This window comes from Acinetobacter sp. BY419 (assembly GCF_019038395.1).
In the GTDB taxonomy this organism is placed as follows: Bacteria; Pseudomonadota; Gammaproteobacteria; order Pseudomonadales; family Moraxellaceae; genus Acinetobacter.
In genome coordinates, this window is record NZ_JAGFXZ010000029.1 from 1 (window position 1) to 41,645 (window position 41,645).

Sequence of the window (41,645 nt, forward strand, 5' to 3'; positions counted from 1 at the left end):
AAAGCACGTAGTCTTCATGGATTTCTCAGCGGAATTTATGCTTCGCTATGTGCATATCAATTAACCCATCGAAATAAGCCAAAAATTCAAATTATGAAATCATCGGCTTAAGCAGGATTCAGGTTAAATTATAATAATATTATTTAAATTAAATAAAAATCAATGATCTAAGAAACCTTTAGGTTAGATAAAAATTATATGAAAATACTTTTCTGCATTAATTTAAATAGTTCTATCTCTTATCATACGAGCTACCATCTTTATCAAAAATAACAATTAGAAACAATTAATCTTGTTTCTATGTCTTAAAAAATTTTCTATATCTCTACAGCTTGTTCAATCAAGGTTTCACGTCTATTTTCGTCCATCTTTTCGTAGTATTTTTGCTCGGAACTATTAAGTTGACTTAAAAATAGCTATAGACAAGGTATGTGATCTATTATATTTTTTAAACGTTAATCACATAAATCGAATTAAAAAAATTAATAATTATTAATAAATACCAATTCTGAACATATAAAAATAAAGGGGTTTCAAGTGAAGCATAGACACCTTTTAGGTATTTTTACCTTAAGCCTATCTCTAGTTGGATGTGCAGCCATATCCGGCTTTCAAACATATAATTTACCAAAAGAGGGAATCTATCAGACTGAACGAGGAACGCCTGTCAATCTGGTACAGTTGAATCAGAATACCCTGCCGGTATTACAGTCTGCGCAAACCAATAATCTCAGTCATTATGCTACTTTATTTCAGACCGAAGTGCAGGATTACCGCTTGAATCCAGGTGATATTTTATCTTTTCAATTATGGGCCTATCCTGAAATCAGTGCAGCTCCTACAGCAAGTGATAATAACAACGGCTACCAGATTGACCGAAATGGTTATATTCATTTTCCATTCATCGGCCGTTATAAAGCAGCAGGAAAAACCCTTCCACAAGTGAATCAGGAAGTCCGACGCAAATTAACTCCCTACTTAAACCGCCCGGATGTGGTGGTCAGAGTCATTTCCTATCAGGGACAACGCTATTCCGTGGTAGGTAATGTGAAATCGGCAGGGCAATTTTACCTGTCTGATCAACCCATCAGTGTTTATACCGCCTTAGGTTTGGCTGGCGGTATGAATGAGCAAGGCGATTCTACTTCGATCCAACTTGTACGTCAGGGTGTGACCTATGACCTGAATACCATTGCACTGGAAAAGGCGGGTTATTCCTTACACAAGCTCTTGATTCAGCCTAATGACACCCTTTATATCAACCCTCGTGAAAACCAGAAGATCTATGTCATGGGTGAAGCAGGTGTCAATAAACCCTTACCACTACGTGACCAGGGGATGACTCTTGCTGATGTGCTGGGTGAAAGTGAAGGAATTAACCCTTATTCAGCCAGTGCTAGCCGGATTTATATTTTACGTGGCAATCCGGACAGCAAGATGACTGAAATATATCACTTAAGTCTAGAAAACCTTGGAGATTTTGGCCTGGCCAAACAGTTCAAAATGCGGAGCAATGATATTGTCTATGTTGATGCCACAGGTCTGACCCGTTGGGAACGTGTGATTAGCCAGATTCTTCCATTTTCATATGTCGCTGATTCAGCTATACGATAGATTACTCAGCTATGAAAATTAAAAATCTTTTAGGGATCTTTTGGGGGAAATAGAGGTCATCAATTCATGACTGAAAATTTATTAATAAGATCCGCCTGTACGCGTAGATTAAACTTATAAATACAGGCAATTGGAATAATGATTATCCCTGATGACAACAGCCTGTTTTGATATAAACCCATGGACTTCAGCTATAACGCCATGATACTCAAAACTGGAAATACAACAGATTAAATAACATGGTCTTATTCTGATCAGAATAAAAATATCTGGCCTGAGGTAGGCGAGATATTTCAAGAAAGGACAATAGAACCAGAATACTTAAAATCCTTTCTCGCAAAGGCAGCAAGTCTTTGATTAATTTCTATAATTTTATTCAAGAAATATCACTGACTGGAAAAATCACTTTTAAACTTTTAGATAGTTAAAATTATGAACAAAAATAACAATACCGAAAATATGCTTGACCTAAAAGGGGTGTTCTTTTCCCTGCTCGCGCAATGGAAGCTCATCCTTTTATGTGGCTTGCTCAGCATGATTGTCGTGCTGCTGTATATACGTACTGCAGCCCCTAATTATAAGGTAGATGCAATTGTCCAGGTCGAGGAAAGTAGAGGGGCATCAGCTGCTTTATTAGGCAGCCTGTCAAGTATTATCAGTCAGATATCTTCATCGAATGCTGAGATTGAGGTTTTAAAATCACGCACTATTCTTGAATCAGTGATTGATCGTTTAAATCTGGATCTCCACATTGCCAGCCCTGAAGATACCTTTATTAATCGTCTCATTCAGGGAAGAAGTTCTCAAACTGAATATCAACCCGAAACTGTACGCTTTAAAGAAGGTCAGACAAGCTTCAATATTCGTCAGTTTGAAGTTCCTGTAGCCTATCTGGATAAAAATCTCCTGCTGAAATTTCAACCCCAGAGCTTCAGCTTGATCAATCCAGTTACAGAAGAAATTGTCTTTCAGGGTGCACTTAACCGGCCAGTTCAAGGCAAAACAGCACAGGGAGACTGGAAAGTTGCAATCTTTACGCAAGACAATCCAGATAACAGTTATCTGATACAAAAACTCTCGTTGCCAAAAGCAATTGATTCTATTCTAGCCAATTATTCAGTGACGGAAAAAGGCGAACTGAGTGGAGTGCTGCAGCTTCGCTATCAGGGTCAAGATAAACAGCACGTCACTAACGTCCTGAATACGATTTTGGCGATTTATAGCCAGCATAATATTACACGCCGTTCTACAGAAACAGCCCAGACCCTGACATTCCTGGATGAACAATTACCGGATTTAAAGAAACAGCTGGATAATGCAGAATTTGCCTTTAACCGCTTCCGCCAACAGCACAATACTGTTGATATTGCTAAAGAATCTGAATTATATTTAAATCAGAGCGTCACCCTGGAAACCCAAAAAGTCTTACTTGAACAGCGACAGGCCGAAATAGGTGCCAAATATGCAGCACTACATCCGGCCATGCGGGAAATTACAGCTCAACTTCGAGTCATCAATGGCAAGATTCGTGAGCTGAATACCGCACTTAAAAATGTTCCAGAGATACAACGTCAGTTCTTGCAACTGTCACGCGATGTAGAGGTCAAACAGCAACTGTATACCAACCTGGTAAATTCCTATCAACAACTGCGGATTGCCAAAGCGGGTGAAATTGGCAATGTACATATCATTGATACCGCACTTGAACCGATTGACCAGATGCAACAGAAAACGCCACTGATTCTGTTCCTCGCCTTTTGGTTCGGTATTTTCCTGGGAATCCTGGTGGCATTATTCCGCAATATGCTGCGTTCCGGTGTGAAAGAGAGCAGTCAGATAGAATATCAACTGGGACTTCCAGTCTATGCGAATATTGCACACTCCCCGAGTCAGAAACCCGGGCTAAAACTCCTGAAAAAGAAAAATATTCCATTCGTATTAGCCCTTAAACATAGCGATGATATTGCGATCGAAAGCTTGCGAAGCATCCGTACCGCGAGCCATTTCGTCCTTAGCCAGGCCAAGAACAACATCATCATGATTTCAGGTCCCGCACCAAAAGTCGGAAAATCATTTGTTTGTAGCAACCTGGCGGTCATCATGGCCGAAAAAAACAAACGCGTACTGGTGATTGATGCAGACTTGCGTCGTGGTCATATCCACAAATATTTTGATCTGGATCATCAAAATGGATTAACTGAATACCTGAATGAGCAAATTACATTAGAACAGATGATACAAAACACCAATCTTCCGAACTTAAATGTCATCACCTGCGGTAAAAATTCACCCAATCCGTCTGAGCTTCTCAATTCGGTACGCTTTCAGGAATTACTGCAATCTGTGATTCCGCACTATGACCATATCATTATTGATACCCCCCCTGTACTGGCTGTCACGGATGCGATTATCGTATCCCGATATGTCGGACTAAATTTGGTGGTAGCACGCTATGCAAAAACACAAATGAAGGAGCTGGAGCTTACATTGAAGCGTTTTAAACAGGCCGGTTGTATCGTAAATGGCTTTATCCTGAATGATATTCAGCCTTCAGCAGGAGGCAGCTATAGTTATGATTACATTTATAGTTATAAGTCTAGAGTACAAAATAGCTGATGCCATTCAGATAAAAAAACCAGCAATTGCTGGTTTTTTTATCTCTTCTAACGTCAACAGAATTGCGATATTTGCTTGCTAAAAAACCACCCATTCTGCAAGATTTCTCAAAATTTTCTGCTAAGATGGAATGAACCTCCACGATAACATTAGATTGGAATAATACATGAGTAAGGCCTTACCGATTGCTGTCGCTGTTCTTTTAGGCGGTGCCGCGCTAGTACCTGTTTACTATGCAACTCAAAACCCAGCTACTCAAACAACAAAAGCATCTAAAGATGCCTCGGCTGTTTCTAAAATTAGCTATGCACTTGGTTATGAAGTTGCTCATCAAACTCCACCTGAACTGGATATTAACAGCTTTGTGACAGGCGTTCGCGAAGGTCATGCCCGTACTGCACCTGCTTATACTGAAGAAGAATTACAAGCCGCTTATGAGCAGTTCCAGAAAGAAATGCAGCAGAAGCAAGTCGACAGTGCCAAGCAGGCTCAAGCGTCAAGCGATACTTTCCTGACTGAAAATGCCAAAAAAGCAGGGATAAAAACCACCCCATCTGGTTTGCAATATCTAGTGACTAAAGAAGGCACTGGCAAGCAACCTGCCGAATCTTCAATCGTGAAAGTACATTACACAGGAAAACTGGTGGATGGTACCGTGTTTGACAGTTCGGTCGAACGTGGTGAGCCGATTGAGTTCCCGCTTAACCAGGTAATTCCAGGATGGACCGAAGGGGTACAACTGATGAAAGAAGGTGGCAAAGCCACGCTGTATATCCCGGCACAGCTTGCGTATGGTGAACAGGGCGTACCAGGTACGATTCCTCCAAACAGTACTTTGATTTTTGATGTGGAACTTATCGAAGTCAAATAATCCACGAATAAGGAGAGCATTGTGCTCTCCTTTATTTTGAGAATTAATAATGAAAATACAAATAAGCTTGCTGGTTTTACTGCTGGGTTCTGGCAGTCTGTTTGCCAAAGAGATCACTACCAAAAGTCCTGAAGCGGAACAGGTCGGCTACAGCTTTGGTTATCTGATGGGAAAAAGTAATGCAGACTCCTTACAAGGTATTGATCTGGATGCTTTCAGTGCCGGATTAAAAGCAGCTGCAGCCGGAAAACAGGCGACTTTAAGTGAAGAAGACATGGCTCGGGTCTTGACCCAGTTTAAGCGTCAGACTGAAGCCAAAGAGCTGATTCTCCTGAAAAAACAGGCCGATGAAAATGCCAAAATCGGTCAGGCTTTTCTGGCTGAAAATGCCAAAAAACCTGGGGTAAAAACCACCAAATCAGGCCTGCAATACCAGATTCTTCAGGAAGGTAAAGGCAAATCGCCGAGCGCAAACAGTAATGTCCGCGTACATTATGAAGGCCGTTTGATCGATGGTACTGTTTTTGACAGCTCGATTGCCCGCAATCAGCCTGTGGTATTTCGTACCACCCAGGTCATTACCGGCTGGACCGAAGGCTTACAGCTGATGAAAGAAGGTGCCAAATATCGTTTCTTCATTCCGGCTGAACTAGCCTATGGACAAATTGGTTCAGGTGATGTGATTGAACCAAACAGTACTTTAATTTTTGATGTGGAATTACTGGAAATTATTAAATAATAAGTACTATTTTTCTGATCTAAAATTAGAGAGGCTCTATATTCGCCTCTCTTTTTTTATGGGCTTAAGTCGCCATAAATCGCAGGTTTTCATGTCACATTCCGATCAGTTTTGCTATGTTATGTTTTAAGCAAGCGATTCAACAACAATAGAGGATGTCAGCATGGCAGCAATCAAGACCCGCGAAATTCATTACACTGCACAGGATGGCAGCCCATTAGTTGGTTATTTTGCCGCACCAGAAACAGATACGCCGGTTGCCGGTGTACTGGTCGCACCAGAATGGTGGGGTCGTAATGAATATACCGAACAGCGTGCCCGTGAACTTGCAGAACATGGCTATGCGGCCTTGGCTATGGACATGTATGGTGACAAAAAAGTCACGACCAATTCTGATCAGGCTTATCAGTGGATGATGCAGACTTTTGAAGATCCTGACACCATTGTCAACCGTGCCACAGCGGCTTTGAATACCTTGGCAGCGCAGGATGAAGTCAATGCCGACAAACTTGCAGCCATTGGTTTCTGCTACGGTGGCAAAGTCGTACTGGATCTGGCCCGTTCCAATGCACCATTAAAAGCAGTAGCTACCTTCCATGGCAACCTGTCTCCGAAAGCACCGGCTCAGGAAGGTCAGGTACAGGCGGAAATTCTGGTCCTACATGGTGAACTGGACAGCATGGTCACCCTGGATGATGTGGCCAGTTTCCGCGAGGAAATGCATGCTGCCAAAGTCGAGCATGAAGTGATTGTTTTTGAAAATGCCAAACATGGCTTTAGCAACCCGCTCGCGGATGAACGGGCCAAAGCCAATGGCGTGGATCTTGGCTACAATGCAGAAGCTGAACAAAAAAGCTTGGCGGCAATGTATGCCTTGCTAGATCGTCATTTGGCATAAATAGAAACAACTATTCGGCTTGTTCACAGGCTGAATATTCTAGATACTTTATAAAGAAAAGAAGATAAATCCTACCAGAGGAGAATGTGTATGATGGCTGAAACCAACTGCCCCTACTGCAATTTTGACGAATATGATGTCATTGCCAAAAATGATTATGGTGTGGTGTTGCCTGAACCGAATTCATTGTCCGAAGGTCACTGTGTAGTGATTCCATTGCGGCATGTGGACTCATTTTTTGAAGTGACCGATAAAGAACGTAAAAGTCTGATGTCCTTACTGGAACAGGCACGTAATGAACTGAATTTACGTTACCAGCCTGCCGGTTTTCATGTCGGCTTTATTGATGGTGAAGTTTTTCAGGAAAAGGTCGAACATCTGCATATTCATATTATTCCGCGTTATGCAGGCAAGGTCTTGAAGCTGGATGAACGTTGGGGTATTAGCGATTAAATCTGTTCTGCCTGAACCAATAAATGCTCTCCGGAGCATTTATTTTTATGAAATGAATATTCTATTTCTATAGATTCATATCTGATTTTTTATCCTACTTTTCACATTTACCCCCTGCTGGTTCCGCTATACTAGCTGCTGCTTATTCGGTTGCTATGTGTTCATGTTTGTATTTTCAGATGCCCTGTTGGAATGGTTTGATGTGCATGGTCGTCATGACTTGCCTTGGCAGGTGACAGATGATCCCTATAAAGTCTGGGTCTCTGAAATCATGTTACAGCAAACCCAGGTCAAAACTGTGCTGCAATATTTTGAGCGATTTATCCAGCGTTTCCCTACTGTTCAGGACTTGGGGCAAGCTTCATGGGATGAGGTTGCGCCGTACTGGGCAGGACTGGGCTATTATGCCCGGGCCCGTAACCTGCACAAAGCTGCCGGCATCGTGGCTGCTCAGCAGCATTTCCCGCAGACCCTGGAAGAATGGATTGCCTTACCTGGCATTGGCCGTTCTACCGCAGGCGCCCTCATGTCACTGGGTTTACGTCAATATGGCGTGATTATGGATGGCAATGTCAAACGGGTATTGTCACGTTTCTTTGCGATTGAGGATGATCTGTCCAAACCGGTGCATGAACGTGCCCTCTGGCAACTGGCGGAACAGCTGTGCCCAGTCGAACGCAATCATGACTATACCCAGGCAATTATGGATCTGGGTGCAACCGTCTGTACGCCGAAAAAGCCTTTATGTCTGTATTGTCCAATGCAGCAGCATTGCAAAGCCCATCAACAAGGTCTGGAAAATGAATTGCCTTTTAAAAAAGCCAAAAAACCGGTTCCGCTGCGCTCTGCTCAGGTCTTACTGATCCAGTCCGGTGCAGACTGGCTATGGCAACAACGTCCCAATAGCGGTCTTTGGGGCGGTCTCTGGTGTCTGCCTATTATTGAAAATGCACATGAATTTGAACAACAATGTCAGCAGCTTGGCCTGAAAAACATCATCAAAAAGGTCCAGATGAGCCACAGCTTTACCCATTTTACCTGGCAGCTTGAAGCGATTGTTTTTTCGGCAGATCAGGATCAACAGGAACATCTGGCGATTGAACTGAAAGGCAACTGGATGAGCCCAGAAACAGCGATTGCTTGCGGTCTTCCGACAGCGATGAAAAAATTGATCTCTAACGTAAATCTGTGACATAGTCTAAACAAAGCAAAATATCGATCTGCTCAGAATGAGCATTGCCAATATTTAAGGATGAATAAATTGCGCCAATACCTTGCTTTGACGTGGATTGCCTTAATCACTGTGCTGCTGGCAGCCTGTAGCAGTACACCGAAAAAATCCCCCTCTATACAGCTGAATCCCATCTTGGTGAAAAAGCTCAATAGCCTGCAGATGCCTAATTCATTGCCGATCCCGGTTGCACGCGTACATGCAGCTGAATTAAAAGATACCTGGGGGGCTTCGCGCAGTCGTGGACGCTTACATGAAGGTATTGATATCATTGCTCCACGTGGAACCAAAGTCTTTAGTGTGACTGAGGGCCTGATTGCAGATTTACGTAAGAACAATTTGGGTGGTAAAGTAGTCTGGATTCTGGGTCCAGGCGGCTCCTGGCATTATTATGCCCACCTGGACGGACATAAACGCGGCTTAAAAGTGGGCAACTATGTTCAAAAAGGCCAGCTCATCGGATATGTAGGTAACAGTGGCAATGCACGGCATACTGCACCACATCTGCATTATGGAATTTATTTACAGGGCAAGGGTCGCGGTGTGGTCAACCCTTATCCCTATTTACGTTAATTGTAGGATATTTACATGTCAGAAGCGTTGATCAACCGTCTGGTAGAATTTGCTGAATCAGGCAATCAACAAAAAATTGTATTGAACGGTCAAAGCTATCAGGGCTGGGTAATGGAAATTACCGAGGATGCGCTTCTGATCAGTACCGGTTATGCTGACAAGGCGGGTAAAGACACGTGGATTCAATTTAGCGATCTGGATCAGGCTGAACTGTGGTACTGGGATAACCAGCAGGATCAATGGACTATTTTTAAATTATAAAAACATAAAAATCAGGAGTATCACATGACTCTGCAACGCTGTGGCTGGTGCTCCGATAATCCGCTTTATATCGCCTATCATGACCAGGAATGGGGACAGGTCCTGCGGGATGAAAGCCGTCTATTTGAAATGCTGTGTCTGGAAGGACAGCAGGCTGGTCTGGCCTGGATTACCGTGCTCAGAAAACGTGAAGCCTATCGTGAACATTTTTTTCAATATTCCATTGAATCTATTGCTTCACTTACAGATGAACACCTCCAACTGAAACTTGAAGATGCTAGCCTGATACGACATCGCGGCAAGCTCAATGCCATTCGGGAAAATGCCCAAGCATGGCTGAAGCTAAAACAGCAAGGCATCAATCCGGTGGGATGGCTCTGGTCTTTTGCCCAGCAACCGCGGCTGAATAATGATGTTGCGGATTATCGTCAAGCGCCCGCCCAAACAGTTGAAAGCCAGAAGATGTCTAAAGCATTAAAACAGGCCGGTTTTAAATTTGTCGGGCCCACCATTTGCTATGCGTTTATGCAGGCCGTCGGTATGGTCGATGACCATGAAAATCATTGTGACTTTAAAACAATATCCTCCCATTTAAATAAGAGCTGAAATCATGTCCAATAATATTATTCAAGCTTATGCCGCCATGTCGGCAGGTGCTGAACTGCAACCCTATCAGTTCGATGCCGGAGAACTACAGCCGCACCAGGTCGAAGTTAAAGTGGAATACTGCGGCCTCTGTCATTCCGATATTTCAGTCATCAATAATGACTGGGGTTCATCGGTCTATCCGGTCGTGGCTGGACACGAAATTATCGGCACCATTACCCATCTGGGTGCAGAAGCCAAAGGCCTGAAAGTGGGTCAGCGGGTTGGAATCGGCTGGACAGCAGAAAGCTGCCAATATTGCGATCCCTGCATTTCAGGCCAGCAGGTATTGTGTACCGGTGGTCAGGTTGCCACCATTGTCGGACATGCCGGCGGTTTTGCCGACAAGGTGCGTGCCGGCTGGCAATGGGTCATTCCCCTGCCTGAAGATCTGGATCCTGAAAGTGCCGGCCCTCTGCTCTGTGGCGGGATTACCGTATTTGATCCGATCCTGAAGCATCAGATTCAGGCCATTCATCATGTTGGCGTAATTGGTATTGGCGGTTTAGGACACATGGCAATTAAGCTGCTTAAAGCCTGGGGCTGTGAAATTACCGCCTTCACTTCGAATATGGATAAAAGCGATGAGCTGAAAGCCATGGGTGCTGACCATGTGGTCAACAGCCGTGATTCGGCTGCCCTGAAAGCCCAACGAGGCAAGTTTGATTTACTGCTCAGTACGGTCAATGTAACTCTGGACTGGCAGGCTTATCTGGCGACTCTGGCACCGAATGGTACTGTACATATGCTGGGCGTACCCTTGGAACCGATGCAGATTCCGGCTGGCATGCTGATTGGTGGGGCCAAGTCAGTTAGCGGCTCACCGACAGGTTCGCCGGCTGCACTGCGCCAACTGCTTAAATTTGCTGCGCGTAGAAATATTGCCCCGCAAATTGAAGTCTTCCCGATGTCCCAACTGAATCAGGCCATTGAACATCTGCATTCTGGCAAAGCCCGTTACCGGATTGTGCTCAAAGCTGATTTTGAGGCTTAAATTTTGCCTGCTTAACCTGTCAGAAAGACCCAGTGATTGGGTCTTTTTTATTGCAAGGCTTCAGGCAAGACTGCAATATTTGAAGGCTTGGCCAGTTCGGTCTTCATTTTTTGCAGCATCTGATAAGGTTGCTGTTGCACAAACATATTCACAAAGGTCAAAGGAATTGAACCTTCCGGATTGGCATAACCATAGGTTGAAACCTTGACCTTATTATTGGCCAGTTTCTGAAAAGTCCAGTCACCCTGATAATCGGTTAAACGTACATAATCCGGGTTTAAAGGATAACCACTTTGAATGGCTTTATTCTTGATGGTGATTTGGCCATTGGCTTCCTTGATCATCTTGCCCTGAACAATCAGGTCACGGTCTTTTAAGGGAAATGGAAAATCCAGCACCATATAAAGGGTAAAATCGCCTTTTTGATCATCGCGGGACAAGACCTTGATGCTGCCCATATAAGGTACCCATTGCATTGCATGCTCGATGTTCAGAATCAGGGATACAGCATTTTCAATCGGTGCAGTATAGGTGGTTTCAGCTTTATAGAGAAAGACCGGGTTTTGCTCATTCTGGTAAGTCCAGACCTTAATGTTATTTTTATCAATACTGAGTTTGGGCTTCTGCAGCGGCTTTGCCTGCGCAATGGCACCAAGTGCCACTGCACAGAGCAGGAAAATCATTTTTTGCATTGTATTATTCGTCTTATTTTAGTTTTAGATTTTTTTATAAATGATTTTGACTCGATTTTAAACCTGAATATCGTTAAAACCAAGCACGTCTTTCATGTCATATTTGCCAGCTTCACGACCCACGACCCAGGCAGCAGCACGTACGGCACCACTGGCAAAGTTCATGCGATTGGTCGCTTTATGGGTAATTTCCACCCGCTCGCCTTCAGCAATGAACATGGCCGTATGTTCACCGACAATATCGCCACCGCGAATGGTCTGGAAACCGATAGTTTTACGTTCACGAGGGCCCGTATGACCTTCACGACAATATACCGCATCTTCTTTTAGATCACGACCTAAAGCACCCGCAATCGCCTCACCCATCATCAGTGCTGTACCGGATGGCGCATCAACTTTATGGCGGTGATGTGCTTCAATTACTTCAATATCTACCGTATCACCAAAAACTTTAGATGCAAGTTCGAGCAATTTTATTGACACGTTGACCCCGACTGAATAGTTCGCTGCATAGACCACAGGCGTTTCAGCCGCAGATTCATCCAGATAGGCTTTTTGCTCGTCATTCATACCGGTGGTACCGATCACAATCGCGACACCTGCTTCACGGCAGATTTTCAGATGATTGACGGTCGCTGCCGGTGCGGTGAAATCGATCACAACATCACAGTCTTTGACTACATCTGTAAGGCTACCCACGACCTTGACCCCTACTGCGCCAATTCCGGCAAGTTCGCCTGCATCAGCACCTAATAAGGTACTTTCAGGGCGTTCCACCGCAGCCGCCAATTGATAACCCGCTTCATGCACAGCCTGAATAAGGATACGCCCCATACGACCGCCTGCACCTAAGATCCCAATGCGTGGTGTAGCTGACATAACATAGTCCTGATGTTGATCCAAAATTGCTCTTACTATAACAAAACTCCGGAATAACACTAAGATACATTGTATAAATTCAATGAAAATACTTCAGCACTAAAGTCCCTGACCGTGATCATAGCTTCAAGCCTGTCTATAGACACCTACTACAGATCCAGTCTAAATTGTGGCATGATCATAAAGAAATATGCCTCCCCGATAAAAGTATTGAAAATACTCATTGGAGGAAAAAATGGAAGTTTCTAAGCTTCTATCATATTGATCATCTTTATAAATTTAAATATATTATAGAAAAAAGACCGTACGCTAATTTTAGAAAAGATGATTTCTCATATTCGTTATAGGCGTTCCGGGTGTTGTGACAGAAACAATTTATAATATATTGATTTTTATATTTAAAATAAAATTAAGAACTTATTTAACTACATAACAAGATTCATCAATTATATTTGCAATCTGAATATAGTGTTATATAAATAAATGATATTTAGGGTTTAGTTTTGAATAATATAAATTTAATAGGTTTCCATGGTGGTGTATTGGGCTATGACCTAGAGACCAGTTCATTAAAATGCTATAGAGATGGTATTCCTCTGGGTATTTGTGAAGTGCTATTTGATGGAAAAAATATTTTTATTCATCTGAATGAGTCTAAAAAATATATATTTTTTTTAGCAGATAAATTTTCTTTAACAGATCATCCAGAAGAAATAAATCTGGTTGTTTATAATCATGGATTTCACCTTAATATAAAAATAGAAAATAAATATTTATCCTGCAAGTCAGACTTGAATATTGTGAATGGCTCAGACAAACCATTAGGATGGGAAGAGTTTTATTTAAAATTTGATCATTATCAAGATACAACAGAAAAATTTTATTATTCAGATTTATTTGAATACAACAAACTGATTCAACCAAAATCTATTGAAAAAAACATATGGTTATATTGGGATTCGAATACTCCCAAAATGGTTGAAAAAACTGTTAAAAAACTTGAAAATTTAAACCCGGATTATGAAATCATCTTAATTAACAAAGACAATATAAGAAACTATATTGAATATGATTTGTTTAAGAATGATATGAATCCTACTTTTCGTAGTGATTTATTAAGACTTATTCTGCTATATAATTATGGCGGTTTTTGGATCGATGCATCGACGCTTACCAATACATCAATAAACAGTATTACTGGATTAAATCAATATAACCATACCCATTATGAACTCATTGGCTTCTACAGGAAATGTCATTTTATTAATGACCTACCCTGTGTCGAGTCATGGTTTTTAGCTTCTCCCAAAGGGAGCTTTATCATTGGCAAATGGTTAGAAGTTTTGTTAGAAGCATTATATTCCTCACCAGAAGTGCTTTTAGAAGAGCTAAAACAGGATATCAACTTTGAAAAAATTAAAAATACCTATTCAGAGGGTTCACTACTCTACTTTCTACCTTATTTATGCCAGCAGAAAGTCTTTATAGATTATAAGAAATATATGAGTATTCAGGCATTCTGTGCAGATTATTCGGCTTTTTATTTTAAAGACAGGCATGGCTGGTTTAATTCAGATCGATATATCAACCTGTTGTTTAACAGAGAAAATGAAATCATTTTCTTACCTAAAATCATTAAGTTTACTAGAGCCGACCGGGAGCTTTTTGAAAAAATCAGAGCAGAAAAAAGATTTAAAACCTATTCATATTTAGGAAACTATATATAAAAATGGGGGTTTTGCAGGCTATAAAAAAGGGCGCCCAAGCGCCCTTTTCTAGTTTCATTCAATTAATCGAACAAACGGTCAAAGAATGATTTTTTCTTCGGTGATGACTTGCTGCCTTCACCATCCATTGTTTCCTGCAGTTCTTTTAACAGTTCACGCTGACGTGCACTTAAATTGACTGGGGTTTCAACCACAATCCTGCACAGCAAATCGCCTTGCATGCTGCTACGTACCGGCTTAACACCCTTGCCGCGTAAACGGAACAGTTTGCCAGTCTGGGTACCTTCAGGAATTTTCAGGCTAACACGACCGTCTAGGATCGGAATCTGAATTTCCTTACCTAAGGCCGCATCAGCAATCGATACCGGTACATCCATATACAGATCTGCGCCATCACGCTGGAAGATTTCGTGCTCACGCACCACTACTTCAACGTACAAGTCACCGGACTGACCATCACGGATCGCTTCACCTTTACCGCTCAGGCGTACGCGGTCGCCATTGTCCACACCGGCAGGAATGGTAACTTCCAGTGTTTGCTGACGGTCTGCCACACCTGAACCATGACATTTATTACATGGATTCTTGATGATCTTGCCTTGACCGCGACAGGTGCTACAGGTTTGCTGCACCGAGAAGAAACCTTGCTGCATACGCACCTGACCCGCACCATGACAGGTCGGACAGGTTTCCACATCATTTGGATTTTTTGAACCTTTACCATCACAGGCATCACACGGTGCCGGTGCAGTAAAGGTAATGGTTTTCTTGACACCTCTGACCGCTTCTTCCAGGGTCAGTTCCATCACATAGCGTAAGTCTGAACCACGGCGTGCACGTTGCTGGCCACGACCACCGCCACCACCAAAAGCACCACCGAAAATATCACCGAACTGGCTGAAAATGTCTTCTGCGCTGAAACCACCGCCGAAGCCACCACCACCGCCCATGCCACCTTCGAAAGCCTGATGGCCCATACGGTCGTACATGCTACGTTTTTCACTATCACACAGAACTTCATAAGCTTCGGAAGCTTCTTTGAATTTATCTTCAGCTTCAGGATTGTCCGGGTTACGGTCTGGATGATATTTCATCGCCAACTTACGGTAGGCTTTTTTGATTTCATCATCACTAGCGGCTTTAGCGACGCCCAAAACCTCATAATAATCACGTTTAGCCATGTCTGGCGATGCTCCTCACGGAATTTTGTTTAATAATCAATTGAGGTTTAAAATTGGGGGTTAACCCAAGTTTTACAAGGGGAAATTTGAAAAAATTATAAGCTTTAGAACACAGCTTTGTTTTGAGAGAATTTATAGATGCCTTTAAACCAGGCATTGATCAGGAAAATAAAGGCAATAAAACTAAAAATTACCCCGGTCACCACACAGGCTTTCACCCATAACTGGCTGTCCCAGGCAAAGAAAAACAGAGGAATAAACCATAGTGCAGCAAAGATCGCCAAAATTGTATAAATCACGATATTGCGCATGATCCACAGCGCCTGTGCCTGTAGCCAGACTTCTGCATAATCGACGTGGGTAACTTTACGTGCAAACCAGTAGGCCAATAACCCGCTAAACAAGGTAAATAAGGCTAAAAACATGAAGACATAAGCCATCGCTACGGAACGTCGCATCTTGGTAAATGTATTTTTAGTCATGTTTGGTTCAACCTCGTTACTGTATTGGCAGCTCGGCCAATACAGCAATTACTTATTTTTTTAATTTATAAAATCTCAGGTGCTACTATATTGAAAATTTGAAAATTTCGCACCTGAAATTATGACAAATTTAAACAGAATCTAAACTTTTTTCACTTTAAACCATTGTGCATACAGGGCAGGCAGGAAAAAGAGGGTCAGCAATGTTGCTACAATCAAACCGCCCATAATCGCCACCGCCATCGGTCCAAAGAAAATACTGCGAGACAAGGGAATCATCGCCAGAACTGCAGCCAATGCAGTCAATACAATCGGGCGACAACGGCGTACAGTGGCATTGATAATCGCATCCCACTGAGATTCTCCGGCCTGGATATCCTGCTCAATCTGGTCGATCAGAATCAGGGAGTTGCGCATGATCATTCCGGATAAAGCAATCGTTCCGAGCATCGCGACAAAACCGAAAGGTTTATGGAAAAGTAACAGAAATAACACCACCCCGATAATGCCCAAAGGTGCAGTCAGGAACACAATAAAGGCCCGTGACATACTTTTGAGCTGAATCATCAGCAAGGTCATCACCACTGCAAGAAATAAGGGGATGCCGGCATTGACCGAGTTCTGCCCGCGAGCAGATTCTTCGACTGTGCCGCCCACTTGCAGCAGATAGCCATTAGGCAGCTCTGCCCGCAGTTGTTCCAGTGGCTCCTTGATTTGATTGACCACAGTGGCTGGCTGCAATTTACTGCGAATATCGGCACGTACGGTAATCGTCGGTAAACGATTGCGATGCCAGATCAGGCCTTCTTCAAAGCTATATTCAATTTTGGCAAGCTGCGCCAAAGGTACGGACGTTCCAGTTGCGGTTGGCACAGCCAGACTGCCTAAAGATGCCACCTCGACCCGTTCAGCCTGAGCACCACGCAAGCGGATTTCAATCAGTTCACGTTTTTCCCGATACTGATCAATGCCTGCGCCCAAAATCGAGCTGTTCAGCACATTGGCCAGCTCGCTACTACTGACACCCAACTGACGGGCACGATCCTGGTCAATCTGCAGTTTGATGACTTTACTCGGCTCGCCCCAGTCCAGATGCACATTGGTGGTATTCGGATTCTCACTCACTGTGGCAGCAACTTTCTGCGCCCATTCACGGACCAGTCCAAGGTCTTCACCAGATACCCGGAACTGCAGTGGATAACCCACAGGCGGGCCATTTTCCAGCAAAGATACCCGGGTACGGACTTCCGGCAATAACACCCGAATCTGATCACTCAAAGTTTGGCGAATTTCGTTACGATCCTCCAAAGAAGATGCCAGCACCACAAACTGGGCAAAACTGTTTTGCGGCAACTGCTGATCGAGCGGTAAATAGAAACGTGGGGAACCAATCCCGACATAAGCCACATAGTTATCAATCCCTTCTTGTTTCGATAAAAAGGCTTCGACTTTTTTCACTGCAGCTTCAGTAGCTTTGAGGGAAGCACCCTCTTCAAGTTTAAGATCTACTAGAATTTCAGCCCGGTTAGAAGGTGGGAAAAACTGCTGGGGTACAAGCTTAAACATCAGAATGGACAGGATGAAAATCCCGACCGTGGCAGCAATGACTGTTTTACGATAGGTCACACAAGCGTTTACCCAACGGCGAAAGCCCTGATAAAACCGGGTTTGATAGGGGTCATAATGTTCACCGGCATGATGCACGACCGGTTGAGGTTCTGGCTGTTTGCGCAGTCGTGCCCAGAGACGCTGATACCACGGTGCTTTTTGAATTAAATCTTTGTTGAAATCGGGCAGAAGTTTATCACCTAGGTATGGCACAAACAGTACTGCTGCAATCCACGACATCAGCAATGCAATGGTCACCACCTGGAAAATCGAACGGGTATATTCCCCGGTACTCGATGCCGCAGTGGCAATGGGCAGGAAACCGGCAGCGGTAATCAGGGTGCCGGTCAGCATCGGGAAAGCCGTCGTGCGCCAGGCATATCCGGCCGCTTGCAAACGGCTATAGCCCTGCTCCATTTTAATCGCCATCATTTCAATGGCGATAATGGCATCATCGACCAGCAGACCGAGGGCCAGAATCAGGGCACCCAGGGAAATTTTATGTAGCCCGACATCAAACAGCTGCATACCGGCAAAAGTCATCGCCAGCACCAGTGGAATAGAGAAAGCCACCACCAGTCCGGTGCGGAAACCGAGAGAGAGAAAACTGACCAGCAATACAATAATGACTGCTTCGGCCAGTACTTTCATAAATTCGTTAATACTGCGTTTGACCGCCACCGGCTGATCGGACACTTTTTGCAGTTCCATGCCGAGCGGCAAGGTTTTTTGCAGATGGGTAAATTCCTGTTCCAGATGTTTACCCAGTGCCAGAATGTCTCCACCTTTACGCATTGATATGGCAATACCGATCCCGTTTTCGCCCATAAAACGCATCCGGGGCTGCGCCGGATCAGTAAAACCACGATAAATTTCTGCAACATCACCGAGCTGAATGGTCTTGCCATTCACGAGCAGGGGCAGTTGTTGTAATTCCTCGACACTGTTTAAAGCACCACTGATGCGAACCTGAATCCGGTCTGAACCGGTTTCAAAAAAACCGGCATGGGTCATGGCATTTTGCTGCTGCAGGGCCTGCTGAATGGCACTGACTGGAACACCCAGCTGGATGGCTTTGGTGTTAGAAATTTCAATCCAGATTTTCTGGTCTTGCAGACCAATCAGATCCACTTTGGCGACATCTTTGACGCGTTGCAGTTGCAGCTGTAAACGGTCGGCATATTCTTTTAAAGTGGCATAATCGAAGTCTTTGCCTTTAAGCACGTAAATATTGCCAAAGGTATCGCCGAATTCATCATTGAAGAATGGACCTTGTACCCCTTGCGGCAATTCATGCCGGATATCGCTCACTTTCTTGCGTACGTTGTACCAGACATCGGCCACATCTTTAGAGGCCAGGGAATCTTTGGCAATAAAGGTCACCATGGATTCACCCGGACGCGAATAGGCCATGATGCGTTCATACTGGCCTGTGGTCATCAGTTCCTTTTCAATCCGGTCTGTGACCTGTAAGGACACTTCTTTGGCACTGGCACCCGGCCAATAGGTCTGGATCACCATGACTTTAAAGGTGAAAGGCGGATCTTCACTTTGTGACAGCTTGGAATAGGACACGATGCCGACCAGACCCAGCAGGATCATAAAATACAGCACCAAACCTTTATTTTTTAAGGCCCATTCCGACAGGTTAAAGTTCATGCTTAACTCCCTGCCTGAATGGTCACACGACGGTTTTCACGATCAATCGGGTTAATTTTTTGCTGATCACGCAGCAGATGCACGCCACCAATCACCACATAATCTTCCGGCTTAAGACCACTGAGCACAGGAACACTATCCCGGCCATATGCACCGAGCTGGACTGGAACTTTACGTAAGGTATGATCCGGCCTGACGACCATTACATAGGCTTGCTGGTCATTTGCCGACACACTGGACAGCGGCACACTGAGCATATTGGCCCGGTTGTGCTGGAAAAAGACCCGGGCACTTTGTCCAAGCTGGATGCTGCCATTGCCTTCGCGCAGTGCCACTTTTACTCTAAATGTTCTCGACTGGTCTGCTGCTGGCGAAATCTCGCGAACAAAAGCGGCAAATTTTTCTTCAGGTTTGGACCATAACGTCACTGTGGCTGCCTGTCCAACCTTGATCTCCGAAATAGCCTGTTCCGGCACTCCAATGACCACTTCACGCTCACCGGAAATCGCCAGTTCATAAGCCGCCTGCCCCGCAGCAACCACCTGACCTGTTTCAATATTGCGCGCAGTGATCACACCATTTTTAGTGGCAATCAACTGGTTATATACAGTCTGGTTTCTAGCAGCATCATAATTGGATTGCGCCTGTTTCAGACTCGACTGTGCGGCTTTGTATTGATTATCGATGGCATCGTATTGAGAGCGGCTTACGGCATTGAGCGGTAACAGCTGTTTGAAGCGCTGCAGTTCATCCTGAGCAATTTTATTGGCAGACTGTGCACTTTCCAGCTGGGCACGTGCTGCATTTAGCTGTAACTGGGCATCTTTGACATCCAGTGTTGCCAGTACCTGCCCTACTTTGACCTGATCACCGACATCGACAAAACGCTGGGTCACCTGTCCAGCGACCCGAAAGGCCAGCGCCGTTTGCTGGCGCGCCTGCACATCGCCGGCATAACTTTTCAGTTCATGCTGTGAAGGGCTGGGTGTGGCCACCATGACAAAGGGAACTTCCTGTTCTGCTGCGGCAGTTTCTTTGCTGCACCCAGTTAAGGTCACGCTGCAAAGCACCACCATGCCAGCCAATACGCTGTAAATCCTGCTCATCTTATTCGCTCTTATCTGATCGTCTTTTTTAGGGCAAACTATGCTGATATATTGAATTGCTTGTTTTTTAATTAATATACCACCCGGTACACTAATTACAACTCCAGCTTCAAAGCAATGACCGTATTGACTTTTTTTGGAAAAAATTGTGCAAATACCTGTAGGACGACCCAAAGATCTGGAGAAGCGCCAACGCATTCTCAGCGTGGCCAAAGCGCTATTTTTAGCGCATGGTTATCATGCCTCTAGCATGAACCAGATTGCGCGTGAAGCAGGTGTAACCAAACTGACGGTGTATAACCATTTTCAGGACAAGGCGACCCTGTTTAGCTGTGCGATTGAAGATACCTGTGAAGCCATTCTGCATGAACATCCTCAGTCATTGCAGCCGACCAGTGACTTTGCTCAGGAGTTTTACCAGGCCTGTCAGCGCGCATTAAATATTATTAACCTGCCTGAAGCGATCAAGCTGGATCTGCTGCTGATGGAACTGGCCTCGCAGCAAAGCCCTTTGACAGAACAGTTTTATCAGGCCTCGCATAGCAAACTAGATGCGGTCTGGAATGATTTTTTTGCCCGGGCCCAACATTACCGCTTTATTCAGGTCGATCTTCCAGAGAAACAGACTGAACTGATCGTGTCCTTGCTGGCCGGAACACGTCATCAGAAAATCCGGCTCGGCCTCATGCCTCCCCCTTCGAATGCAGAACAGCAACAGATCATTGCACAGGCCATTGAGCTGTTTATGCTGAAATACGCCCTGCCTGACTGAATCCATCTCCCTGGACTGATCGCATGTGGATCAAAATTTGCTAAAAAAACAGCCAACACTCTGCAACTTTTGTCTCTAGGGGACTTGGATTGTCATGCAGTCGCGGTATAGTCAAAGCACGCATGTGAGGGAATAAAAAATGATTCAACAGATTGATGCACCACTACGCGAAGACGTACGCTTACTGGGTAATTTGCTTGGGGAAACCTTAAAATTACATGCCGGGCAGGATCTGTTTAATCAGATCGAGCAGATTCGTGCCCTGTCCAAAGGCGCACGCGATGGACAGGTCGAAGCAGAAAAACAACTGGAACAACTGTTTTTAAGTCTGGAAGATGCCGAAATCCTGCCGCTAACCCGTGCCTTTACCCACTTTTTAAACTTTGCCAATATTGCCGAACAATATCATGTGGTGCGTCGCCGCCGTCAAAGCGAATTTGATGACACGGCAGAATCACCCAATCCTCTGCTGCCCTTATTTGAAAAATTTAAACAGCAGGAAATTTCTGCCGACACGCTGTATCAACAAATCTGTGAATTAAAAATTGAACTGGTACTGACCGCACATCCGACAGAAGTCAGCCGCCGCACCCTGATTCAGAAATATGATGGCATCAATAATGCCCTGTCCAAGTTCGACCAGCAGAAACTCACGCCGCGTGAACGTCAGGCAGTTCTGGCCGACCTGAAACAGCTGATCAGTTCTGCCTGGCAAACCGATGAAATCCGTCAGCATCGCCCGACCCCGATTGATGAAGCAAAATGGGGGTTTACCACGATTGAGCAGACCCTGTGGAATGCGGTCCCGAAGTTTATCCGGGAACTGAATGGCATGGTCGAAGAACAATGCGGCCAGAACTTGCCCTTAAATGTCGCACCGGTACGCTTTGCCTCCTGGATGGGCGGTGACCGTGATGGCAACCCGAATGTCACCCATAATGTGACGCAGGAAGTCCTGTGGCTGTCACGCTGGAAAGCTGCCGACCTTTACCTGCGCGATATTGAAAACCTGCGCTGGGAACTGTCGATTCAGCAATGTAGTGCGGAAATCTCCGAGGCATTGGGTCGAGACCATCCTGAACCCTATCGTGAATATTTACGTGACACCCGTAGCCGCCTGAAAGCGACCCGACACTGGCTGGCAGAGAAATTAAAAGGCAATGATGCGGATGACAGTCTGGTGATTAAAAGCAAAGATGAGTTATTGCAGCCTTTGCTTACCTGTTACCGCTCGCTGATGGCCTGCAATCTGGCGGAAATTGCCAATAGTAGCCTGCTGGACTTTATTTACCGGGTCAACAGTTTTGGTATCGAACTGCTGAAACTGGATATCCGTCAGGAATCCGGACGTCATCGTCAGGCCATCTCGGCAATTACCGAATATTTAGGACTGGGAAATTTTGAAACCTGGACCGAACAGGCTCGCCAAAACTTTTTACTGCAAGAATTGCAAAGCAAACGTCCGTTGCTGCCTAAACATTTAAACGAACCAGCCGGCAGCCTGATTGAACATCCGGATGTACAGGAAGTCTTTGCCACCATGCGGACTCTGGCAGAACAACCAAGTGAGTCTCTGGGTGCCTATATTATTTCCATGGCTGAATATCCAAGTGATGTGCTGGCGGTACTGCTTTTACAAAAAGAAGCCGGGATCGAACATGCGTTACGGGTCGTTCCCCTCTTTGAAACGCTAAATGACCTGGACGGCGCAGCCGATACCATGTCGACCCTGTTTAATATGCACTGGTATAAACAGCATATTCAGGGCAAGCATGAAGTAATGATTGGCTATTCGGATTCAGCCAAGGATGCCGGCTTTATGTCTGCTAACTGGGCACAGTACCGTGCCCAGGAAGAACTGACTGCGATTGCTCAGCAACATGGCGTTCAACTGACCCTGTTCCATGGCCGCGGTGGTTCAATCAGCCGTGGTGGTGCACCGACCCAACAAGCACTATTTTCACAGCCGCCGGGTTCAATTTCTGGTGCAATTCGAGTGACTGAACAAGGTGAAATGATTCGCTTCAAGTTTGGTTTGGAAGAAATTGCCCTGCAAAATCTGGAAATTTATACGGCGGCAACACTGGAAGCGACCTTGCTGCCGCCACCCGAGCCGAAGCAGGAATGGCGCGACTTGATGCATCAAATGACCGAACTGTCGGTCCAGGTCTATCGCCAGACCGTGCGGGAAAATCCGCATTTTGTAAAATACCTGCGCACGGTCACCCCGGAACTTGAACTGCAAATGCTGCCACTGGGTTCACGCCCGGCCAAACGTAAAGTCAGTGGCGGGATTGAGTCCTTGCGGGCGATTCCCTGGGTATTTGCCTGGACCCAGATTCGTCTGATGTTACCCGCCTGGCTAGGTACCGGCGCCGCGCTGAATAAAGTACTGGATCAGGGGCAACGTGCCGTGCTCGATGAGATGCTGGCAGAGTGGCCGTATTTTCAGACCCTGATTGATATGCTGGAAATGGTCCTGTCCAAAGCCGATGCACATGTAGCACTGTATTATGAATCGCATCTGACGCAGGATGAAGATCTGAAAGTCCTGGGCACAGAGCTGCGCCAGCGTTTGCAGGATGCCGTACAAACCCTGTTAACCCTGAAAGGTGAATCAAAACTGCTGAGTAGCAACGGCGTGCTGGATCAATCCATGAAGGTGCGTAAACCGTATTTGTTGCCGCTGCATTTGCTGCAAGCCGAGCTGATGAAACGTCGCCGTTTATATCTTGAACAACAACAGGCTGAAAACACCCCGGTGGATCATGCTCTGATGGTCAGTATTGCCGGGATTGCAGCCGGGTTACGCAATACCGGTTAAGCAAAAATGCCTATTTGAAAGCACATCCTGGGGATGTGCTTTTTTATTGATCAGTCAATAACCAGGAAATATTTTATTTTATATAGTAAATCAGATTTATTTATAGATACCCCTATTTATTCTAAGAAATTAATCTGCTGATTTAATGTTATTTTTAACTTAAAATTCTTTTACCATCCGGTAAAATATCAAATAAAGTCATAGAATTAATTTGAACAAAAATTTTGTTTAAATGATTAAATCTTCTAAAGAACAAGAGTATGATGTGCACAATTTATCTTTTGAGTGCTCATTTTATGTCCAGTTGGTTTCCCAAATGGCGCCCTTATGAGGGCAGCATTGATGCACGACCAGTAGGTACCGCAGAGTATTTGCCACCTGCACAAACGGTAGTTTTGGGTGTACAGCATGCTTTTGCCATGTTTGGCGCGACTGTACTGGCACCTTTTTTAATGGGCTTTGACCCTAACCTGGCAATTTTAATGTCAGGGATCTGTACCATCCTGTTCTTTCTGATTACAGGTGGCCGGGTTCCAAGTTATTTAGGCTCAAGCTTTGCCTTTATTGGTGTGGTCATTGCGGCAACCGGTTATGCCGGTGGTGGCGGACTCAATCCGAATATTGGCGTCGCAGCCGGCGGGATTATTGCCTGTGGGATCTTCTATGCCCTGATGGGTTTTCTGGTCATGGCGACGGGTACCCGCTGGATTGAAAAACTGATGCCGCCGGTGGTAACCGGTGCCGTGGTGATGATCATTGGTCTGAACCTTGCCCCAGTGACTGTAAAAAGCGTGATGGGCAATACCTTTAACATGTGGATGTCTTTGGTCACCGTACTCTGTATGGGCTCAATCGCGGTGTTCACTCGTGGCTTATTACAGCGCCTGTTATTGTTGGTGGGGCTGTTATTGGCCTATCTGATCTACTTTGTCCTTAGTAATGTCATGGGTTATGGTACTGCCATCAATTTCCTGCCAATTCAGCAAGCAGCCTGGTTCGGTTTACCGACTTTCCACGCGCCGACCTTTGAATTAAATGCCATGCTGATCATTGCACCGGTTGCACTGATTCTGGTGGCTGAAAATCTGGGGCATATTAAAGCGGTAGGCGCAATGACCGGTGAAAATCTGGATCCGCATATTGGTAAAGCCTTTGTTGCGGATGGTGTTGCCACAACCTTGGCTGGTAGTGTCGGTGCGCCGGGTATGACCACCTATGGTGAAAATATTGGGGTCATGGCCGTAACACGGGTTTACTCGACGATCATCTTTGCAGTTGCGGGTGTCTTTGCCGTGTTTCTGGGTTTATCGCCTAAATTTGGTGCGATTATTCACACCATTCCGACAGCGATTCTGACCGGGGCTTCGATTGTGGTCTTTGGCTTGATCACTATTGCGGGTGCCAAAATCTGGATTGAGAACAAGGTCGATTTCTCGCAGAACAAGAACCTGATGGTGGCTGCGGTGACCATTATTTTAGGTACTGGTGATTTTGCCCTGACTTTCGGCAGCTTCAATCTGGGTGGTATTGGTACGGCAACTTTTGCTGCACTGATCCTGAACTGGTTCTTTAGCCTGGCCGATAAAAAATAAAACTCGAGATAAAAGTATTGGGCAGCCGCAAGGCTGCTTTTTTTATTGTTGCATTGTTCAAATTTACGTCCAGTAAAATAACAAGAAGCCCCGCAAGGCTTCTGCTAAAGAACGAGTCTGCTTAAGGACGAAACTCTTTCAGTTCACGCTGGATAAAATAATGGAACATTTCACGATAGAGATGTTCAATAAACTCCTGATCTACGCCCTGCTGCTGCGCCAGTGCCCTAACATTTTCTACAATCTGTTCCATACGTTCCGGCGACTGTAAATCGGTTTCGGTTTTTTTGAAACGTGTAGTTTGATCAACATAAAATTGACGCGCAGCGATCAGCTCAACTAAAGCTGTATCAATGGCATCGATCTGTTGACGTGCATGTTCTAATGATTCAGCTTTGATCTTTTCCATGTTTTTTCAGTTCACTTTCAGTTTGATTATTACTCTTATACTTTTCTTCTAACACATTACTGAAAATACTTTCAATCATCCAGACCCGATATAAGCTATTAAATGTATAACTTTGATCATCTATGCGTAATTCCAGCACTGGAAAATTCGGCTGCGACTTCATTTCACAGAGCATATCGTTGTCTCGGAGTTTGGCTAGCACATCATCCTGGGTCAGCTCCAGAATATTGAGCTGCTGCTGCAAATGATTGAAATGGGGCGCATAAGACAGGTCTTTACCACGGGTCCAGACGGCTTGCAAAATCTGGTACATTGCCTCAATGCGCTCCTCTTCAGGACAGCTATAAAATAACTGCGCCATAGGGGCAATCGCCTGCTCGGTCGGTCGGCAGAACGGGGTAAATTCGACTTCAGTCCGTTTGGATAAGCGCGTGGCCAGACTCCAGTCAAAGTTATCCCGGCCGCGATAAGATAAAGGATAAACATTCAGGTGAATATTATAATAATTCGCCAGCTCTTCCTTGATATAGGCCAGCAACAACCAGGAAATCGGATCTTCTAGCGCGAGATATAAGTCAAGTTCCGGATCCATCGACTGGATCTCATTCAGCTCTTCGGCATCACTGATCAGGTGCTCGCGCCATTCAATATGATTGATCAGGAAAATCGGATTTCCGGTGAGGAGTTTCTGCTGCTCCAGACGCCGGGTCAGGCGTAACAGGTCATCCACCGCCTGATACTGGCGTCCGCCTAAATTAAAATAGCTGGCCAGAATCGGGGTCTGATCAAAAATGCGTTCGGGAAAATCCTGTGGCTGATGATGACGGCTGGCCATGGCATATAAGGTCCGCAATTTTCCGGTCTGCTTTTGCCAGAGCATATGGAATACATCTTCCAGCAGATACAGAAAGTCCTGCCCGCGCAAAGGGGTTCGCCGTAAAATCAGTTCCGCCTGTTTCAAGGCTTCAGCGCTCGGTAATTCCGGGGTGTCATGAAAACTGAAACGATGCTGCTTTGACAAGATCTTGGCATCATTAATCGTGTAATGCTGCCATTCATCAAAAGACATCTGATTGGGTGGTTCTGCATGCGCACTGGAAATAATCACTTTCAGCGGCTTCAGTTCCGAACTCAAAATTTCTTCGAGCTGGGGCAGTTGCTGTACCGCCAGATAACTGTACACATCATCCAGTCTTAAATGGATACTCAGCCCATCTTCAATAGATAACACCGTTTGACGGATTGGTTTTTGGTAAAACCAACTCGATCGGATTGGATCAAACCAACGGCGTAACAGGGACATGAGATCGGCCTCGAGAAGAATGACGGTGCACAGCTCGACAAACGAGAATCTGCGCAGAATAATCTATTTTTAAGATCGCAGAACCCAAAGCCCTGCATGGTGTAAAAACTTATATCAAGTCATAAGCAAATGTTCAATGTTTAACAATGGATTAGAGGTCAAGATTCAGGTCAGTGACTGCTCCGGTTTCTGCACCCGAGGTCAGTTTGGCAAATTTGGCCAGTGCTCCATGCGTATAATTCGGTTTTGGTTTGGTCCAGGCCGCTTGACGTGCTGCAATTTCCTGTTCATCCACATGCCAGGTCATTTCCCGGGTTTCCGCATTAATTGAAATCTGGTCACCATTTTGCACCAGACCAATCGGACCACCCTCATAAGCTTCGGGGGTGACATGACCAATCACAAAACCGTGACTACCACCAGAGAAGCGTCCATCGGTAATGAGGGCGACTGATGCTCCCAGGCCTTTACCAATAATCGCAGAAGTCGGCTTCAGCATTTCCGGCATTCCCGGGCCACCTTTAGGGCCAACTCCGCGAATCACCACCACTTCCCCCGGCTGGACTTCGCCATCCAGAATACCGCGCATAGCACCCTGCTCACCTTCAAATACACGAGCCGGCCCGGCAAAATGCAGGCCTTCCTTACCGGTAATTTTTGCTACCGCACCATTCGGTGACAGGTTGCCTTTTAAAATCACCAGATGCGAGTCTTTTTTCACTGGCGCATCAAACGGCAGAATAATCTGCTGGCCTTCCGGATAGTCCGGCACATCGGCCAGGTTTTCCGCCAGGGTTTTACCAGTCACGGTCAGACATGAACCATCCAGCATGCCGGCATCCAGCATGCGCTTCATCAGTGGCTGAATGCCGCCAATGGCAATCAGTTCTGACATTAAATATTTACCTGATGGACGTACATCTGCTACCACCGGAATATCTTTACCAATCCGCACGAAATCATCCAGACTCAATTCCACACCTGCGGTATGCGCCATGGCCAGCAGGTGCAGCACGCCATTGGTAGAACCGCCCAGCGCAATCAATACTTTAATCGAGTTTTCAAAGGCGGCCTTGGTCATGATGTCGCGTGGTTTAATATCCAGTCGCAGCAGGTTCATCACCGCTTCACCGGCCCGGGCACAATCAATTTGCTTGTCTTCTGACACCGCTTCCTGTGCAGAGGAACCCGGCAGGCTCATGCCTAAAGCTTCAATAGCAGAAGCCATGGAATTGGCAGTATACATGCCGCCACAGGAACCCGGACCCGGCAAGGACACCTCTTCAATATGCTTGACCTGAATGGCGTTGATTTCACCTTTGGCATACTGGCCCACCGCTTCAAATACCGAAATCATGTCGGTATGGCCTTCGCCTGGTTTGATGGTGCCGCCATAAATAAACAGACCCGGACGGTTTAGACGAGCTAACCCCATAATACAGCCGGGCATATTTTTATCACAGCCACCAATCGCGATGACTCCATCATAAGCCTGACAGCCCACGACCGTTTCAATCGAGTCTGCGATCACTTCCCGTGACAGCAGTGAATATTTCATGCCTTCCGTGCCATTGGAAATGCCATCTGAAATGGTAATGGTATTAAAGATAATTCCCTTGCCACCCGCAGCACTTACCCCCTGTTCTACGGTTCTAGCCAGACCGTCAATATGCATATTACAAGGCGTGACATTGGCCCAGGTTGAGGCAATACCAATAAATGGACGTTCAAAATCGGCATCTTGAAAACCGGTAGCACGCATCATGGAACGGGCCGGTGCATTTTCAATACCTTCATAAACGGGTGCTGAATGCTCGCGGATATTATCTTTACTCATTATTTTCTTCCTTGGCGTCGACTGATTTAAAACTTCAGTTTTAGCAATTTATTTTAAGATCATTGTATAGAAAGCATTCAGCATGTAAAAGAAATTACCCTACAGAAAAACATTTTGATGAATTTTTAAAAACTTTTAATCACATGGCCAAGCGACAGGGATGTCGCGTGTTCACTGCCTTGCACTAAGTTTAAAGCAATGCTTTAAACTTGTTCAGGACATAGCATCAGGACAACAAGAGGGTTTCGTTACTTTTGTTCTGTCAAAAGTAAAAGTCTGCCTACACAAAAACAATCAGAACCTTCAAAGCTATTCGAAGCAGTGCAATTTTTAATTTTTCAATAAAAATAAAAAAGCACTCCATCTGGAGTGCTTTTTTTAATCTGCAAGCGCTACAAATTAGATATCACGTACCGCACCTTTCGAGGCACTCGTAGTATGCATTGCATAAGCTTTCAGGGCTTTAGACACTTTACGTGGACGCTGTTCTGCAGGCTGCCAGCCTTTGGCTTCTTGCGCTTCACGGCGTACTGCCATGGTTGCTTCGTCTACGGCCAGGTGAATCGTACGGTTTGGAATATCAATTTCGATACGGTCACCATCTTCAACCAGACCAATCGCACCGCCTTCCGCAGCTTCAGGAGATACGTGACCGATTGAAAGGCCAGACGAACCGCCTGAGAAACGGCCATCAGTTAAAAGTGCACAGTCTTTACCTAAACCTTTCGATTTTAGGTAACTGGTGGGGTACAACATTTCTTGCATACCCGGACCACCACGTGGACCTTCGTAGCGAATGACCACCACATCACCTGCGGTGATTTTTCCGCCCAAAATCGCTTCAACCGCCGTATCTTGGCTTTCAAAGACACGCGCGGTGCCGTTGAATTTCAGGATTGAATCATCCACGCCTGCTGTTTTAACAATACAGCCTTCCAGCGCGATATTGCCATACAGCACAGCCAAACCACCATCTTGTGAGAAAGCATTGGCCGCGTTACGGATTACGCCATTATCACGGTCACCATCCAGACGCGCGTAGTAACGATCTTGTGAGAAGGCCGTTTGTGTTGGTACGCCGCCCGGTGCCGATTTGAAGAAGTTATACACCTCTTCATCTTCAGTCCGGATGATGTCCCATTTATCCAGGGCGTCTTTTAAGGTTTTTTCATGCACGGTTGGTACAGAAGTATCCAGCAAGCCCGCGCGATCCAGTTCACCCAGGATCGACATGATGCCACCAGCACGGTGGATGTCTTCCATATGTACGTTTTGCACAGCCGGTGCAACTTTACACAGCACCGGTACGTGACGCGACAAACGGTCAATGTCGGTCATGGTGAAATCAACTTCTGCTTCATGTGCAGCGGCCAACAAATGCAGAACCGTATTGGTCGAACCACCCATGGAAATGTCTAAAGTCATGGCATTTTCAAAGGCTGCTTTGGTGGCGATTGAACGTGGCAACAGGCTGTAATCGTTTTGCTCATAATGACGTTTGGTAATTTCAACAATCAGTTGACCGGCTTTTTCAAATAATTTTTTACGGTTGGCATGGGTTGCCAGCGTAGAACCATTGCCCGGAAGGGATAGACCCAAAGCTTCGGTCAAGCAGTTCATGGAGTTGGCAGTGAACATGCCTGAACATGAACCACAGGTTGGACAGGCTGAACGTTCATAGGCTGCTACTTCTTCATCCGTGAAGCTGTCGTCTGCCGCAACCACCATGGCATCCACCAGGTCAATCGCGTGGTCGTTACCACGAATTTTGACTTTACCCGCTTCCATCGGACCGCCAGAGACAAATACCACTGGAATGTTCAGGCGCATCGCCGCCATCAACATGCCCGGGGTGATCTTGTCACAGTTCGAGATACACACCATCGCATCGGCACAATGCGCATTGACCATGTACTCGACTGAGTCTGCAATCAGGTCACGCGAAGGCAGCGAGTACAGCATGCCGTCATGACCCATCGCGATGCCGTCATCGACTGCAATGGTATTGAATTCTTTTGCTACACCGCCTGACGCTTCAATTTGACGTGCCACCAGCTGACCGAGATCTTTAAGATGCACATGACCTGGAACAAACTGGGTGAACGAGTTCACCACCGCAATAATCGGCTTACCGAAGTCTTCATCTTTCATACCGGTGGCACGCCATAAACCGCGTGCGCCAGCCATATTTCTTCCGTGTGTCGATGTTTTTGAACGATAGTCAGGCATTTTATATTTCCAACAAAGTTTGAGCTTGCAATGAATCGGGCAGATCCACTCTGGCTAAATCATACTGACAAGGAGTTTAAATCAGTTGAATTTTACACCTATCATACTACAAGCCCTTGTTTTACAAGATGACCCTTTGGCTGTAGATGCAGGCAAAAATATATATAGAGAGGTTTGAATGATCTGACGATAAAAATTTTTGGATAAATCTACTATACCGCCATCATCATCAAGACAATACAAAACTTTCATGAATAATTTTTACAATTTGCATGAGTTTTTTTTATATAAAAATTCCACCGAAATTCAAGCACTCACAAAGCTTGTCGTATAAGTTTTTGCAACGATTAGGCTGAAATTTGGCTTTTGGCTTATAATACCCTTTAAGTTTATTTGGAATTTCATGTGTGAAGATCATATTTGCAGGCACACCAGAATTTGCAGCGACTGCATTGGCTGCGCTGCTCAAAACCGAGCATGAAATTGTGGCGGTATATACCCAGCCTGACCGCAAGGCTGGACGCGGACAAAAACTCACGGCATCCGCAGTCAAGCAGTTGGCGCTTGAACACCATCTTCCGGTCTATCAGCCTTTGCATTTCAAGTCATCGACGGAAGAAGGTCTGGCGGCGCAAGCAGAACTTAAAGCCTTAAATGCAGATGTGATGGTGGTAGCGGCGTATGGCCTGATCCTGCCACAAGTGGTTCTGGATACACCAAAATATGGTTGCCTGAACATTCATGGTTCCCTGTTGCCACGCTGGCGTGGTGCAGCCCCGATTCAACGTGCCATCGCCACCGGTGATACCGAGACGGGTGTGACCATTATGAAAATGGCAGCGGGTCTGGATACCGGGGACATGATGTATAAAACCCTGTGCCCGATTACTGCCGAAGATACCTCTGCCAGCCTGCATGATAAACTGGCCTTACAAGGTGCTGAAGCGATTGTGGCCGTACTCGAATCGGAACAGACTTTACAGCATTATCTGGAGACGCGTGAAGTCCAGGATGAAGCCCTGACTGTCTATGCGCATAAGCTGTCCAAAGCGGAAGCGCAAATTGACTGGACCCAGCCTGCAGCAGACATTGACCGTAATATTCGTGCGTTTAATCCCTGGCCGGTAGCATTCACTCCGCTGGATGAGAGCAACAATTTACGTATCTGGAACTCCTCACTTTCTACGCAGCATGCAAGCAGTGCTTTGCCTAGTGAAGTGATTGCCCTGGATAAAGACGGCGTACATGTAATGTGTGGCGACCAAAATGCCATTTGCATCACCAATCTGCAATGGCCAGGCGGCAAAGCCCTGAATGCTGTTCAAATTAATCAAACTCAAAAACTATCGGTAGGATATAAATTCGCATGAGCCAAATTCAATCATCAGCTAAAAACTTGAATTTGCGCGCGCAAGTTGTAAAAACGCTATTGGCCGTACAAAATGGTCAATCACTTGCTTCTGTACTCAATCAACATATCAACATCGTGTCTGAACGTGACCGTGGTCTATATCACGAGTTAACTCTGGGCTGTTTACGTCAGTGGCATGGCCTCAAAGCCATTACCCTGCCGCTGTTAACCAAACCCCTCGATAACCCGGCTTTAGAAAGCTGTCTGTATCTGGGTTTGTACCAGATTCTATGTACCCGTATTCCGGCACATGCTGCGATTTCAGAAACCGTGACTGCTGCCAAACAGCTGGGTTTTGAACCTTTAAGCGGTCTGGTCAATGCGGTACTGCGTCGTGTTTCACGTGAAACAGAAGAATTTGACCTGGCTTTAAACCAGGCCCATGGCCTGCCGAGCTGGCTCTACAAGCGTTTAAAGAAAGACTGGCCGGAACAGCTGGCTGAACTGTCGCATGACTTGAAACAGATTGCACCGCTCACCTTGCGTGTCAATGTCAACCAGGTTAGCCGTGATGAATATCTGGAAATTCTGGAAGAAGAAGGCTATGAAGCACGTGCCTGCACCCTGTCTGAAGTTGGCATCGTTCTGGAACAGAATGTCCATATTCCGAACCTGCCGGGCTATGAAGCCGGCGGTTTCTCGGTTCAGGATGAACATGCCCAGCTGTGTGCGACCTTAGTTCCTGACCTTGAAGGCAAAATCGTGGTAGATGCCTGTGCTGCGCCAGGTGGGAAAACTGCTCACATCCTAGAAAAATATAGCCCGAAAAAGCTCTATGCAATTGACCAGGATGCCAAACGTTTAGTTCGTGTAGCAGAAAATCTGGAACGTTTACTGTTAACTGAATATGCAGAAGTTGAAATTATCACGGCTGATGCGATCACCTGGACAGCACCGGAGCCGGTGGACTGTATTGTGCTAGATGCACCGTGTTCTGCAATTGGTGTCATCCGTCGTCATCCGGATATCCGTTTACTACGTCAGTCTACCGATATTCCGAAAACAGTTGAGCTGCAAAAACAGATTCTGGAAAATATGTGGCAGCAGCTGAAAGTCGGGGGTACTTTGCTCTATATCACCTGTTCAATTCTGAAAGCGGAAAACGAACAGCAGATGGTCGAGTTCTTTGCCCAGCATAGCGATGCCAAAGAAATCAAGATCGAAGCCGACTGGGGCATCGAACAGATTCATGGTCGTCAGTTGTTGCCAAAAGCAGATCAAGGCGATGGCTTCTTCTATTGCCGTATTGAAAAGACCGCATAAGTGATAAGTTTAAAATTAAAGGCAGCCTAAGCTGCCTTTTTTATGCCTTGTGATTTAGTAGGTCTCAGGCTTATTGAATAAACTTAAAAATCACCAGACTAGTAGCCAGAGCAGCCATGCCACTGACCAGCCCATATACCGTTTCATGCCCTTCAGAATAGCGTTTTGCAGTCGGCAATAATTCATCTAGTGCCAGATAAACCATAACGCCACCAATTATCCCAAAGATCAGGCCATAGACCGTTTCACTCATATAAGGCGCCAGAATAAAATAACCTAGCGCCGCCCCCAAGGGTTCAGCCAGTCCCGAGACCAGACTGGCCCCGAGGGCATAATCTTTGCGGCCAGTGGCCATATACACCGGCAAGGCAATCGCGACACCTTCTGGCACGTTATGAATCGCAATCGCGACCGCCAACGGTGCGCCCAAAGCAGGACTTTCCAGCGTGGCAAAAAATGTCGCCAGGCCTTCGGGCAAGTTATGTGCACTAATTGCAAACAGGGTCAGCATGCCGGTACGCAGTAATTGTGATGAGCTGACACCCTGGGCAGAACGGGTTTCAATGGTGTCATGCGGATTTGGCACAAAGCGATCCAGTAATAGCACCAGAATCACTCCCAGTAAAAAGGAAAAAGTGCCAAAGGCAAAACCGGTTTTTTCATCAAAATCCAGACTAAAGGAAGCAATCGACTTGTTCAGGATTTCGGTTAAAGACACATAGATCATGGCACCGGCAGCAAAGGCCAGACCAAAGGCCAGCAGACGGAAATTGGGTTTTTTTAAGAACAGTACAAGTCCCCCACCCACCACGGTAGCCAGACCGGCCAAAAAAGTCACGGCAAAAGCCGTATAAACCTGTGCATCTAACAGTGGGGCCATGTTGACACGTCAAAAATAAAAGTCATTATCATCAAAGATGATAATGACTTCCATTTATGGCAACAGTAGGTTTATGTGAAGATTGTTAGTCTTCTGGTTCTTCCGGATTTTTTGCCAGATGAATTACAGAGAGTAGCAGACCGCCCCATAATAAAACGATGGAGAAAATCATCATGATCAGTGCAGAGGTATTCATATTCGTTCTCCTAGCTACGACGATCTTTGACTAGACTTAACAGAATGGCGCCCAGAATACAGAATGCGATGACGCCTCCTCCAACCATCCACAGGGTAGTCGCAGGATAGTCACCATAACCTTCAGTCATGATCGATTTCAGAGTCAGGCCCAATGCCAGCAATAAAGACAAAGGTGTGATGACCGTTAGCATGAAATTCCAGCTGCTTCCAAGTTTCACGCTGGCAAACTGGTTCACATGTTCTTGCAGCTGCTTCAACAATGGACGGCGGAACCATGACAACAGAATAATCGATAACAGACCGCCACCGACAATACCGATATTGTTGGCAAAGTAGTCAATGATATCAACAAAGGTAACGGCACTATGGGTCGAGAACATCAAGGTAGAAACCACTGCTGAACCACCGGCAATAATCGTGACTGACTTGTTCTTCGACCAGCCCAGTTTGTCCTGGAACGCAGCAATCGGAACTTGCAGGATGCTCACCATCGAGGTAATACCGGCAACCGTCAATGAAGCGAAGAATAGGAAGCCAAACAGGTCACCGCCTGTACCTAAACTTGAAATGATTTTCGGGAAAGCAATAAAGGCCAGACCAATACCGCCAGACACTACATCTTCAACTTTAGCGCCAGAACTGAACGCCATAAAACCAAGCGCTGCAAATACACCAATCCCCGCCAGAATTTCAAAAGACGAGTTAGCCAGTGCCACCACAATACCCGAACCGGTCAGGTTGGTTTTGCGTTTCAAATAAGAGGCATAGGTCAACATAATCCCGAAGCCCACCGACAGTGAGAAGAAGATATGACCAAAAGCTGCCAGCCAGACTTTATAGTTGGTCATGGCCTCCCAGTTCGGCGTGAAGAAAGCATTTAAGCCATCAACTGCACCCGGTAAGCGCACTGCCTGAATGACCAGAATGGAAAATAAAACCACCAGTAATGGCATAAAGATTTTATTCGCCAGCTCTACCCCACGGCGTACCCCACCGTAAAGAATCAGCATGACCGCAGCCCAGACCACCACCAGACCAAAGAACAGTACAGGCACAAAACCTAAGGTTAGGCCTTCACCATTTTGCAGGTAAGTGTTGAAGAAAAAGGCCTGGGTATCTGAGCCCCACTGCTGTCCAAAGGAATAGAACATATAACTGCCGGCCCAGGACAATACGCTGGCATAGTAAATCCCGATCACCAGGGTGACCATGACCTGCCACCAGCCCAGGGATTCGGCATTCATGAGTTTTTTATAGGCCAATGGCGGCGCTTTACGGAACTTGTGTCCGACCGCATAGTCTAAAAACAATAAAGGTAAACCTGCTGCAAAAATCGCAATCAGATAAGGGATCAGGAATGCCCCGCCACCATTTTCATAGGCGACATAAGGGAAACGCCAGATATTCCCCAAGCCAACGGCGGAACCAATCGCTGCAATAATGAATCCTGAGCGTGCGGACCAATTCTCACGAGTTTCTGTCATAGAACACCTAAACTTTTAACCTCTTCAGATGCTGCTTGTTATGGTTATAGCGCAAGCAAAAAAAGAAGCATTTTCAATAATTTTGGGTGTTTGAATTAGAGGGCACCTTGTGGGTGTCGAATTCTAATGTACAAACAGGTCAGCAGGTCTTACAGCTTGCTTAAAGTCTGATCAAAAAACTGACCTTGTAGATGATTTAACAATACTGACTTTTGTAAATTTTTTCTGTAAATTCTGCTCAAAATATTCGTTATTTATAATCTGTTTGAATTAATCGCTCAATAATTCTACTAAAAAGTCTTTATTTTAAAGGTTATATATTGACAAACTTTTTGGAATATATTTTTATTAAGTTTTACTACAGGCTTATGGCCCTTAAAGCTTTTCCTGTCATCAGGATAAATCGCTATTTAATACCCTGTGTTTAAGCGCTACCAATCTCTACGGATGAAGCCTTTTTCTGGTGGAAATATGCGGAGCAGAGTCTTTCCCTGCCCCGGCCTGAAATTTAAGATTATGCAATAGACCCAGATCCCATCACCCTATTTAAAAACCACCCGGCTTGCGATCTGAAGTAATGAACATACTGAACTTAAGCTTTAATGACCAGCATGCGCTCTTCCTGCATGTCGCGAATGGCGGACTGAATCCCTTCACGGCCCAGACCTGAATCTTTTACTCCGCCATAGGGCATGTTATCGACCCGGAAAGACGGAATATCGTTGATGATGACACCACCGACATGCAGATGGTCCCAGGCATACAGCATCTTGTTCAGATTCTGGGTATAGACCCCGGCCTGCAGGCCAAAACGGCTGCGGTTGATACAGGCAATACCGGATTCAAAATCGCTATAAGGTTCAATCATGGCCACAGGACCAAAAACTTCGTCCCGGTAAATTTCCAGATCTTGATCTACATTTTCCAGCAAGGTCGGTGCGAATAGCACCTCGTCCAGTTGGCCGCCTGCCAGAATTTTTGCATCTTTTTTCACGGCTTTATCCAGCCATGTTTCTAGCCGTTTGGCCTCGGCTTTCTTGATCATTGGCCCGACCAAAGTCGTGCTCAGGTTTGGATCATCTGCCTTGAGCGTTTTCAGCTTGGCAACCATCTTCTGTTTCACGTCATTATAAATATCCTGATGCACCAGAATCCGCTGCACACTGATACATACCTGTCCGGCATGACCATAGGCGCCACCGATCAGACGGTTAATCAGTGCATCGGTGATTTCTGTATCCGGCTCGACCATCACTGCAGCATTACCGCCCAGCTCCAGTGTAACTTTTTTGCGGCCGGCACGGGCTTTCATGTCCCAGCCCACAGCATCGGAACCGGTAAAGCTGAGCAGTTTAAAACGGTCATCGGTGACCAGTACATCGGCTAGGTCTCGCGGACATGGCAAGACTGAAAATGCACCTTGAGGCAAATCGGTTTCCGCCAGAATCTCGGCAATTTTCAGGGCAGAAATCGGGGTCAGGCTCGCAGGTTTTAAAACGAAAGGACAGCCGGCCGCGATCGCAGGGGCAATTTTATGTGCCGTCAGGTTCAAGGGAAAATTAAACGGACTAATTAGAGAGACTGCACCAATCGGTACCTGTTTAACCATGCCCTGATAACCCGAAGCTGCTGCAGTGACTGCTAAAGGCAGGATGCGTCCCTGGTCCATCTGAGTCACGGCATCCGCGGCAATCTGAAAAGTATTAATCAGACGTTCGACTTCAGCTTCGGCCGCTTTACGTGGTTTGCCGCCTTCTGCAATCAGGATTTCCGTCAGTTCTTCACGAATTTCGCGAAAACGGCGTACACAGTGCAGCAGAATTTTCTGCTTCTGGAAGGGCTCTAATGCGGCCATTTCGGCTTCAGCATCTACCGCAGACTGAATCGCCTGTTCTAGCGTGTTGGCATCTGCCAGGGCGACACGTGCATATAGCTTCTGGCTATATTTGTGTTTGACCTCCAGCCATTCTCCTGTCTGAACAGCCTGGCCGGCTACATATAGTGAATAATCTTTATGCTGTTTTGCTTCTACAGATACCATCTTCTCGTCCTTCAACATCCAAGGATATACATTTTTAAAATTCTCTATATCATGCACCTGCTGATACATATTAAGAAGATGTTTTTAGGTAACAGACCCACCCAATTTGAAGACAGCTATAGGGAAATAGAGCCATGCGCGCAAAAATACTCACCACACTATTATTCAGTTTTGGACTCAGTACACTCAGTCATGCAGATTTAATCGGGGTAAAAGCTGATTTAAGTTACTGGAATTTTGATGGTTATAGTCAAGATAGCAGCTTCAAGCATGACCTGGATCGACAAGGCACGGCGCAGCTGTCTGTGGCCTTTGAACATCCGCTACCACTTTTACCGAATGCCAAAATTAAATACGTCAATCTGGACAGCAATAGCGAACAGCGTTCTCCTGCCAATGCCTCAGATATCGAGCTGAAGAATATTGACTATATTCTGTATTACGAATTACTGGATACCATTGTGCATGCGGATGTAGGCCTAGGTTTAAGCAGTCTGGATGGTACGGTGAAAAACCTGAATGCCGCTACTTTTAGCCAATACGACCTGGATGAATATAGTCCGCTGCTCTATGCAACAGCAGGTGTGAAATTGCCATTTACCGGTATGAGTGCCAAAGCGGAAGCCATTTACAGTCACGGCAGCGATAGCAAAAAAACCGATGTACAAGCCGAACTACAATACGACTTTATTGATAATCTGCTGGTCGATGTCGGTGCCAAAGTCGGTTATCGCATTATGCAGGTAGATTTTGAACAGAATCAACATCCTGATTTACAGCTGGAATTTAAAGGTCCCTATATCGGCCTCGATATCCATTTTTAAAGGAATATCCTGACCAGGTTTATACAGCTCAATTTCTCTGCTCCCATGTAAGCCAAAACGTACAGTGATAAACGCTATCTGCTGCTAGTGCGAAACATGGTTGTGTATTACTTTAGAGACATACAGAGCAGGATGCGCCGAAGACCTAACAACAAGAAGAACATCGCAACACCAGGATGTGAGGTACGACAGGAGTCATACCTAAATCACGAGATACGAAAAAGCCCCGACAGGATGTTGGGGCTTTTTTTCTGCGTATTCCTTTTAATATACATTGCTTTATTTATCATTGCTTAACAGTTCCGAGTTAAAACTCCAACATTGTAAAAATCTGCTTGTTGTTAAGCTAAAAATCCTCACATTTTTTGGGAACAGCAATCATGGTAAAAAAGGTCCTCTTTATTACATCCAATCAAGGCGTTGAACATGATGAACTGACTGAGCCTTTAAATTTTCTAAAGTCCAAAGGTTTTGAAGTGATTCATGCTGCAGAAAAAAATGAAGATGTAGCCACTGTCAAAGGTGATACCAAAGCTGCTACCCAATATACGCCGGATACCAGTTTCGACCATGTCGATTTGAATGATTATGATTTGTTGGTGATTCCAGGCGGTACAGTCAACGCAGATACTCTAAGAATCAATCAGGATGCGCAGAAAATCATTCAGCATTTTGCCGACAATCACAAACCGATTGCCGCGATCTGTCATGGGCCATGGGCCTTAATTGATGCAGATCGAATTAAAGACAAGAATCTGACCTCATATAAGAGTATCAAGCTGGATCTGGAAAATGCTGGCGCGAAATGGGTCGATGAAGAAGTTCATCGTTGCAATACCGGCGACTGGGTACTGATTACTTCACGTAATCCGGATGATATTCCTGCCTTTAATGAAGCCATTTTGAAAGAACTTGAAGATGAAGCTGCTTAAGCTCCTACAATAAAAAAAGAACCTCACGATTGAGGTTCTTTTTTTATATTTAGATACCACCGGCCAGGCTTTTCAGATAAATCACGACTTCTTTATTGCCTGCCATTTCGGCAAGTTCTAAAGCAGTATTTGGACTGCGATGGGCAATATCCGCGCCCTTGCTGACCAAAAGTTTGACCACATCTAAATGATCATTTTCAGCAGCGGCCTGTAGGGCACTATAGCCTTCTTCATCGGCTGAGTTGACGTCCAGACCTTCTTGTAAAGCCTGCTCGACCTGTTCGACATCGCCTAAAGAAGCCCAGTACACCAGTTCAGGAAGATGCAGTTCGTCATCATCTTCAGGGATTGGGGAGAATGAGTTAAGTTTCATAATATTATGCTCAATCTAAATTACCTGAGCTCTTACTATACATCACTTCTTTGTAAAGACTCTTTCTCAAATTTTAATGCTTCTTTATTTGAACCTAAATATCTACTAATCCCATCCAGAGCAAAAAAACCACCTATCGGTTTTTCATGATGTCCAATGATTAAACCACCAAAACAATTTATAGCACTACAACCTTTAATAATCGTACTATTATTAGCTATCAAAATATTAGTAGGGCGGACTAAAATTTCCACTCCATTACGAAGGAATCTTCCTCTTTTAAATATCACTTTATTAGGAGGGCAAAACTCTATTTCTATCAAAATTTTTCGATGATTTTCCCGTACAGTAAGAGTAGTACCAACTAATTGGATATCCCAAGCAACGGGTTTGAAAATTAATTGGTTATTTTTAATATGAAGAACTGGCGAATTGTACTCATTAAAAATTATTAGATTTAGTAAAAAATGCCCATCAGCTAATATCAATCCAATTAACGGTGTTCCATCTACACTAATAGGCACCATTGCTGTGCCGTATCCTTGGTCCACACAACTAAAAGTATTTCCACCTATTTCGACAATTGCCTCTTCACCGGAGAAATGCAATAGATAAGGTTTAGATACTCCTTCACGTAAATTAAAAGGCTCTTTATTAGCTTTTCTTACAACTTCTTTTGGTAATAATCCATTAGTTTTCTCACGATGATGCTGATCACATAATAAAGTTATTTCATCAGCAACGTGACGTTTAACTAGAGCCCATTCTTCCATATGCTCATATTCATATAAGGGCATTCCACAGATAACACATCCAAACCCGCATCTTTGTCTAACTTCTCTTTGGATAGGCAACGGAATATTTCTACTATTTAGTTGTTCTTCATTCATAGTAATTTTCAAATATAAATTTTTTACATATTAGACTTCTTTCATAAATCATTTTTTACTCAGTTCCAGGTTATAGATACCAGCAATTAAATTGAATCTCAAACCGAGTCTTTTGCCTCTATTTCGATAACGCTCAGCAAGGATCTTGAACGTT

General features: G+C 45.2%; 35 protein-coding genes and 2 pseudogenes. 20 read left to right on the forward strand and 17 right to left on the reverse strand.

Features of this window, described 5'->3' with window-relative positions:
• The 12 genes and pseudogenes from KUG37_RS11375 to KUG37_RS11430 form a co-directional block, all read left to right on the forward strand.
• A pseudogene (locus KUG37_RS11375) lies at positions 1–111 on the forward strand (IS982 family transposase); the annotation flags it as partial.
• A gap of 426 nt (positions 112–537) precedes the next feature.
• Positions 538–1,614 carry a polysaccharide biosynthesis/export family protein gene (locus KUG37_RS11380; protein WP_216938249.1) on the forward strand — a complete coding sequence of 359 codons (1,077 nt, stop codon included), beginning with the start codon at positions 538–540 and terminating at the stop codon, positions 1,612–1,614.
• 432 nt (positions 1,615–2,046) lie between these two features.
• Positions 2,047–4,230, forward strand: coding sequence for a polysaccharide biosynthesis tyrosine autokinase (locus KUG37_RS11385; protein WP_216938247.1), 2,184 nt, complete (start codon positions 2,047–2,049; stop codon positions 4,228–4,230).
• Between the two features lie 166 nt (positions 4,231–4,396).
• Entirely contained in the window at positions 4,397–5,101 is a 705-nt protein-coding gene (locus tag KUG37_RS11390; RefSeq protein ID WP_216938245.1) for an FKBP-type peptidyl-prolyl cis-trans isomerase, read from the forward strand.
• Positions 5,102–5,150: 49 nt separating this feature from the next.
• The gene (locus tag KUG37_RS11395) at positions 5,151–5,840 is read left to right on the forward strand and encodes an FKBP-type peptidyl-prolyl cis-trans isomerase (RefSeq protein WP_216938243.1); all 690 of its coding nucleotides are present in this window, start codon (positions 5,151–5,153) and stop codon (positions 5,838–5,840) included.
• A gap of 163 nt (positions 5,841–6,003) precedes the next feature.
• Entirely contained in the window at positions 6,004–6,738 is a 735-nt protein-coding gene (locus KUG37_RS11400; protein WP_216940446.1) for a dienelactone hydrolase family protein, read from the forward strand.
• Positions 6,739–6,831: 93 nt separating this feature from the next.
• Entirely contained in the window at positions 6,832–7,191 is a 360-nt protein-coding gene (locus tag KUG37_RS11405) for an HIT family protein (RefSeq protein ID WP_216938441.1), read from the forward strand.
• A gap of 157 nt (positions 7,192–7,348) precedes the next feature.
• Positions 7,349–8,383, forward strand: coding sequence for an A/G-specific adenine glycosylase (gene mutY / locus KUG37_RS11410; protein ID WP_216938434.1), 1,035 nt, complete (start codon positions 7,349–7,351; stop codon positions 8,381–8,383).
• Positions 8,384–8,443: 60 nt separating this feature from the next.
• Positions 8,444–8,995 carry a M23 family metallopeptidase gene (locus KUG37_RS11415; protein WP_216938437.1) on the forward strand — a complete coding sequence of 184 codons (552 nt, stop codon included), beginning with the start codon at positions 8,444–8,446 and terminating at the stop codon, positions 8,993–8,995.
• 15 nt (positions 8,996–9,010) lie between these two features.
• Positions 9,011–9,256: a hypothetical protein gene (locus KUG37_RS11420; RefSeq protein WP_216940448.1), complete on the forward strand. Its 246-nt coding sequence runs from the start codon at positions 9,011–9,013 to the stop codon at positions 9,254–9,256.
• 24 nt (positions 9,257–9,280) lie between these two features.
• On the forward strand, positions 9,281–9,862 hold the full coding sequence (locus tag KUG37_RS11425; RefSeq protein ID WP_216940450.1) for a DNA-3-methyladenine glycosylase I: 582 nt from the start codon (positions 9,281–9,283) through the stop codon (positions 9,860–9,862).
• A gap of 4 nt (positions 9,863–9,866) precedes the next feature.
• On the forward strand, positions 9,867–10,895 hold the full coding sequence (locus tag KUG37_RS11430) for an NAD(P)-dependent alcohol dehydrogenase (RefSeq protein ID WP_216940451.1): 1,029 nt from the start codon (positions 9,867–9,869) through the stop codon (positions 10,893–10,895).
• Positions 10,896–10,942: 47 nt separating this feature from the next.
• Here the strand turns inward: KUG37_RS11430 and KUG37_RS11435 are convergent, their stop codons facing one another.
• Together KUG37_RS11435 and dapB are read right to left on the reverse strand one after the other, a co-directional pair.
• On the reverse strand, positions 10,943–11,587 hold the full coding sequence (locus KUG37_RS11435) for an START domain-containing protein (RefSeq protein WP_216940453.1): 645 nt from the start codon (positions 11,585–11,587) through the stop codon (positions 10,943–10,945).
• Positions 11,588–11,644: 57 nt separating this feature from the next.
• The gene (gene dapB, locus KUG37_RS11440; RefSeq protein ID WP_216938394.1) at positions 11,645–12,466 is read right to left on the reverse strand and encodes a 4-hydroxy-tetrahydrodipicolinate reductase; all 822 of its coding nucleotides are present in this window, start codon (positions 12,464–12,466) and stop codon (positions 11,645–11,647) included.
• Between the two features lie 503 nt (positions 12,467–12,969).
• Between dapB and KUG37_RS11445 the strand changes: the two genes are divergently transcribed.
• On the forward strand, positions 12,970–14,193 hold the full coding sequence (locus tag KUG37_RS11445; protein WP_216940455.1) for a glycosyltransferase family 32 protein: 1,224 nt from the start codon (positions 12,970–12,972) through the stop codon (positions 14,191–14,193).
• Positions 14,194–14,255: 62 nt separating this feature from the next.
• Here the strand turns inward: KUG37_RS11445 and dnaJ are convergent, their stop codons facing one another.
• The 4 genes from dnaJ to KUG37_RS11465 form a co-directional block, all read right to left on the reverse strand.
• Positions 14,256–15,374, reverse strand: a complete 1,119-nt coding sequence (gene dnaJ / locus KUG37_RS11450; protein ID WP_216940458.1) for a molecular chaperone DnaJ — start codon at positions 15,372–15,374, stop codon at positions 14,256–14,258.
• A gap of 104 nt (positions 15,375–15,478) precedes the next feature.
• Positions 15,479–15,856, reverse strand: a complete 378-nt coding sequence (locus tag KUG37_RS11455) for a hypothetical protein (protein WP_216938269.1) — start codon at positions 15,854–15,856, stop codon at positions 15,479–15,481.
• Between the two features lie 141 nt (positions 15,857–15,997).
• Positions 15,998–19,123: an efflux RND transporter permease subunit gene (locus KUG37_RS11460; RefSeq protein WP_216938270.1), complete on the reverse strand. Its 3,126-nt coding sequence runs from the start codon at positions 19,121–19,123 to the stop codon at positions 15,998–16,000.
• A 2-nt stretch (positions 19,124–19,125) separates the two neighbouring features.
• Positions 19,126–20,229: an efflux RND transporter periplasmic adaptor subunit gene (locus KUG37_RS11465; protein WP_216940460.1), complete on the reverse strand. Its 1,104-nt coding sequence runs from the start codon at positions 20,227–20,229 to the stop codon at positions 19,126–19,128.
• A 148-nt stretch (positions 20,230–20,377) separates the two neighbouring features.
• On the opposite strand from KUG37_RS11465, the gene KUG37_RS11470 reads away from it, so the two are divergent.
• The 3 genes from KUG37_RS11470 (at position 20,378) to KUG37_RS11480 (ending at position 25,417) form a co-directional block, all read left to right on the forward strand.
• Entirely contained in the window at positions 20,378–21,001 is a 624-nt protein-coding gene (locus KUG37_RS11470; protein WP_216938520.1) for a TetR/AcrR family transcriptional regulator, read from the forward strand.
• A 139-nt stretch (positions 21,002–21,140) separates the two neighbouring features.
• On the forward strand, positions 21,141–23,825 hold the full coding sequence (gene ppc / locus KUG37_RS11475) for a phosphoenolpyruvate carboxylase (RefSeq protein ID WP_216940462.1): 2,685 nt from the start codon (positions 21,141–21,143) through the stop codon (positions 23,823–23,825).
• Between the two features lie 296 nt (positions 23,826–24,121).
• On the forward strand, positions 24,122–25,417 hold the full coding sequence (locus KUG37_RS11480; protein ID WP_216937387.1) for a solute carrier family 23 protein: 1,296 nt from the start codon (positions 24,122–24,124) through the stop codon (positions 25,415–25,417).
• Positions 25,418–25,538: 121 nt separating this feature from the next.
• Here KUG37_RS11480 and KUG37_RS11485 read toward each other — a convergent pair whose 3' ends face one another.
• The 4 genes from KUG37_RS11485 to ilvD (KUG37_RS11500) form a co-directional block, all read right to left on the reverse strand.
• Positions 25,539–25,826: a chorismate mutase gene (locus tag KUG37_RS11485; RefSeq protein ID WP_195725371.1), complete on the reverse strand. Its 288-nt coding sequence runs from the start codon at positions 25,824–25,826 to the stop codon at positions 25,539–25,541.
• Entirely contained in the window at positions 25,807–27,129 is a 1,323-nt protein-coding gene (locus KUG37_RS11490; RefSeq protein WP_216937389.1) for a hypothetical protein, read from the reverse strand. Before KUG37_RS11490 ends, KUG37_RS11485 begins: the two co-directional genes overlap by 20 nt.
• A gap of 151 nt (positions 27,130–27,280) precedes the next feature.
• The gene (gene ilvD, locus KUG37_RS11495; protein ID WP_216937391.1) at positions 27,281–28,966 is read right to left on the reverse strand and encodes a dihydroxy-acid dehydratase; all 1,686 of its coding nucleotides are present in this window, start codon (positions 28,964–28,966) and stop codon (positions 27,281–27,283) included.
• Positions 28,967–29,365: 399 nt separating this feature from the next.
• Complete coding sequence (ilvD, locus tag KUG37_RS11500) at positions 29,366–31,195, reverse strand: dihydroxy-acid dehydratase (protein WP_216940463.1); 1,830 nt, start codon at positions 31,193–31,195, stop codon at positions 29,366–29,368.
• 407 nt (positions 31,196–31,602) lie between these two features.
• Here ilvD (KUG37_RS11500) and fmt point away from each other — a divergent pair, with 407 nt between their 5' ends.
• Positions 31,603–32,565 (forward strand): methionyl-tRNA formyltransferase, encoded by a 963-nt coding sequence (gene fmt, locus KUG37_RS11505; RefSeq protein WP_216940464.1) that lies wholly within the window; start codon positions 31,603–31,605, stop codon positions 32,563–32,565.
• Positions 32,562–33,869: a 16S rRNA (cytosine(967)-C(5))-methyltransferase RsmB gene (rsmB, locus tag KUG37_RS11510; RefSeq protein ID WP_216937398.1), complete on the forward strand. Its 1,308-nt coding sequence runs from the start codon at positions 32,562–32,564 to the stop codon at positions 33,867–33,869. Before fmt ends, rsmB begins: the two co-directional genes overlap by 4 nt.
• 70 nt (positions 33,870–33,939) lie before the next feature.
• Here the strand turns inward: rsmB and zupT are convergent, their stop codons facing one another.
• From zupT to KUG37_RS11530, 4 genes are all read right to left on the reverse strand, one after another.
• Positions 33,940–34,749 (reverse strand): zinc transporter ZupT, encoded by an 810-nt coding sequence (zupT, locus tag KUG37_RS11515; RefSeq protein ID WP_216937400.1) that lies wholly within the window; start codon positions 34,747–34,749, stop codon positions 33,940–33,942.
• A gap of 85 nt (positions 34,750–34,834) precedes the next feature.
• Positions 34,835–34,945, reverse strand: coding sequence for a methionine/alanine import family NSS transporter small subunit (locus KUG37_RS11520; RefSeq protein WP_216937402.1), 111 nt, complete (start codon positions 34,943–34,945; stop codon positions 34,835–34,837).
• Between the two features lie 10 nt (positions 34,946–34,955).
• On the reverse strand, positions 34,956–36,431 hold the full coding sequence (locus tag KUG37_RS11525) for a sodium-dependent transporter (protein ID WP_216937404.1): 1,476 nt from the start codon (positions 36,429–36,431) through the stop codon (positions 34,956–34,958).
• A gap of 592 nt (positions 36,432–37,023) precedes the next feature.
• The gene (locus KUG37_RS11530; RefSeq protein WP_216937406.1) at positions 37,024–38,472 is read right to left on the reverse strand and encodes an aldehyde dehydrogenase family protein; all 1,449 of its coding nucleotides are present in this window, start codon (positions 38,470–38,472) and stop codon (positions 37,024–37,026) included.
• Positions 38,473–38,606: 134 nt separating this feature from the next.
• On the opposite strand from KUG37_RS11530, the gene KUG37_RS11535 reads away from it, so the two are divergent.
• Positions 38,607–39,296, forward strand: a complete 690-nt coding sequence (locus KUG37_RS11535) for a TIGR04219 family outer membrane beta-barrel protein (RefSeq protein WP_216937408.1) — start codon at positions 38,607–38,609, stop codon at positions 39,294–39,296.
• A 380-nt stretch (positions 39,297–39,676) separates the two neighbouring features.
• Positions 39,677–40,228, forward strand: a complete 552-nt coding sequence (locus KUG37_RS11540; protein ID WP_064096852.1) for a type 1 glutamine amidotransferase domain-containing protein — start codon at positions 39,677–39,679, stop codon at positions 40,226–40,228.
• Positions 40,229–40,277: 49 nt separating this feature from the next.
• Here KUG37_RS11540 and KUG37_RS11545 read toward each other — a convergent pair whose 3' ends face one another.
• The 3 genes and pseudogenes from KUG37_RS11545 to KUG37_RS11555 form a co-directional block, all read right to left on the reverse strand.
• The gene (locus KUG37_RS11545; protein WP_216937410.1) at positions 40,278–40,601 is read right to left on the reverse strand and encodes an ankyrin repeat domain-containing protein; all 324 of its coding nucleotides are present in this window, start codon (positions 40,599–40,601) and stop codon (positions 40,278–40,280) included.
• A 35-nt stretch (positions 40,602–40,636) separates the two neighbouring features.
• Positions 40,637–41,491, reverse strand: coding sequence for a cell division protein (locus tag KUG37_RS11550; RefSeq protein ID WP_216937413.1), 855 nt, complete (start codon positions 41,489–41,491; stop codon positions 40,637–40,639).
• Between the two features lie 48 nt (positions 41,492–41,539).
• Positions 41,540–41,645: pseudogene (locus KUG37_RS11555) on the reverse strand (IS5/IS1182 family transposase); the annotation flags it as partial.

Coding starts and splice junctions, on each gene's coding strand:
- KUG37_RS11420 (WP_216940448.1), top strand. CDS start 9,011: ATGTCAGAAGCGTTGATCAACCGTCTGGTAGAATTTGCTGAATCAGGC.
- KUG37_RS11400 (WP_216940446.1), top strand. CDS start 6,004: ATGGCAGCAATCAAGACCCGCGAAATTCATTACACTGCACAGGATGGC.
- KUG37_RS11415 (WP_216938437.1), top strand. CDS start 8,444: ATGAATAAATTGCGCCAATACCTTGCTTTGACGTGGATTGCCTTAATC.
- KUG37_RS11540 (WP_064096852.1), top strand. CDS start 39,677: ATGGTAAAAAAGGTCCTCTTTATTACATCCAATCAAGGCGTTGAACAT.
- KUG37_RS11425 (WP_216940450.1), top strand. CDS start 9,281: ATGACTCTGCAACGCTGTGGCTGGTGCTCCGATAATCCGCTTTATATC.
- KUG37_RS11455 (WP_216938269.1), bottom strand. CDS start 15,856: ATGACTAAAAATACATTTACCAAGATGCGACGTTCCGTAGCGATGGCT.
- KUG37_RS11550 (WP_216937413.1), bottom strand. CDS start 41,491: ATGAATGAAGAACAACTAAATAGTAGAAATATTCCGTTGCCTATCCAA.
- rsmB (WP_216937398.1), top strand. CDS start 32,562: ATGAGCCAAATTCAATCATCAGCTAAAAACTTGAATTTGCGCGCGCAA.
- KUG37_RS11480 (WP_216937387.1), top strand. CDS start 24,122: ATGTCCAGTTGGTTTCCCAAATGGCGCCCTTATGAGGGCAGCATTGAT.
- KUG37_RS11525 (WP_216937404.1), bottom strand. CDS start 36,431: ATGACAGAAACTCGTGAGAATTGGTCCGCACGCTCAGGATTCATTATT.
- KUG37_RS11535 (WP_216937408.1), top strand. CDS start 38,607: ATGCGCGCAAAAATACTCACCACACTATTATTCAGTTTTGGACTCAGT.
- dapB (WP_216938394.1), bottom strand. CDS start 12,466: ATGTCAGCTACACCACGCATTGGGATCTTAGGTGCAGGCGGTCGTATG.
- zupT (WP_216937400.1), bottom strand. CDS start 34,749: ATGGCCCCACTGTTAGATGCACAGGTTTATACGGCTTTTGCCGTGACT.
- ilvD (WP_216940463.1), bottom strand. CDS start 31,195: ATGCCTGACTATCGTTCAAAAACATCGACACACGGAAGAAATATGGCT.
- KUG37_RS11430 (WP_216940451.1), top strand. CDS start 9,867: ATGTCCAATAATATTATTCAAGCTTATGCCGCCATGTCGGCAGGTGCT.
- KUG37_RS11520 (WP_216937402.1), bottom strand. CDS start 34,945: ATGAATACCTCTGCACTGATCATGATGATTTTCTCCATCGTTTTATTA.
- KUG37_RS11530 (WP_216937406.1), bottom strand. CDS start 38,472: ATGGTATCTGTAGAAGCAAAACAGCATAAAGATTATTCACTATATGTA.
- dnaJ (WP_216940458.1), bottom strand. CDS start 15,374: ATGGCTAAACGTGATTATTATGAGGTTTTGGGCGTCGCTAAAGCCGCT.
- KUG37_RS11395 (WP_216938243.1), top strand. CDS start 5,151: ATGAAAATACAAATAAGCTTGCTGGTTTTACTGCTGGGTTCTGGCAGT.
- ilvD (WP_216937391.1), bottom strand. CDS start 28,966: ATGAGTAAAGATAATATCCGCGAGCATTCAGCACCCGTTTATGAAGGT.
- KUG37_RS11485 (WP_195725371.1), bottom strand. CDS start 25,826: ATGGAAAAGATCAAAGCTGAATCATTAGAACATGCACGTCAACAGATC.
- KUG37_RS11490 (WP_216937389.1), bottom strand. CDS start 27,129: ATGTCCCTGTTACGCCGTTGGTTTGATCCAATCCGATCGAGTTGGTTT.
- KUG37_RS11405 (WP_216938441.1), top strand. CDS start 6,832: ATGGCTGAAACCAACTGCCCCTACTGCAATTTTGACGAATATGATGTC.
- KUG37_RS11460 (WP_216938270.1), bottom strand. CDS start 19,123: ATGAACTTTAACCTGTCGGAATGGGCCTTAAAAAATAAAGGTTTGGTG.
- ppc (WP_216940462.1), top strand. CDS start 21,141: ATGATTCAACAGATTGATGCACCACTACGCGAAGACGTACGCTTACTG.
- KUG37_RS11545 (WP_216937410.1), bottom strand. CDS start 40,601: ATGAAACTTAACTCATTCTCCCCAATCCCTGAAGATGATGACGAACTG.
- KUG37_RS11385 (WP_216938247.1), top strand. CDS start 2,047: ATGAACAAAAATAACAATACCGAAAATATGCTTGACCTAAAAGGGGTG.
- KUG37_RS11435 (WP_216940453.1), bottom strand. CDS start 11,587: ATGCAAAAAATGATTTTCCTGCTCTGTGCAGTGGCACTTGGTGCCATT.
- KUG37_RS11465 (WP_216940460.1), bottom strand. CDS start 20,229: ATGAGCAGGATTTACAGCGTATTGGCTGGCATGGTGGTGCTTTGCAGC.
- KUG37_RS11390 (WP_216938245.1), top strand. CDS start 4,397: ATGAGTAAGGCCTTACCGATTGCTGTCGCTGTTCTTTTAGGCGGTGCC.